The organism is Corynebacterium alimapuense, assembly GCF_003716585.1.
Lineage (GTDB): Bacteria > Actinomycetota > Actinomycetes > Mycobacteriales > Mycobacteriaceae > Corynebacterium > Corynebacterium alimapuense.
Genome location: NZ_PTJO01000003.1, coordinates 403701 through 460978, shown reverse-complemented (window position 1 = coordinate 460978; position 57278 = coordinate 403701). Strand labels below are relative to the sequence as shown.

Annotated in this window: 56 protein-coding genes (1 of these 56 only partly in view); 42 read left to right on the top strand and 14 right to left on the bottom strand. The window is 56.8% G+C overall.

What is annotated here, in order from left to right:
* Together C5L39_RS03535 and C5L39_RS03530 are read right to left on the bottom strand one after the other, a co-directional pair.
* A protein-coding gene (locus C5L39_RS03535; RefSeq protein WP_123047490.1) for an amidohydrolase crosses the window boundary here: on the bottom strand, positions 1-456 show its 5' end (the start). Its footprint begins 810 nt before the window's first position; the window shows 456 of its 1266 coding nt (coding positions 1-456); its start codon is at positions 454-456; the stop codon falls past the left edge of the window.
* A 56-nt stretch (positions 457-512) separates the two neighbouring features.
* The gene (locus tag C5L39_RS03530) at positions 513-1844 is read right to left on the bottom strand and encodes a DUF4921 family protein (protein WP_197714708.1); all 1332 of its coding nucleotides are present in this window, start codon (positions 1842-1844) and stop codon (positions 513-515) included.
* A 29-nt stretch (positions 1845-1873) separates the two neighbouring features.
* Between C5L39_RS03530 and C5L39_RS03525 the strand changes: the two genes are divergently transcribed.
* Complete coding sequence (locus tag C5L39_RS03525) at positions 1874-2272, top strand: hypothetical protein (RefSeq protein WP_123047489.1); 399 nt, start codon at positions 1874-1876, stop codon at positions 2270-2272.
* Here C5L39_RS03525 and C5L39_RS03520 read toward each other — a convergent pair.
* Positions 2242-3345, bottom strand: a complete 1104-nt coding sequence (locus tag C5L39_RS03520) for a glycerate kinase (RefSeq protein ID WP_123047804.1) — start codon at positions 3343-3345, stop codon at positions 2242-2244. The genes C5L39_RS03525 and C5L39_RS03520 overlap by 31 nt on opposite strands.
* 147 nt (positions 3346-3492) lie before the next feature.
* Between C5L39_RS03520 and gdhA the strand changes: the two genes are divergently transcribed.
* From gdhA to mutM, 5 genes are all read left to right on the top strand, one after another.
* The gene (gene gdhA / locus C5L39_RS03515; protein WP_123047488.1) at positions 3493-4836 is read left to right on the top strand and encodes an NADP-specific glutamate dehydrogenase; all 1344 of its coding nucleotides are present in this window, start codon (positions 3493-3495) and stop codon (positions 4834-4836) included.
* Positions 4837-4995: 159 nt separating this feature from the next.
* On the top strand, positions 4996-5748 hold the full coding sequence (locus C5L39_RS03510) for an ATP synthase subunit B family protein (protein ID WP_123047803.1): 753 nt from the start codon (positions 4996-4998) through the stop codon (positions 5746-5748).
* 12 nt (positions 5749-5760) lie between these two features.
* The gene (locus C5L39_RS03505) at positions 5761-6279 is read left to right on the top strand and encodes a YceD family protein (RefSeq protein WP_123047487.1); all 519 of its coding nucleotides are present in this window, start codon (positions 5761-5763) and stop codon (positions 6277-6279) included.
* Positions 6276-7046 (top strand): ribonuclease III, encoded by a 771-nt coding sequence (rnc, locus tag C5L39_RS03500; RefSeq protein WP_123047486.1) that lies wholly within the window; start codon positions 6276-6278, stop codon positions 7044-7046. The genes C5L39_RS03505 and rnc overlap by 4 nt, the downstream gene beginning before the upstream one ends.
* Before the next feature lies 1 nt (position 7047).
* Positions 7048-7884, top strand: coding sequence for a bifunctional DNA-formamidopyrimidine glycosylase/DNA-(apurinic or apyrimidinic site) lyase (mutM, locus tag C5L39_RS03495; RefSeq protein WP_123047485.1), 837 nt, complete (start codon positions 7048-7050; stop codon positions 7882-7884).
* On the opposite strand, the gene C5L39_RS03490 is transcribed toward mutM, so the two are convergent.
* Positions 7838-8503 (bottom strand): hypothetical protein, encoded by a 666-nt coding sequence (locus C5L39_RS03490; RefSeq protein WP_123047484.1) that lies wholly within the window; start codon positions 8501-8503, stop codon positions 7838-7840. The genes mutM and C5L39_RS03490 overlap by 47 nt on opposite strands.
* 352 nt (positions 8504-8855) lie before the next feature.
* On the opposite strand from C5L39_RS03490, the gene C5L39_RS03485 reads away from it, so the two are divergent.
* From C5L39_RS03485 to rplS, 15 genes are all read left to right on the top strand, one after another.
* The gene (locus C5L39_RS03485) at positions 8856-10349 is read left to right on the top strand and encodes an alanine/glycine:cation symporter family protein (protein ID WP_123047483.1); all 1494 of its coding nucleotides are present in this window, start codon (positions 8856-8858) and stop codon (positions 10347-10349) included.
* A complete protein-coding gene (locus C5L39_RS03480) occupies positions 10346-10636 on the top strand; it encodes an acylphosphatase (protein ID WP_123047482.1) in 291 nt (96 codons plus the stop codon). The genes C5L39_RS03485 and C5L39_RS03480 overlap by 4 nt, the downstream gene beginning before the upstream one ends.
* A 98-nt stretch (positions 10637-10734) precedes the next feature.
* Positions 10735-12534 carry a signal recognition particle-docking protein FtsY gene (gene ftsY / locus C5L39_RS03475; RefSeq protein WP_123047481.1) on the top strand — a complete coding sequence of 600 codons (1800 nt, stop codon included), beginning with the start codon at positions 10735-10737 and terminating at the stop codon, positions 12532-12534.
* A 249-nt stretch (positions 12535-12783) separates the two neighbouring features.
* A complete protein-coding gene (locus C5L39_RS03470) occupies positions 12784-14172 on the top strand; it encodes an ammonium transporter (RefSeq protein WP_123047480.1) in 1389 nt (462 codons plus the stop codon).
* 4 nt (positions 14173-14176) lie between these two features.
* Positions 14177-14515, top strand: a complete 339-nt coding sequence (locus C5L39_RS03465; protein WP_123047479.1) for a P-II family nitrogen regulator — start codon at positions 14177-14179, stop codon at positions 14513-14515.
* A complete protein-coding gene (locus C5L39_RS03460) occupies positions 14505-16622 on the top strand; it encodes a [protein-PII] uridylyltransferase (RefSeq protein WP_123047478.1) in 2118 nt (705 codons plus the stop codon). Before C5L39_RS03465 ends, C5L39_RS03460 begins: the two co-directional genes overlap by 11 nt.
* 56 nt (positions 16623-16678) lie before the next feature.
* The gene (gene ffh, locus C5L39_RS03455) at positions 16679-18301 is read left to right on the top strand and encodes a signal recognition particle protein (RefSeq protein ID WP_123047477.1); all 1623 of its coding nucleotides are present in this window, start codon (positions 16679-16681) and stop codon (positions 18299-18301) included.
* A gap of 201 nt (positions 18302-18502) precedes the next feature.
* Complete coding sequence (locus C5L39_RS03450) at positions 18503-19054, top strand: hypothetical protein (RefSeq protein WP_123047476.1); 552 nt, start codon at positions 18503-18505, stop codon at positions 19052-19054.
* Between the two features lie 2 nt (positions 19055-19056).
* Positions 19057-19308: a helix-turn-helix domain-containing protein gene (locus C5L39_RS03445; protein ID WP_123047475.1), complete on the top strand. Its 252-nt coding sequence runs from the start codon at positions 19057-19059 to the stop codon at positions 19306-19308.
* A gap of 151 nt (positions 19309-19459) precedes the next feature.
* Entirely contained in the window at positions 19460-19951 is a 492-nt protein-coding gene (gene rpsP, locus C5L39_RS03440) for a 30S ribosomal protein S16 (protein ID WP_123047474.1), read from the top strand.
* A 135-nt stretch (positions 19952-20086) separates the two neighbouring features.
* Positions 20087-20593, top strand: a complete 507-nt coding sequence (rimM, locus tag C5L39_RS03435) for a ribosome maturation factor RimM (RefSeq protein ID WP_123047473.1) — start codon at positions 20087-20089, stop codon at positions 20591-20593.
* Positions 20594-20595: 2 nt separating this feature from the next.
* Positions 20596-21426, top strand: coding sequence for a tRNA (guanosine(37)-N1)-methyltransferase TrmD (gene trmD / locus C5L39_RS03430; protein ID WP_123047472.1), 831 nt, complete (start codon positions 20596-20598; stop codon positions 21424-21426).
* A 70-nt stretch (positions 21427-21496) separates the two neighbouring features.
* Positions 21497-21865 (top strand): hypothetical protein, encoded by a 369-nt coding sequence (locus tag C5L39_RS03425; RefSeq protein ID WP_123047471.1) that lies wholly within the window; start codon positions 21497-21499, stop codon positions 21863-21865.
* A 31-nt stretch (positions 21866-21896) separates the two neighbouring features.
* Complete coding sequence (locus C5L39_RS03420; RefSeq protein ID WP_123047470.1) at positions 21897-24209, top strand: Tex family protein; 2313 nt, start codon at positions 21897-21899, stop codon at positions 24207-24209.
* Between the two features lie 180 nt (positions 24210-24389).
* Positions 24390-24731 carry a 50S ribosomal protein L19 gene (gene rplS / locus C5L39_RS03415; protein ID WP_123047469.1) on the top strand — a complete coding sequence of 114 codons (342 nt, stop codon included), beginning with the start codon at positions 24390-24392 and terminating at the stop codon, positions 24729-24731.
* Between the two features lie 340 nt (positions 24732-25071).
* Here the strand turns inward: rplS and C5L39_RS03410 are convergent, their stop codons facing one another.
* The gene (locus tag C5L39_RS03410; RefSeq protein WP_123047468.1) at positions 25072-25437 is read right to left on the bottom strand and encodes a transcriptional regulator; all 366 of its coding nucleotides are present in this window, start codon (positions 25435-25437) and stop codon (positions 25072-25074) included.
* Between the two features lie 246 nt (positions 25438-25683).
* Between C5L39_RS03410 and C5L39_RS10640 the strand changes: the two genes are divergently transcribed.
* Entirely contained in the window at positions 25684-25863 is a 180-nt protein-coding gene (locus C5L39_RS10640; protein ID WP_126268723.1) for a hypothetical protein, read from the top strand.
* Between the two features lie 1639 nt (positions 25864-27502).
* Here the strand turns inward: C5L39_RS10640 and C5L39_RS03385 are convergent.
* Both C5L39_RS03385 and C5L39_RS03380 read right to left on the bottom strand, forming a co-directional pair.
* A complete protein-coding gene (locus C5L39_RS03385; protein ID WP_126268722.1) occupies positions 27503-27970 on the bottom strand; it encodes a hypothetical protein in 468 nt (155 codons plus the stop codon).
* 413 nt (positions 27971-28383) lie between these two features.
* A complete protein-coding gene (locus C5L39_RS03380; protein WP_245974863.1) occupies positions 28384-30090 on the bottom strand; it encodes an ABC transporter ATP-binding protein in 1707 nt (568 codons plus the stop codon).
* 55 nt (positions 30091-30145) lie between these two features.
* Here C5L39_RS03380 and lepB point away from each other — a divergent pair, with 55 nt between their 5' ends.
* The 7 genes from lepB to C5L39_RS03345 all read left to right on the top strand — a co-directional run bounded on the left by lepB (position 30146) and on the right by C5L39_RS03345 (position 35964).
* Positions 30146-30859: a signal peptidase I gene (lepB, locus tag C5L39_RS03375; protein WP_342767886.1), complete on the top strand. Its 714-nt coding sequence runs from the start codon at positions 30146-30148 to the stop codon at positions 30857-30859.
* A 6-nt stretch (positions 30860-30865) separates the two neighbouring features.
* The gene (locus C5L39_RS03370) at positions 30866-31537 is read left to right on the top strand and encodes a ribonuclease HII (protein ID WP_123047462.1); all 672 of its coding nucleotides are present in this window, start codon (positions 30866-30868) and stop codon (positions 31535-31537) included.
* Positions 31534-31839 carry a DUF2469 domain-containing protein gene (locus C5L39_RS03365; RefSeq protein ID WP_123047461.1) on the top strand — a complete coding sequence of 102 codons (306 nt, stop codon included), beginning with the start codon at positions 31534-31536 and terminating at the stop codon, positions 31837-31839. Before C5L39_RS03370 ends, C5L39_RS03365 begins: the two co-directional genes overlap by 4 nt.
* A 154-nt stretch (positions 31840-31993) precedes the next feature.
* On the top strand, positions 31994-32377 hold the full coding sequence (locus C5L39_RS03360) for a YraN family protein (protein WP_123047460.1): 384 nt from the start codon (positions 31994-31996) through the stop codon (positions 32375-32377).
* A complete protein-coding gene (locus tag C5L39_RS03355) occupies positions 32364-33890 on the top strand; it encodes a YifB family Mg chelatase-like AAA ATPase (protein ID WP_123047459.1) in 1527 nt (508 codons plus the stop codon). Before C5L39_RS03360 ends, C5L39_RS03355 begins: the two co-directional genes overlap by 14 nt.
* Positions 33887-35056 (top strand): DNA-processing protein DprA, encoded by a 1170-nt coding sequence (gene dprA, locus C5L39_RS03350; protein WP_123047458.1) that lies wholly within the window; start codon positions 33887-33889, stop codon positions 35054-35056. The genes C5L39_RS03355 and dprA overlap by 4 nt, the downstream gene beginning before the upstream one ends.
* Before the next feature lie 11 nt (positions 35057-35067).
* The gene (locus C5L39_RS03345) at positions 35068-35964 is read left to right on the top strand and encodes a tyrosine recombinase XerC (RefSeq protein ID WP_123047457.1); all 897 of its coding nucleotides are present in this window, start codon (positions 35068-35070) and stop codon (positions 35962-35964) included.
* Between the two features lie 4 nt (positions 35965-35968).
* Here C5L39_RS03345 and C5L39_RS03340 read toward each other — a convergent pair whose 3' ends face one another.
* On the bottom strand, positions 35969-36472 hold the full coding sequence (locus C5L39_RS03340; RefSeq protein WP_123047456.1) for a M23 family metallopeptidase: 504 nt from the start codon (positions 36470-36472) through the stop codon (positions 35969-35971).
* A gap of 357 nt (positions 36473-36829) precedes the next feature.
* Here C5L39_RS03340 and rpsB point away from each other — a divergent pair, with 357 nt between their 5' ends.
* The 5 genes from rpsB to C5L39_RS03315 all read left to right on the top strand — a co-directional run bounded on the left by rpsB (position 36830) and on the right by C5L39_RS03315 (position 41246).
* Complete coding sequence (gene rpsB / locus C5L39_RS03335) at positions 36830-37723, top strand: 30S ribosomal protein S2 (protein ID WP_123047455.1); 894 nt, start codon at positions 36830-36832, stop codon at positions 37721-37723.
* 115 nt (positions 37724-37838) lie between these two features.
* Positions 37839-38666 (top strand): translation elongation factor Ts, encoded by an 828-nt coding sequence (tsf, locus tag C5L39_RS03330; protein WP_123047454.1) that lies wholly within the window; start codon positions 37839-37841, stop codon positions 38664-38666.
* A gap of 234 nt (positions 38667-38900) precedes the next feature.
* Entirely contained in the window at positions 38901-39587 is a 687-nt protein-coding gene (gene pyrH, locus C5L39_RS03325) for a UMP kinase (protein ID WP_425453845.1), read from the top strand.
* A gap of 114 nt (positions 39588-39701) precedes the next feature.
* Entirely contained in the window at positions 39702-40259 is a 558-nt protein-coding gene (gene frr / locus C5L39_RS03320) for a ribosome recycling factor (protein WP_123047452.1), read from the top strand.
* Between the two features lie 123 nt (positions 40260-40382).
* Positions 40383-41246, top strand: coding sequence for a phosphatidate cytidylyltransferase (locus tag C5L39_RS03315; protein WP_123047801.1), 864 nt, complete (start codon positions 40383-40385; stop codon positions 41244-41246).
* A 163-nt stretch (positions 41247-41409) separates the two neighbouring features.
* Here the strand turns inward: C5L39_RS03315 and C5L39_RS03310 are convergent, their stop codons facing one another.
* The gene (locus tag C5L39_RS03310) at positions 41410-41838 is read right to left on the bottom strand and encodes a LapA family protein (protein WP_425453835.1); all 429 of its coding nucleotides are present in this window, start codon (positions 41836-41838) and stop codon (positions 41410-41412) included.
* A gap of 95 nt (positions 41839-41933) precedes the next feature.
* Here C5L39_RS03310 and rlmN point away from each other — a divergent pair, with 95 nt between their 5' ends.
* A complete protein-coding gene (gene rlmN / locus C5L39_RS03305) occupies positions 41934-43085 on the top strand; it encodes a dual-specificity RNA methyltransferase RlmN (protein WP_123047450.1) in 1152 nt (383 codons plus the stop codon).
* Between the two features lie 94 nt (positions 43086-43179).
* Here rlmN and C5L39_RS03300 read toward each other — a convergent pair whose 3' ends face one another.
* Positions 43180-43629 carry a DUF2631 domain-containing protein gene (locus C5L39_RS03300; RefSeq protein WP_245974862.1) on the bottom strand — a complete coding sequence of 150 codons (450 nt, stop codon included), beginning with the start codon at positions 43627-43629 and terminating at the stop codon, positions 43180-43182.
* Positions 43630-43799: 170 nt separating this feature from the next.
* Between C5L39_RS03300 and dxr the strand changes: the two genes are divergently transcribed.
* The 4 genes from dxr to C5L39_RS03280 all read left to right on the top strand — a co-directional run bounded on the left by dxr (position 43800) and on the right by C5L39_RS03280 (position 49288).
* Positions 43800-44966 carry a 1-deoxy-D-xylulose-5-phosphate reductoisomerase gene (dxr, locus tag C5L39_RS03295; RefSeq protein WP_123047448.1) on the top strand — a complete coding sequence of 389 codons (1167 nt, stop codon included), beginning with the start codon at positions 43800-43802 and terminating at the stop codon, positions 44964-44966.
* 15 nt (positions 44967-44981) lie between these two features.
* Positions 44982-46193, top strand: coding sequence for a M50 family metallopeptidase (locus tag C5L39_RS03290; RefSeq protein ID WP_123047447.1), 1212 nt, complete (start codon positions 44982-44984; stop codon positions 46191-46193).
* A gap of 80 nt (positions 46194-46273) precedes the next feature.
* A complete protein-coding gene (gene ispG / locus C5L39_RS03285) occupies positions 46274-47446 on the top strand; it encodes a flavodoxin-dependent (E)-4-hydroxy-3-methylbut-2-enyl-diphosphate synthase (RefSeq protein WP_123047446.1) in 1173 nt (390 codons plus the stop codon).
* 15 nt (positions 47447-47461) lie between these two features.
* Positions 47462-49288, top strand: coding sequence for a penicillin-binding transpeptidase domain-containing protein (locus tag C5L39_RS03280; RefSeq protein WP_123047445.1), 1827 nt, complete (start codon positions 47462-47464; stop codon positions 49286-49288).
* Between the two features lie 2 nt (positions 49289-49290).
* On the opposite strand, the gene C5L39_RS03275 is transcribed toward C5L39_RS03280, so the two are convergent.
* A complete protein-coding gene (locus C5L39_RS03275) occupies positions 49291-50850 on the bottom strand; it encodes a DUF5129 domain-containing protein (protein ID WP_245974861.1) in 1560 nt (519 codons plus the stop codon).
* Positions 50851-50976: 126 nt separating this feature from the next.
* Between C5L39_RS03275 and map the strand changes: the two genes are divergently transcribed.
* On the top strand, positions 50977-51846 hold the full coding sequence (gene map / locus C5L39_RS03270) for a type I methionyl aminopeptidase (protein ID WP_123047799.1): 870 nt from the start codon (positions 50977-50979) through the stop codon (positions 51844-51846).
* On the opposite strand, the gene mtr is transcribed toward map, so the two are convergent.
* Both mtr and C5L39_RS03260 read right to left on the bottom strand, forming a co-directional pair.
* Positions 51843-53246, bottom strand: a complete 1404-nt coding sequence (gene mtr, locus C5L39_RS03265) for a mycothione reductase (protein WP_123047444.1) — start codon at positions 53244-53246, stop codon at positions 51843-51845. The genes map and mtr overlap by 4 nt on opposite strands.
* Positions 53247-53299: 53 nt before the next feature.
* Positions 53300-54301, bottom strand: coding sequence for an alpha/beta hydrolase (locus C5L39_RS03260; RefSeq protein ID WP_123047443.1), 1002 nt, complete (start codon positions 54299-54301; stop codon positions 53300-53302).
* Between the two features lie 290 nt (positions 54302-54591).
* Here C5L39_RS03260 and mqo point away from each other — a divergent pair, with 290 nt between their 5' ends.
* Positions 54592-56094 (top strand): malate dehydrogenase (quinone), encoded by a 1503-nt coding sequence (gene mqo / locus C5L39_RS03255; protein WP_123047442.1) that lies wholly within the window; start codon positions 54592-54594, stop codon positions 56092-56094.
* A 105-nt stretch (positions 56095-56199) separates the two neighbouring features.
* Here the strand turns inward: mqo and C5L39_RS03250 are convergent, their stop codons facing one another.
* Positions 56200-56424: a hypothetical protein gene (locus tag C5L39_RS03250; protein ID WP_123047441.1), complete on the bottom strand. Its 225-nt coding sequence runs from the start codon at positions 56422-56424 to the stop codon at positions 56200-56202.
* A 469-nt stretch (positions 56425-56893) separates the two neighbouring features.
* On the opposite strand from C5L39_RS03250, the gene C5L39_RS03240 reads away from it, so the two are divergent.
* On the top strand, positions 56894-57199 hold the full coding sequence (locus C5L39_RS03240; protein ID WP_123047440.1) for a hypothetical protein: 306 nt from the start codon (positions 56894-56896) through the stop codon (positions 57197-57199).
* The last annotated feature ends 79 nt before the right edge of the window (positions 57200-57278 follow it).

Here is a 57278-nt window from a genome sequence, read left to right as displayed (position 1 = left end):
AGTGGCGTTTTCCTCCGCTGGCTGGAATAACGCCAGAAATGTACCGTTCCAAGAATCGCGATTGGCATCCATGACCGCGCAGGCACCGAGCAAGGAAGTGGTGTGCATGTCGTGACCGCAGGCATGCATCACCGGAACCAACGTGCCATCAGTACCTGGGCGGAGACGCGTGGATGCGAAATCTACGCCGGTGGTTTCTTGAACTGGCAGTGCATCGAAGTCCGCGCGGAAGAGAGCCGTGGGCCCCTCGCCGTTGCGGAATATTGCCACGATCCCGAACCCACCTATGGGGGAGATGATCTCGCAGTTGAACTCAGCGAGTTTGTCCAGAATTTTCCTAGCAGTTTCTTGCTCGTGGCCAGATAGCTCTGGATGTTGGTGAAGGTCCTCGTAGAAGGCACGTTGCCAGCCGAGGCCAACTCGGTGGTCATTGAGCAGGCGGGCGATGTCCCTCATGGGGATGGTCAACTCCTCGGGAAGCAAGATTCAGGTTTCCCACAAGTTTTACCACGTCATTGAAGCAGCGGATTGTATCGCAGGGAGTTTCTTTTAGCACTGCACTCGGTGGCGATGCGGATTCCGGAGGCAATTTCCCCCTGATCACGCAGCCGATAGAGCGCCTCGACGACTCGATCCCGGATGTTGTCGGGGGAGAGAGTATTGACATAAATTTTAGTCCCTCCCTCAAATCCCGCGAGAGTAGAAACGCGCCATTTGATGTTGACCCGCCACGGCATCGGTAAGTCTAGATCGACTGGCTGATGCATCCATTCCTCATTGCAGGGCACATCCGGACCGGTGGCCGCGTGGCAAGCATGCAAAAGATCGCTCATTCCGCGGACCTCCTGAGGAGTTTGCAGCCAAGGCTCAGGGGTAGCTGAACGCGAATAGATCGTCAGCGTGGGGTATCGGTGACCAATGCCTGCGGTGACCACTGCATAGTCATTTTCCGCGATGATGAGGTTGCGATAACCGGCGTAATCAACGCCCCATTCGTTGTAGATGTTGGTGTTGTTGCGCAGCTGGACAATCTCTAGCTCAGCTTGCACCGAGCGTTCGTCGATAGCCACGAGCTGTTTATGAAGGTGATCGAAGGAAGCGCCAGCGGGAGCCCGCCAGTTTTGGAAGGTGGCCACATAGGGTGCGTAGCGGTTCCTTCGATAAAGATCAGCAATAGCGTCAATGGTCAACGCGATGAAAGCGTAGTGCTCATCTGGGGTCAGGGCGCCGGACGATGCTAAATGATTGTCATGGGTGGCTCCATCAGCGAAGTGTCGACGCCCGATAATCACATCGTGGCCGCCAGCGAAGAATGCGCCCGCCATCTGCTCAAGTAGCTCATCCTCTGGCAAATCAGCAGACTGTCCTGCGGCCCGGAGCCTAGTCCGGATGATCTCCAACACATGCGCGCGGCCCGCGTCATCGGCCAAGTAGCGCTCCATGCGATCAGTCGTTTCCTGATCCATCTCGAATCCGTAGTTGGAGCGCCAGTAATCATAGGAAATGATCTCGAAGAGGTTGGGCACGCGCCGAAACTCGGCTTGGGTCTCGTCGAGCTGACTAGGCAGTAGGTTGCGAAGGATCTTCCAACCTTTTTCTCCATCACGGACGATACGGGCCTTTTCTGGTGGAGTGGCCAACGGAGTCGCGGCGCAAAAGGCGCAACGATGGGTGAAATCATGCACACCCAGCGGTGTTGGGTCTACCGAAGGTTTCGTCAGTGGGCGATTGCCACGGCCGGGTACTGTCCATACCTCAGTGCCAGAGAAAGGATTTACCTGTTTGATGGTTCCGTCGGCCATGATCTTCATTGGATCGCGGTGGACGTTGACGGGGATGCTCATGGCTCTAGCGTATTAGCTAGTCTAGGCGCATGCCTGTGATCCAATTTGATGTCCTTATTTCTACCGGTGCTGCTGAGGAACTTGGTGAGCGTTTCAGCTCGGCGGTAGACAAGCTGGTTGCCGCCGATAAAATCACTGATGGTCAAGTCCAGATCATCTCTCATCCGACGTTGCTTGAGGGAGTAGAAGACGCCCTCAGACAGTCTTTTCGAGATGAGCACGATGATGCTGATCTCGAAGATTCTTCGGTAGTGCGCTACCTCATTGAGGTGGAAGGGGTAACTGGATCGGTCAACCAGCTCGCGATGGCACTGTCCAGATTTATGACCCCGCAAGCAGACCTCCCACGGGATGCAGTGCTCTTAGAAAACGAGACCGTCCATGAAGTGCCAGCAACCTATCCTTGGTCGGTCGAGATCCGAAGGTAGGCGGTCGCAATCTGCACGCCTGCGTCATAAAGTTGCGTAGCCACATCTTGAGACTTGCCAAGCTCGATGGCTATTACCCCCTCGCCGGGATCAGAATCAATCCGTCCTGCGGTGATGGCGAGTACGGCAGCTGTGTCGGCTACTAAGTCAGCGATAGTGCCTACCACTTTGCCGGTGAGTGATTGCTGGTCGAAGGCTCCTTCGCCGGTGATGACCAAGTTGGCTCGGGGAATTAATTCATCTAGTTGCAGCGCATTAGCTACCAATGGCGCCCCTGGCAGCACATGAACATGTGAGTCATCGCCGTGCAAAAGGCGAGAGAGCCAATGGATGGCTACTGGTACTGCCCCGGCAGCGCCATAACCAGGGGTAGTGGGATCGACCTCGAGGATGTCACAAACGTGGAGCAAGGCGGCGTCGAGAAGCGCGATGTCTTCGGCAGAGGCGCCCTTTTGGGGGCCGAATACCGTCGCGGCACCCTCCGGTCCGACTACCGGGGAGGTGACATCAGTGAGCAGTACCCATTCGACTGCTGCGGCCGGAATGTTGAGCTGCGCGGTGTCGATGCTGGCAAGCTCTCCCAATGCGCCACCGCCTGGACGTAGTGCATAGCCTGCAGCATTAGAGGTGATGGCGCCAAGAGCAGTAAGAATACCAGTACCAGCATCAATGGTGGCGGATCCGCCCAAACAGAGGACGATTCTTTGGGCGCCACGGCTTTGGGCATCAGCGATGAGTACCCCAGTGCCGTAAGTATCTCCGGTGAGCGGAACTCGACGATCGGCGACTGCTGGTAGCCCCGAAGCTGCGGCAATATCGATGTAGGCGGTTTTTTCTGCGGCGTCGAAGACATAGCTGGCTTCTGACAACCGACCGGCAGCGTCGGTGGTCTGCAGCGTGAGTTTTTCACCTTCGAAGGTGGCGGCGGTGCCTTCACCGCCATCGGCCATCGGAGCTAGGGTTATCTCCGCATCACGGATGATCGAGCGCACCCCTTCTCCGAGATAAAGTGCGGCCTCTTCGGCGGTTGCGGTGCCTTTGAAAGAGTCAGGAGCGATGACGATTGAAACCATGCCATTGAGCATAGAGGGCGCGTTCAACGAGAAGGTTAAGTGACTTAGCTAACAGGGGTGCAATTTGCGCGGAAGACATCTCCCGTGAAAACTATCCTCAAATAGGAATCGTCTACCAACCCGGAGTCCCCGGAGGAAAGGATATAGATGTCTGTCGAAGAACAGGTCTCTACCTATTACGATATGCTGCTCAAGCGAAACGCTGGCGAGCCGGAGTTTCATCAAGCAGTCTCCGAGGTTTTGGATTCCCTCAAGGTGGTCCTCGACAAGGATCCCCATTACGCCGATTACGGTCTGATTCAGCGACTGTGCGAGCCTGAGCGTCAGCTCATCTTCCGTGTGCCGTGGGTCGATGACGCAGGTCTCGTTCAGGTCAATCGCGGCTTCCGAGTGCAGTTCAACTCTGCGCTGGGCCCGTATAAGGGCGGCTTGCGCTTTCATCCTTCGGTCAACCTGGGCATCGTGAAGTTCCTCGGTTTCGAGCAGATCTTCAAAAACTCCTTGACCGGCCTGCCCATCGGCGGCGGCAAGGGTGGATCTGACTTCGATCCCAAGGGTAAGTCCGACGCAGAGGTCATGCGCTTTTGCCAGTCGTTCATGACTGAGCTGCATCGCCACATCGGCCAGTACCGCGACGTTCCCGCCGGTGACATCGGAGTCGGTGGCCGCGAGATCGGCTACCTCTTCGGTCAGTACCGTCGCCTTTCCAACCAGCATGAGTCCGGTGTCCTCACAGGTAAGGGCCTGACCTGGGGCGGGTCCTTGGTTCGTACTGAGGCTACCGGCTTCGGTGTCGTCTACCTGACTCAGGAAATGATGAAGGCTGCCGGCGATTCCCTCGATGGCGCTAAGGTCATCGTTTCCGGCTCCGGCAACGTCGCGGTCTACGCCATGCAGAAGGCTCAAGAGCTTGGCGCTACAGTCGTCGGTTTCTCTGATTCCTCCGGCTGGGTCGAAACCCCCAATGGTGTCGATGTTGAACTCCTCCGTGACGTTAAAGAAATCCGCCGCGAGCGGGTCACCGCCTATGTCGAAGACGCCGATGGCGCCACGATGCACACCGAAGGTTCCATCTGGGATCTTAAGGCTGATGTCGCTTTGCCCTGTGCCACCCAAAACGAGCTCAACGGCGAGCACGCTGCCACCTTGGCTGCCAACGGTGTCCGCTACGTCGCAGAAGGCGCCAACATGCCCTCCACCCCGGAGGCTGTTGAGCTCTTCCACAACAAGGGCATCCTCTTTGCCCCCGGTAAGGCTGCCAACGCAGGTGGCGTGGCTACCTCCGCACTGGAGATGCAGCAGAACGCCTCGCGTGACTCTTGGACCTTCGAGTACACCGACCAGCGTCTGCACCAGATCATGTCCAACATCTTCGGAACGATGTCCTCGACCGCCGCTGAATACGGCCACGAGAACAACTTCGTCATGGGTGCGAACATCGCTGGCTTCCGTAAGGTCGCCGACGCCATGCTCGCTCAGGGTGTTGTCTAGTATCTGAGAGTCATAAATAGGAAGCTTCCTGAGATACCGCGATTGACGGAATCTTAGGAAGCTTTTTGTCTGGGGTAGTTAGTCGCGCCGGGCGAATTGATGACACACCCGAGCATTATCACCATCATTGCATCGGTGAGTGTCGGTATCCTGGCACTTATGTATCGCGTATTCGAGGCACTTGATGAACTCAACCAGACCGTAGAGCATGCTTATGGCGTGCCCATGACATCGAACTGTATGGTCCCGCGCCAGGACACGATGGCGTTGCTCGATGACTTGCGCAACGCTCTACCGATCGAAATCGATGATGCCCAGGACGTACTAGATAAGCAGGAGCAGATTCTCCGTGGCGCCGAAGAGCAAGCCCACGGAATGGTCTCCGATGCCGAAACTCAAGCGGCAGAGACCATCGCGCGTTCCCAGGACGATGCTGATGCCATGATCGCTGATGCGCAGCAGCGTGCTGCCGCGATTATGAACCAGGCCCAAGATGATGCTGATCACCTCGTCGATTCTGCTCGCCGTGAAGCAGATGAGACCGTTCATCGGGCTAAATCTGAGGCAGATCGCCTAATTTCGGACGGCGAAGAATCCTACCGTCGTAGCGTGGATGAGGGGATGAGCGAACAACAGCGATTGGTCTCTGACTCCGAGGTGGTTCGCCGATCAAGCGAAGAAGCTCGCCGCATTGTCGAGACTGCCCATACCGATTCCAACCGGCTGCGTAATGAGTGTGATGAATTCGTAGACTCCAAGCTCGGAGAGTTTGAAGAGACTCTCTCCAGCGTGTTGCGGTCAGTTACTCGTGACCGCAGCGCGCTTCGTCGTGGCGCCGGGGCAGTGGGTTCCAGCAGTGGAGATTACGGTGTTGCAGGCTCCGACTACACCAGCCGCCGCAGGACTGAGTAGGCTCGGTACGCTATGACTTCACCGTTTCTGTTTCACACCGCCCGGCTCGCTGATTTCGATCAGCGCACTCAGACCGGCCCCAGCCCAACCCGTATCGGACCCGAGATGATCGGCATCCCTGAGGGAGGTGAGGTGACCGTTGAGGCCACCTTGACTTCCCTTGGTGGTGGGGTGCTCATCAACGCCGATGTGCACGCCGTCCTTAGCGGTGAATGCGTTCGTTGCTTGCGCAGCTTGCACCCAACCGCAGACCTGCACGTCAGTCAGGTATTTTCCTTCTCTGCGGACTTCATCACCGGCGAAGCCGCAGATGATGCCGAGGAGATCGCGGAGGAGGTGCCATTGATTGTTAATGAAGAACTCGATCTCCTGCAGACCGTGATCAATGAGGCAGGACTAAGCCTGCCCTTCAACCCGACCTGTGGAAATGGCTGTGATGACGGGGATACCCCGGCACCGGACGGCGTATCTGGTGAAGATGAGGGCAAACTCCTCGATCCTCGCTGGGCAGACCTGGAGAAATTCCTATGACCCGCCGGCGCAATCGCCTCACCGGCCAAGAAGCCCTCGACGCGGCTTTCGTGGCGGTCGATCACACCCCTTTGCTCCATTGCCTGGGGGTGGAGCTTAAAGATGAGAACTTGCGGCTAGCTCTGACCCATCGCAGTTTTGCCAATGAGAACGGCACTCTGCCCAATAACGAGCGCCTTGAGTTCCTCGGCGACGCAGTTCTTGGTCTGTCAGTGGCCACCAAGCTCTATGAGTACTATCCCTCTCGCCCGGAGTCGGATATCTCGAAGATGCGTGCCTCGATCGTCTCCCGCTACGGATTGGCCGATATTGCGCGCGAGATTAATCTTGGCGAGCATATTCTGCTGGGCCACGGCGAAGTTGTCACTGGGGGAAGAGACAAAGACTCCATCCTGGCCGATACCACTGAGGCGTTGCTAGGCACCATTTATCGCGAGCATGATTTCGAGACTGCTCGCGATGTGGTCCTGCGTTTGTTTGCAGAAAAGATCGAGAACGCCTCGGCCTCCAGTCTGCATCGGGATTGGAAGACCACGCTTCAAGAGCGTGCCGCTGAGCTGAAATACCCCATGCCGGTTTATTCGGCGACGTCGGTTGGTCTGGAACATGACCCGACCTTCTCTGCTGTGGTGAGCGTCAACGGAGTGGAACTTGGCCTAGGTAAGGGGCCAAATAAGAAGGTTGCTGAGCAGGAGTCCGCACATCGGGCTTTCCTGGCCTTACGTGAGGATCCGCTGGCGGCCCGAGTGGACACCTCAGCGTCCTGATATGCCCGAACTTCCGGAAGTCGAGGTCGTTCGTCGCGGGCTGGAAAAACACCTATTAGGTGCCCGTTTCACTGATGTTGAGGTGCTACATCCGCGCGCTAACCGTGGCCAGGATGCACCCTTGGCAGCCCTGCTCAACGGTGCCACGATCCACTCGGTAGATCGGCGTGGAAAATACCTCTGGTGTGATTTAGGGCAGGATTCTGCTCTATTTATCCATCTTGGGATGAGTGGCCAACTGCTCGTAGGCGAGCCCGGATCGTGCACCTCATCGCATCTGCGGATCCATTCAGAACTGAGCACTAAAAACGGGCATGCGCTCGAACTGGCCTTCGTCGATCAACGAACGTTCGGACGCTGGCTACATACCCCGATGGTAGGTGGCGTCCCGGAACCAGCCGCCCATATTGCGCTTGATCCGCTCGAAAAGGACTTTGATCCAATCACGGTGGCTCGACGCATCAGAGGGAAGAAAGCAGCGATCAAATCGGTGTTGCTTGATCAGACGGTAGTCAGCGGAATCGGCAATATCTATGCCGATGAGTCCCTCTGGCAGGCACAGATCTCGCCAACGCGCCGGGCTTCAAGTCTGCGCCAGCGCGATGTTGTTGCGCTTCTCGACGCCGCCGCTGAGGTCATGCGCCGCGCTTTGGACGCTGGTGGAACCAGTTTCGATGCTCTTTATGTCAACGTCAATGGTGCCTCTGGTTACTTTTCCCGTTCCCTCAATGTCTATGGGCAGCAAGGGCAGCCGTGTCCTCGTTGTCTAACTCCAATCAGGCGTGAGAAGTTCATGAACCGCTCGAGCCATTTTTGCCCGCAGTGCCAACAGGGTTGATAGCTGCGCGGCGGAAGAGATAGACATCAGCGGTGCGGGTGTAGCGAACTCCTCGGCCGTCGTTAAGCAGGTACTCATTGGTGGGGTGAGGCGGGCGCTTGGGCTGGAAAAACTGGTTGAGGTTCTCAGTAATGAGTTGATAGCCATCATCGTGCTGGGACACTGCCGCGACGAGTTGGTAATCAGGATCAAGGAAAGCCAAGCCAGCGTCGGCATGGCTGTTATTGGCCAATAACCAGCCACCGGGCTGAATGCACTGCTTTATATGTTCGAAAACTGGGCCGGTATACATCGAGATAGCCAGCTCCCAACCGTCGCGAGGAAGTTCGTTGAGCGTGTGCGTGTAATCCCCAGCCACGAAGCTGATGCTGGGGTCGTACGCGTAGCGCCGAAAGCGACGCGCCAGATCTTGAGCGGTATTCGGCTGTGCGAAAGCTCGCTGGGCGCGGGCATCAGAATCCAAGTAGGTGACGTCGTGCCAGATATAGGAAGGTGCCAGGTCAAGATAGCTGCCAGGGTAAATGACCTTCTGGGCGCCGGTATAGCCAGCCACCAGTTCATAAAGATCAGTGCGGTCGCCAATATGGTTGAGATAGTCGCTAAATGATTGAACAGCCATGATGCTCCAAGATCTGAAAACTAGATAGGAGAGAAGCAGAGTGTGCGAGCTTCCCGTTCGGGATGTGGCTTTAGATCTCGTGGTGGTGCGATAAGGGCGATGTTTCTGAGAAGCGGTATTATTGTTATCTACCCTTGTGTCTTTCTGCATTGTGTTCGCCTAATTATACTGGCTAAATCTAGCCTGAATCGGCGTAAATATTGCCTCGAAACTGTGCGCGTACTCCATCACCCTGAGCTAAATTTCCTCGCCATTTTTGGTTTCGCTCACCACTATGTGGCCTGCCAGAAATCATAAATCTAGCGCCATCTTGGGTGCAGGATGTTTTCTATCCCATGGTAGTTTCTTTCCCATGGAATCCTTCGAGTCCTTTATTACCGGGACTATTAATGACAATCTCTGGACTGTCGTCCCGTGGCTGCTGATTGCTGCAGGTACGTACTTTGGCATCCGGACGGTTCTCGTTCAGCTGCGGATGGTCCCGGATATGTTCCGGGCAATTATCGAAAAACCTGGTCACAATGATCCCGATGAGGACGTGCGCAAAGGAGAAGACAAAAAGAAAGATAACGGAATCTCCGCGTTCAAGGCCTTCACCATTTCGGCGGCCTCACGCGTAGGTACCGGCAACATCGCCGGAGTCGCGGTGGCCATCACCCTTGGTGGACCCGGCGCGGTGTTTTGGATGTGGATGATCGCCATCATCGGTGGCGCTACCGCCTTCGTCGAGGCGACTTTGGCACAGCTATGGAAGACCCGAGATCCTGATGGCACCTACCGTGGCGGCCCGGCTTATTACATGACTCGAGGAATGAACGCCAAGCGTTTGGCACTAATTTTTGCTGTCGCCATTTCCCTTACTTATGGCTTTGTTTATAACGCTATTCAGACCAACTCCATCGTGGAAGCCGTCGGTGGTTCCCTTGATCGCGATGACCTAGCTTTCAAGCTGGTTGTTGGCGGCATTATGGCGCTTGCTACCGCTGCGGTCGTCTTTGGCGGGGTTCACCGCATTGCCAATGTCACCCAGGTACTCGTTCCTTTCATGGCGATCGCTTACCTGGCGGTCGCTGGGATCGTGATCGTGCTGCGTATCGAGGAAGTACCTGGAGTCCTGGCAGATATCGTTGGTCAAGCTTTGGGCTTCCGTGAAGTCGCTGGTGCCACCGTCGGTGCCGCCTTCATCAACGGTATGCGTCGCGGGTTGTTCTCCAACGAAGCAGGGCAGGGCTCGGCCCCCAACGCTGCTGCTACGGCAACCGTTTCACACCCGGTCAAGCAGGGCTTGGTCCAGACCTTGGGCGTCTACTTCGATACTCTCGTGATCTGCACCATCACCGCGCTGATCATTTTGCTTGGTACCAATCCGGTGTATGGCGAATCCATTCAGGGTGCATCCCTAACTCAGGAGGCGTTGGCTAACGTCGTTGGCCCTTGGGGTACTCACTTCGTTACTTTTGTCCTCTTCTTCTTGGCGTTTTCCTCCATCCTGGGCAACTACTACCTGGCGCAGGCCAATATCCAGTACCTGACGAAGTCGTCGATGTGGCTAAACTCCTTCCGCGTCGTCGTCATCGGTTTCGTGTTCTTCGGTGCCATCGGCTCGCTGCCGTTGGTTTGGGCTTTGGGTGATACCTTCGCGGCCACCATGGTGATCATCAACCTCATTGCCATCGTGCCGCTGGCTGGAGTAGCCATCAAACTATTGGGCAACTACCGCGAACAGCGCACTGCTGGCCTGGATCCGGTATTCCACCGGGACATGCTTCCGGAGCTTAAAAACGTCGAGGTGTGGGATGGGTCCGATTCGGCCACGCGTCGTAGCGAGAAAGACCAAGCTCGGTGAACGAGAAACCGACCCGACTGACCGCCTTTGTCCACGGCAATGTTCAGGGGGTTGGTTTTCGTTGGTGGACCCGCTCCCAGGCCATGGAATTGGGCCTGTCAGGCTCTGCCAACAACCTTATCGACGGCCGCGTTTGTGTCGTCGTTGAAGGACCATCCGGGCAGGTGGCAGAACTGCTTGAGCGTTTAGAACAACAGCCCAGTTCCTACCGCCGGCCAGGTCGAGTCGAGACTGTCGTCGTGTTGTGGGCGACGCCGAAAGGCGTCGTGGGTTTCACTACCCGCTGATAGCGAGAACCAGCCAGGTTCAGATAATTAGCTGTGTGAAATAAACCCGATCTCGATTAAGTGTGAGAAATTCGTTCGCTACTGCCACTATGTAGGGCATGGACATCTATCTTCTTATCGGGATCATCGCGCTCATCATCGCTGTGGTGGTAGTCGCGCTCATCGTCTACGGGATTCAGCGTAAAAAATCTAAGACCGTCAGCTTCGAAAAGAAGGATGAATCACCAAAGGAATTGACCCGAGAAGAAAAGTCGGGAAATTACCAGGCAGCCGGTGGTTTCAACTTTGCCCCAGCCAAAGAAGCTACTAAAGAGCCTGCTCTTTTGCCCGACCAGGAATTAGCCTCCCCGGAGGTAAAACCTGCCTCAGAGGTAGAGATAGAGGTAGCAGCAGCGGAGACGCCACCGAAGGTCGCCGAACCTGTTGCTCCTGTTGAACCGGTTGTGCCCGCTGTCCCAGTGCAACCACAGCAGCCAGAGACTGCAGAATCTGTAGAGTCTGCAGAACCTGTGGAGGACGTGGAGTCTGCAGAACCTGCGGAGGCTGTGGAAGCAGCGGAAGAGACTCCGAAGGTCGTCGAACCAGCTGCTCCTGCCGAACCTGTTGCTCCAGTAGAGCCTGCAACTCCGGAGCCCGCAGAGCCTGTCGAGGCTATCGAGGATGCAGTACCTGTAGAGCCGACTACTCCGGTAGAACCCGAGCAAACAGAGCCGGTAGAAGCCGTGGAAGTTGCTGAGCCTGCGCAGCCAGAGATTGTTGAGCCAGTTGTAGTACCTGAAGTTGCTGATAAACCGGTTGAAGCTGTGGTGGAGCCAACACCTGAGACCCCAGTTGTTGAAGAGGTTGTTGAAGAGGCGGAGGAAGCAGCCGCGGCCGCGCAGGTGGTCGAGGAAGCTGTCGAAGCTGCACTCGAAGAGACTCCGGTCCCAGAAGAAAAGCCAGCTCCTGCGGAAGAAACTGCTCCGGTTGAAGACATCGAGGCTGCATCCGGAAGGCTGGGACGCCTTCGCGGCAGGCTATCGCGTTCCCAAAACGTCATTGGCCAAGGCGTGCTCGGCATTCTTTCCGCAGGAGATCTTGATGAAGATGCCTGGGAAGAAATTGAAGACACGTTGATCATGGCTGATCTAGGTACCGCTGTGACGATGAAGGTCGTTGAGTCACTCAGGGAGAAGATTGCCGGCCAAGGAGTCACCAGCGAAGCCGAAGCACGTGCAACGCTCAGAGAGACGCTGATTGAAGCTGGTCGTCCTGATTTGGACCGCTCTATTAAGGCCATGCCTTATGAAGGCAAGCCTGCCGTCGTCTTGGTAGTTGGTGTTAATGGCACAGGCAAGACCACAACCACGGGCAAGCTTGCTCGAGTGTTGGTATCGATGGGGCACAAGGTCGTATTAGGTGCCGCCGATACTTTCCGTGCTGCGGCCGCCGACCAGCTGGAGACCTGGGGTAAGCGAGTTGGTGCTTCGACGGTGCGTGGTGCGGAGGGAGCAGATCCCGCATCGGTGGCCTTCGACGCCGTCGCTAAGGGAATCGAGCAGCAAGCTGATGTGGTGTTGATTGACACTGCGGGGCGCTTGCACACTGCAACGGGTCTGATGGATCAGTTGGGCAAGGTTAAACGAGTGGTGGAGAAGAAGGCTGTCGTTGACGAAGTTCTCCTGGTTCTTGATGCAACGGTGGGCCAAAACGGATTGACCCAGGCCCGCGTATTCCGTGATGTTGTCGACATCACAGGAGTGGTGCTGACCAAGCTAGATGGTACGGCCAAGGGGGGAATCGTCTTTAAGGTCCAGGAAGAGCTGGGAGTCCCAGTTAAACTTGTTGGCCTAGGAGAAGGTGCAGATGACCTGGCACCGTTCGAAATCGAGAGTTTCGTCGATGCATTGCTGGGCTAATTGAATAGTTCGGTAGGAACCGCCTGGAGGGGAAATAGAATAATCCTCCAGGCGGTTTCTTGCGTCTTGGGTGGATTGGTCGGGGGTAAAAAAAAGGGGCTTTCAAGGTAGTTTAACTATCGGACTATCGAAAACATCCTCATGGCTCTATAGTCAAAGCGTCGACAAAATCGGTCGACCTACAGATTTGATAGTTACCGAATCGCTCGGATTTTGTGTCCGAGCTTCTAGTCACAAGGAGGCCAGCCTATGAATGCGGAAGAAGTCGTAATTGCATCAGGCAATGCCAGTTGGATGCTCATGTCAGCATCTTTGGTTTTGTTAATGACTCCCGCCCTGGCGTTGTTCTACGGCGGAATGTCCGGGCGTCGCTCGGCGCTGAACATGATGATGATGTCCTTCGGCACCCTCGGTGTAGTTACCGTTGTGTACGTGCTGTGGGGCTGGTCAATGTCCTACGGCTCGGAATCCATCGGCGGAATCTTTGCCAATCCATTTGAGTTCTTCGGATTGCGTGATTCGATTGTTGATGAATCCGGGAACTACCTCGCTGGTGCTGCTGGTTACGCCAATGTCATTGATATTGGATTCCAGCTCACCTTCGCCGTAATTTCCACCGCCTTGATCTCCGGTGCGCTGGCTGGTCGAGTGAAGTTCGGCACCTGGTTGGTTTTCTCCGGCCTCTGGGCTACTTTCGTCTACTTCCCACTGGCACACATGGTGTGGGGCGGGGGACTGCTGTCTCACTCCGAAAACGGCGTCGCAGCTTTGTTGTTCGGTACCACCGATGGTGAAGCCACCATTGCTCCGATCGACTTCGCCGGCGGCACCGTGGTCCACATCTCTGCAGGTACCGCAGCTTTGGTCCTGGCTTTGATGATTGGCAAGCGCCGCGACTTCCTTAGCTCCGCACAGCGTCCGCACAACCTTCCGCTGGTTATGTTGGGTGCTGCCCTCCTATGGTTCGGCTGGTTCGGCTTCAACGGTGGCTCCGCATTCGCCGCCGACGGAGTCGCTGGTTTGGCTTGGATCAACACCACCGCCGCTACCGCAGCCGCAATGCTCGGCTGGTTGGCAGTGGAAAAGATCCGCGATGGTCGACCGACCTCACTCGGCGCTGCTTCCGGTGTCGTTGCTGGCTTGGTTACCATCACCCCGGCCGCTGGAGCCTTGACTCCAGTGACCTCCTTGATTCTCGGTGTTATCGGTGGCGGCTTGGCGTGCTTGGGCGTTGGCCTGAAGTACCGCTTCGGCTATGACGATTCCCTCGACGTCGTTGGCGTCCACCTGGTCGCTGGCCTCTGGGGCACCATCGGCTTGGCATTTGTCGCTACCGATATCGGAGTCTTCACCGGAGGTGGCGCAGACGGTATGCGCCTCTTGGGCGTCCAGATTGCCATCGCACTGGTTGCTGTGGTCTTCGCCGGAGCTGTCACCGCACTGATCGCGCTTCTCCTTCGCGCAGTCATGGGCTGGCGCATCGACCGCGAAGCTGAATTCGATGGCATTGATATCCACGAGCACCGCGAATCCGCATACAATGACCTTGTCGGTTACGAATCCCGCCCGAGTTCCTTAACGGAAAGCGGTGGAGAAGAATCCTCCCGACGCAAGAATGAGCCGACAACCCAGGAGTAGAACGATGAAACTCGTAACTGCAGTAGTTAAGCCCTTCACCCTCGCTGATATCCGTGAGTCCCTCGAGGCAATCGGAGTCCATGGAATGACCGTTACCGAAACCCAGGGATATGGCCAGCAACGCGGCCACACCGAGGTCTACCGCGGTGCCGAGTATGCCACTGAGTTCGTCCCCAAGGTCAAGATTGAGCTGGTCATCACTGACAACCTCCTCGATGATGCTCTTGACGCTCTTGCCAAGGCGGCCTACACGGGCAAAGCCGGAGACGGTAAAATCTGGGTCACCCCAGTTGAGCACGCCATCCGCGTTCGTACCGGCGAGCGCAACGACGATGCCCTCTGATCCGACCTCCATCCGTGAGGCGGCAGTCGCTCGCGCGACTGATCTAATCAACTCCCTCCCGTTACCGGAGCACTGTTCCCTTGTGGCTACAGGCTCCCTAGCGCGGGGGGAGATGACTGGTTTTTCCGACCTTGATCTGATCCTGCTGCACCCGGACTCAGTTGAGGTCACCTCCGCTGAGCTGGAGGCTCTGTGGTATCCGATCTGGGACGCAAAATATCGCCTAGACCACGCTGTACGCACTCCCGAAGACTGCGCAGGGATCCTTGGTGAGGAGTCCACGGCAGCTCTTGCGGTTTTAGAGATGCGACACCTGTGGGGAGATCCCGCCCTGACACATCGCACCCGTGATCTTGCCCGGAGACGATGGCGCTCAGAGATTCAAGGTAATTTCGACGACCTGGTGGCTACCTCCGCTGCCCGTTGGCGGCGAGCTGGCTCGGTTGTCAATATGACTCATCCCGACATCAAACATGGTCGGGGAGGCTTAAGAGACATTGATCTCTTGCGCGCGTTAGCTCTTGCCAATCTTTGCGATGCCACTGCGCTGACCGAAGAACGTCTCTTGCTGCTTAATGTCCGCACACTTCTTCATGAGCAAGCTCATCGTCTACGGGATATCCTTGACCCGGAGTTCGCGGAAGATATTGCCGGCGAGCTGGGGATGCCAGATCGCTACGCGCTAGCAGCGGAAATTGCTGACGCTGCGCGCAACATCGATAGGGCAGTAACTGCAGGTATGGCTACCGCTCGTGGCTCGCTGTCCAATCATGCCGCCCGTCGCGGAGCGCGAGCACCTAGGCGTCCATTGGATCTAGATGTGGTCGACTATGGCGGACAAATAACCTTGTCGCGCAAGCCTGACATGGAGGATCCTTTCCTCCTGCTGAGAGTCGCTGCAGCTGCAGCGCGAACAGGGCTGCCGGTCAATGAATACACCTGGCGTCGGCTAGCAGATCTTCCTGAGCTACCTGAGATCTGGTCGGCAAGTGCCGCCGATGACTTTTTTGCACTGCTTTCCTCCCCGGAGCACAGTGCTGATGTCATCAACGTCCTCGATCAACACGGTCTATGGGATCAGTTAGTGCCGGAGTGGGCGCATATCCGAGGACTCTTACCGCGTGAGCGCACCCATATTCATACGATTGATGCGCATTCCTTGGTTACGGTTTCCTATTGCGCAGCAGCCACAGTTACTGTCGCTCGCCCTGATCTACTGTTGCTGGGCGCTTTGTACCATGACATTGGTAAGGGCTACGGGCGCCCTCATGCCGAAGTTGGAGCTGAGTTGGTAACAGCTATGGCTAAGCGGTTGGGCTTGAATCTTTCTGACCTTTCTCGAGTGCAAACTCTCGTGGCCGAGCACACCTCTATCGCTCGGCTGGTCGCGGTCGCTGACCCCTATTCTGATAAAACACGCGATCAGTTGCTCGATGCTCTTCACTACGACCAAGTAACAGTTGATTTACTCGAAGTGTTGACCGAAGCTGATGCCAAAGCCACCGGACCGGGGGTGTGGAATCACAGATTAGAAGCCGGCCTAAGAGTCCTTGCTTCCAGATCTCGTCGCGCGCTGACCGAGTTGGTGCCAGATCGACCCGTCGTGGAAGCCCCGAGTGAGATCGGACTCCGGATGAATCAGGAGCGCCAAAGCCTGACCATCTGGTGGAGCGGCAAGCAACAAACTGATGTGGTGGGTGTGCTGGCCGTAATCTTTGCCAAAGCATGGAACATTATTGATGCGAAGTTGGCGGTAGCCGAGGACGGCACACTGCATCTAGAACTTGATGCTCGACCTGGAGTGGAGACGCTTCGAGAGGCCGCAGATGCTGTCTCCTTTACCCAGTCCTACTACTCTGGGGTTTATTCGAAGCTGCCCAAGGTCAAGCCCGGTCCGACGGCAGTATCGTGGAACGCGAATGTGCTCGAGGTTCGCACCATAGATCGCCCTGCCGCTTTGGGTACCTTGTTGGCAGTTCTGCCCGAGGTTAGCTGGTTGAGTATGCGAACGCCGGGGGCAACAATGATCGTTCAGGCCGCCTTCGAAGGGACCGTTGACCGCGATCAGGTGGACAAGGATGTGACCCGAGCACTGGCAACCAGTTAGCATAGGGAAGTTATCGCAAATCACGTTGAGCCTGATTATCGCAGGAGAGTGCCCCAGTGTTTGAGTCTCTGTCTGACCGCCTAACCGGTGCCCTTACCGGGCTACGTGGCAAGGGCAAGCTGACCGAGGCGGATATCAATGCCACAGCCCGCGAGATTCGTCTCGCATTGCTCGAGGCCGATGTCTCGTTGGCGGTTGTCCGCGGCTTCATTAAAAAGATCAAGGAACGCGCCGCTGGCGCGGAGGTCTCTGAAGCTCTTAACCCGGCCCAGCAAGTGGTCAAGATCGTCAACGAGGAACTTGTTGAGATCCTCGGTGGTGAGACCCGACGGATTCAGCTGGCCAAGAATCCGCCGACGGTCATCATGCTGGCAGGCCTGCAAGGTGCGGGTAAAACCACCTTGGCCGGCAAGCTGGCTAAGCATCTGACTAAGCAGGGGCACACCCCGATGCTGGTGGCCTGTGACCTCCAGCGACCCGGTGCGGTCCAGCAGCTCCAGATCGTGGGTGAACGGGCAGGTGTTCCTACCTTCGCACCCGATCCGGGCACGTCGATGGAATCCTATGAGCACGAGATGGGAACCTCCCACGGCGACCCCGTTGGCGTCGCTAAGCAAGGAATCGAAGAGGCTAAACGAACACTCCACGATGTGGTCATCGTCGATACCGCTGGTCGATTGGGCATTGACGAGACGTTGATGAGCCAGGCCCGCAATATTCGGGATGCGATCAACCCGGATGAGGTCTTGTTCGTCATTGACGCCATGATCGGTCAGGATGCGGTCACCACCGCTCAGTCCTTCCGTGATGGTGTGGATTTCACCGGTGTGGTGTTGACCAAGCTTGACGGTGACGCCCGAGGTGGCGCAGCGCTGTCCATCCGTGAGGTCACGGGCAAACCGATCATGTTCGCCTCCACTGGCGAAAAGCTGGAAGATTTCGATGTCTTCCACCCCGAGCGGATGGCCAGCCGAATTCTTGGTATGGGCGATGTGCTCAGCCTCATCGAGCAGGCTGAAGGCGTTCTCGACCAGAAAAAGGCCGAGGAAACCGCACTGAAGATGGGCTCTGGCGAGCTCACTTTGGAAGACTTCCTCGATCAGATGCTGATGATTCGCAAGATGGGGCCAATCGGCAATCTGCTCAAGATGTTGCCTGGTGGCAAGCAGATGAACGAGATGGCCAGCATGGTCGACGAGAACCAACTCGATCGGATTCAAGCCATCATCCGCGGCATGACCCCTGCTGAGCGCGAAGATCCCAAGATCCTGAATGCCTCCCGCCGCAAGCGCATCGCAGCTGGTTCTGGTGTGGCTGTGGCCGAGGTTAACCAATTGGTGGACCGTTTCTTCGATGCTAAGAAGATGATGGGCAAGATGGCCGGGCAATTCGGGATGGGCGGCGGCGGTATGAAGCGTTCGGCCACGAAGAAAAAGCCCAAGGGTCGCAAGGGTAAAAATGGCAAGCGTAAGCCAATAAAGAACAAGCCCACCCAGCCGCAGATGCCGGGTGGAATGCCAGGCATGCCAGATATGGCTCAGCTGCAGAAAATGCAGGAGCAGATGGGTGGCGGTGGGATGCCGGGTATGCCCAAGATGCCTGGAATGCCGAAGATGCCCAAGGGCATGGAAGGCCTAGACCTCGACAATCTAGATTTCGGTCAGGGAAAGAAGAAGTAGCCTGCTTCCTGAACTATCGCTGCAGTCCGTCGTGCCGATTGGCATGGCGGACTTTTTGGTGGCAAGAGTGAGGGAATCCCTTGCATTCATATCGATTATCGATGTACTATATCGATAATCGACATATCGTAAAGCGATATGTTGGTGCTTAATGTTGGAACCAATTGAGCTTCTACTTTCAACAGCGGCTAGGAGATTCCCATGTTCACCTCACGCGCCGGACATCTGCCCACCTGGGGCGCTATTGTCCCTTTTGTTCTGATTTTTGGACTCATTATCGGCGATGTGGTCGAGACTGTGAGCACCCAGACCCTCGACGTTGCCGTCGCCCCCTTGTTGGGGCCACAGCTCGATCAGGGTCGAGTACCTTTCGGGGTTGTTGAAGGTGGTCCGCTGGGCTATTACCTGGTTGGCTATGCGATATCGACTCTGGCACTACTGGTTGCAGCGAGTCTGCTTGCCGTTGTAGCCATTCGATTCGGACGCCAGGGCGGTGTCACTCGCACTATGGCGCGTTTGGTTGAGTTTGCCCTTACCGCACTTATACTGTGGGGAGTTGGTCAGTTTATTACCCATATGGGAAATAACTTCGCCGCCAATACTCATGACGTTCTAGCTCAGTGGGACTTCATGTCCACGATTGATAGTCAGGCATATGTCCTCTGGCTGCTGATAATCTCCGTTCTGTCATCATTTGTCTATGTCTTCCGACGCTCTGCATTTTTGGAAGAGGAGCAGGAGGGTTTGGTCTAGGCATGAATGTTCACTGTCATTTGGCCGAGCTTCTCGACGCCCGCGATCTCACCATTGCGGAGCTCTCCAAGCGGGTTGGTATTACTCCCGTGAACCTGTCCAAGCTAAAAAACAACCGCGCCAAAGCGGTTCGATTCTCCACCCTCCTGGTCTTGTGTAAAGAGCTGGAATGTCAGCCGGGAGACTTGTTCACGGTCTCTGGTGGGCGCATAGATGCAGGGGGAGGTGCAGGCAATTTCGTCTGTGCCGACTAGCCCTGTATAATTTCTCGAGTTACTGCGTCAAGCCGACACCGACCACGGTCGGACGGTCTGAGTCACACGCAGATAAAACCAAGGGTTGAACCGGTCCATCGAAACGCGATGGATGTCTGAACTGCCCAGTGACCACAGTTAAGGAATTAACATGGCTGTCAAGATCAAGCTCCAGCGCCTCGGCAAGATTCGCTCCCCGCACTACCGCGTCATCATTGCTGACGCTCGCACCCGCCGCGACGGCAAGGTCATCGAGAACATCGGTACCTACGAGCCCAAGCGCGAGCCTTCCCTGATCAACATTGACTCCGAGCGCGCACAGTACTGGCTCTCCGTTGGCGCACAGCCGACCGAGCCGGTTCTCGCACTGCTCAAGGTCACCGGTGACTGGCAGAAGTACAAGGGCCTCGAGGGCGCCGAGGGTACCTTGCGCGTCGCGGAGGAGAAGCCGGCCAAGCTGGATCTGTTCAACGAAGCACTCGCCGAGGCCAACAATGGCCCGTCCCTTGAGTCTGTCGCTGACAAGAAGCGTAAGGCCAAGGAAGAGGCTGAGGCCAAGGCTGCAGCTGAGAAGGAAGCTGCCGACAAGGCTGCTGCCGCTGAGAAGGCCGCTGAGGCTCCCGCAGAAGAGTCCGCTGAGTAAAGCTTCTCACTGCTAAAAAGGGCCCTGCGTTTGCGGAAAGTATTTTCCACAAACGCAGGGCCCTTTTTCATGCCCAAATGCTCTCGGTGCCACCCAAATCGGATTAGCTAAGCCGCTCGGATAAACTTCATCGTCATGGAACTGATGATCGGCCGAGTGATCAAATCGCATGGAATTCGTGGGGAAGTCTCCGTGGAACTTTCCACCGACGAACCAGAAAGCAGGTTCGCAGTAGGAGAAGTCCTCGATGGGCGCCAAGGTAACCGTACTCATGAGCTCACGGTGGACACAGTGCGTTCCCATAAGGCTCGGTTGCTGATCAAATTCAAAGAGATTTCTGATCGCAATGCCGCCGATGCCCTGCGCGGTACCCGGTTTATGGCCGCTCCGCTAGAGAGCGAAGATGACGATGAGGGCTTCTATGATCATGAGCTCGAGGGCCTGAACGTGATCCTTGATGGTCTCGCTATTGGCAAGGTCACCGGGGTATTGCACGGTCCAGCTGGCGAGACCCTCGAAGTCACCCTGACCGAAGGCGCACGTGAGGTGCTCATTCCCTTCGTCCATGCCATCGTCCCCGAGGTCGACCTAGAAGCAGGCACCTGCACTATCACTCCGCCGGAAGGACTCTTAGAGCTGTGAGTATGCGACTAGATGTACTCAGCATCTTCCCTGAATACCTTGATCCGCTGCGCCACGCTCTATTAGGACGCGCCATCGAGAAGGACATTCTCTCCGTCGGTGTGCATGATTTGCGTCAATGGGCCAGCGATGTCCACCGCTCGGTAGATGATTCACCTTATGGTGGCGGACCTGGCATGGTGATGAAACCTGAGGTATGGGGACCTGCCCTCGACGATGTCGCAGATGGTACTGGCCCAGCAGCACGGGCTGAGGATTTAGCTTCGGCTAACCCCCACCTGCTGCGCCCGCAACACGATGACAGCGACACAGAGACTCAGGCAGAAGAGGACAGTGATCTTCCGCTGCTCATCGTGCCCACCCCAGCCGGCAAGCCGTTTACTCAAGCAGATGCACAGAGCTGGGCGAAAGAGCACCATATCGTCTTCGCCTGCGGGCGCTACGAGGGCATCGATCAGCGGGTAGTAGAAGATGCCGCACAGCGATACCGAGTACGTGAAGTCTCCATCGGTGATTATGTACTCATCGGGGGAGAGGTAGCTGTCTTGGTCATTGCTGAGGCTATCGTCCGGCTTATCCCAGGAGTGTTGGGCAATCGTCGATCCCATGAGGAAGATAGCTTTTCTGATGGGTTGTTGGAAGGACCGAGCTACACCAAGCCCCGTGTATGGCGTGAGCTGGAAGTCCCGCCGGTGTTGCTCTCCGGCAATCATGCGATCGTGGAGCGTTGGCGCCGTGATCAAGCATTGTTGCGCACGCAAGCCGTCCGCCCTGAGCTACTAGCCGGGGTAGAACTAACCCCCCAAGATCAATCAGTACTTGACCGCGGATAGCCCGAGGGAACAAAGCAGTCCGAATCAGAGTTGATAAGAGGACTACCCTCAGCAACCTAGGAGGCAGCTCATGCGCACCATCTCCACCGACCTCAACCTGCTGATTCGGCCTGAAGAATGGGAAGAAATTGCCCCGCAGTTACCGGCAGCACTAGCCGAGCATGGATTCCTGGTGGATTCTGTTCACGCGCAAACTGTTGATCTCACCTGCGAACCCGACAATATGTTGGTCACCCAGTATTCGCAGGTGCTGGGACGGCCACCGATCGTCGAGGTACTGCACAGAATTATCGTCAACGGCTCCTCTGACATGGCGCTAAAAGATGCCACCCAAGCTGTCGTTGCCACGCTCCCGGAAGATTCCTATTGGTATGGAACCAGCCTGGAAGGTGTCACCGAACCCGGAGTCAATGCGGCTTGCGCCTGGCAGCATCAGTAGTGCTTCGAACCTGGCGACTAGGATGGCCACAATGATCGCCACCACTATCGCCCGTGAACTTGGTGTCCGCCAAAGCCAAATCGAAGCAGCCCTAGCTTTGCTCGCTGAAGGCAATACCGTCCCGTTTATCGCCCGCTATCGCAAGGAAGCCACCGGCGGGCTCGATGACACACAGTTGCGCACACTCGAGGAACGCGCCACCTACTTGCGGGAACTGGCTGAACGCAAAGACACCATTCTCACCGCCATTGAGGAACAGGGAAAGCTCACCGAGACACTCCGGGCTCAGATCCTGGGATGTGAGACCAAAGCCCGGCTCGAAGACCTCTACCTGCCTTTCCGGAAGCGTCGCCGGACCAAAGCCGATGCCGCCCGCGAGGCAGGGCTAGAGCCGCTTGTCGACGCCCTCATCGCCTCGCCCTCTGCCCAATCGTCCACGCTGGCCGCAGGCTATTGCACGGAAGGATTCGTCGACGTATCGGAGGTCTTGGACGGTGCGCGGGACATCCTCATTGACCGGTTCACACTCGATGCCGACTTAGTCGGAGCGATCCGCGAACGAGTTTTTAACACAGGAACGCTAGGTGCTGGAGTAATCGCTGGGAAAGAATCCGAGGGGGCGAAATTCAAGGACTATTTCACCTTTTCAGAGCCCTTTAGCAAGCTTCCTGGACACCGGATCCTCGCATTATTGCGCGGTGAATCCGAAGGGGTACTGCGCTTAAACCTCGATGCTGGTGAAGACTATGTCTACGAGACGATGATTGCTGAGAGCTTTGAGCTAGAGACTCATTCCTCATCCTGGCTGGCTGATGCGGTCCACCGTGGCTGGCGAACCAAACTCGCAGTCTCTTCCGGAAGGGATGTACGGACCCGACTCAAAGAACGCGCCGAATCTGGCGCATTAGGCGTATTCGGCACCAACCTGCGCGATGTTCTATTAGCTGCACCAGCCGGGCAGAAGGCCACCCTCGGCCTTGACCCAGGGTTTCGCAACGGCGTCAAATGCGCCGTAGTCGATGCCACCGGCAAGGTGTTAGCTACCACGGTTGTCTATCCACACCAGCCGCAGAATCGCTGGAATCAAGCACGCCAAGAGCTGGCTAGCCTCTGTGCCACCCACGGAGTGGAGCTAATGGCCGTGGGCAACGGCACCGCCTCTAGGGAGACTGAGAAACTCAGTCAAGAAATCGCTGACCTGATTGTTAGCGCCGGCGGCACACGACCTGTCCCCGTCGTAGTGAGTGAATCTGGCGCCTCGGTCTACTCGGCCTCAGCCCTAGCAGCAGCAGAATTTCCCACGATGGACGTCTCCTTGCGTGGGGCAGTTTCCATCGCCCGGCGACTGCAAGATCCCTTGGCAGAATTGGTCAAGATCGACCCCAAAGCCATCGGAGTGGGGCAGTATCAACACGACGTCAACCAGCCAGCTTTGGCACGCACTCTTGACGCCGTGGTGGAATCGGCCGTCAACGCAGTGGGCGTGGACTTGAGTACCGCTTCAGTTCCACTGTTGGAAAGAGTCGCCGGAATTACCAGCACTCTGGCGAAAAACATCGTTGCCTATCGCGATGCCAACGGCGCCTTTAGCTCCCGCAAAGGACTGCTCAAGGTACCTCGGCTAGGAGCCAAGGCCTACCAACAGTGCGCCGGATTCTTACGCGTTAGTGGCGGTACTGACCCCTTGGACGCCTCAGCTGTGCATCCCGAGTCCTACCCGGTGGTCCGGCGGATCGCAGAAGCCACTGGCCTCGGAATCGCTGAACTCATCGGCAACACCAGAGTGCTCACTAGCCTGCGCCCGCAGGACTTTTCCGATGAGAACTTCGGTGTTCCTACGGTCGTCGATATTATCGCTGAGCTGGATAAACCTGGCCGCGATCCGCGCCCAGAATTCAAGACCGCCACCTTCCGGGAAGGCGTGGAAAAGCTCTCCGACCTGGCTCCCGGAATGATCCTCGAAGGGGTTGTTACCAATGTCGCTGCCTTCGGCGCCTTCGTGGATGTGGGCGTTCACCAAGATGGATTGGTCCACGTCTCGGCGATGAGCACTACCTTTGTCTCTGACCCGCACGCGATTGTCAGCTCTGGACAAGTAGTCAAGGTCAAGGTGATGGAAGTTGATATCGAGCGCAAACGCATTGGCCTGAGCTTGCGGCTTGATGATGAGCCAGGGGTGCCGGCCAAGAAGCCTCAGCGGGAGAATCGGGACAACAGTCGTCACAGCCGGCGCAAAGGTGGGGAAGTGGCCAAAGTCAATAAGCCTAATAAGTCTCGAAAGCAGTCCTCCCACAACTCCGGCAGCATGGCAGATGCGCTCAATCGCGCCGGGCTAGGGCGCTAATATCCTCGGTCCGATCAAGCTGATTTGATCCCCAAGGTGTTGGCGTGACAAAATGGTCTAGTTGTCCGTGCCTGTCACTAGATGCGGCGATGAGACTTGTATCGGATACGAACCGGCCGAGCGTTCCATGAGGAAAAATGCCGCCAGGGTCCTCTGTCCAGAACTGAAAAGGAAATCTCCATGAATCTTCTCGACCATGTTGACGCAGCACAGCTGCGCGAAGACATCCCGTCCTTCCGCCCGGGCGATACCCTCGACGTACATGTCAAGGTCATCGAAGGCTCCAACGAGCGTACCCAGCTGTTCAAGGGTGTCGTTATCCGCCGCCAGGGCTCCGGTATCCGCGAGACCTTCACCGTCCGCAAGGTTACCTTCGGCATCGGCGTGGAGCGTACCTTCCCGGTTCACTCCCCGACGATCGAGAAGCTGGAGGTCGTCCGCCGCGGTGACGTCCGCCGTGCGAAGCTCTACTACCTGCGCGACCTGCGCGGTAAGGCTGCTCGCATCAAGGAGAAGCGCTAATTACTTAGCGTGCGTTAAACGACTAAAACTCGTTTAATCAGTCCCTATCCATTCACTTGAAGTGAATGGATAGGGACTTTTTCGTGCTGTTGCAGACTGGGGGAGGCTGATGGCAGGAGCGAGAGATAATCAGATGCCATGGCCATCGTTGCGAGTCATCCAACGGACCGATCGAAACGATCAGCTGACTGCTTGAGCACCTGCGCGGAATCGTCTCAAAATCCCAGAACCTCAACCACTATATTGTGCGGATCCCTGATCCACTCCGGACAAATGCACAACAGGATCAACGCACTCTAAATCATAACGGGCCGGTTTAGCCTGATGCTGTACTAAGAGGCTAATTCTGCTCTTCGTCACTTCTATCAGGTTGATCATCTCCAGTAGCCCCTGCAATCGAGCGTAGCGCTGACAAATGCTTAGTTAGCGCAGCATCCCCGACAGCAGTCAGGGATATCCAGACAGTATCTTTAGGACGACTGGAGCCATATTCTCGGTGCCGGGTGATATATCCGTGAGACTGCAATTCACCCAGTTGCTCTGATAACTCAGCATCGCTTAAAGTAGCCAATTCTTGGAGAACTGTGAACTTCATTTCCCGGTCCACCCCTCCTCCTTCGGTTGCGCCAGCAGCTTTCAAAGCAGTGCAGATCCGTAACCGATTAATGGGATAGAGGACAGGATCAATTTCGGTATGCGCATTCAACGGGGGAGACCGGCATTCTTAAAGTAGTAATAGATGAATAGGCCTGCCAGCGGGCCTGCGATCAAGCCCGGCCAGCGTGGTTCCGATGGGAGTAGAATTATCACTGGTAGCCACAAGAACCAGCCAAAGTCTATCCACCACTTATTTCCTTTTAGGTGGATATCCTGATCTAATCTTTGCCATGGACGTGCCCGGATATGGGGATTTATAAGCTGCTTGCGAAACAGAAACGCCAGGATGCCTGTGATGGCGAGTAATCCGAAAGTCCATCCGAAGAAATCCCACACAGAAACCACGATCACGGCTGACGCAGTCAATGCCACCAAGACGCTGACTACGGAGTTAGGCTTCCAGGCGACAGACTTTTCAATGGTCTCCACCTCTTCGAGGAGCGCTCTCGCCTCACTCGGGGATATCTCGATGTGAGATTCTTGTGGGCCATCGTTGTTCATATGATCAGCACTAGTTACCTTCTGATTGAGGACGCAAGGGCGTGGGCATATTTGAGTATCACGGCACTGATCATTCTGTTCTGATGTCAGACAGTTGAGGGCTAGGAGTGTGGTCAACGATCAGTGACGTCAATGCCCAATCCTGATCTAGGATAGTGTGCATTTTACTTGCCTGCAATAGGGTCAATTAAGTGCGATACTTTCGTACATTCTCTATCTTGACAGTGTTGCCATGGGATCTTGATGTCAACCTAGTTAAATTTTGACGATGGCAAAGTGAAGATATGTCTCAAGGATAATTAATTCCAGTACTGCCATTATTTTTCTTGGAGTCTGTTTGCTGCGATTTATCTCGGCATCAATTCTATTCTTTTGTTGTCATCATCGAAATAATGATGAACTTATTTCTAAAAAGGCCACACGAAAAGTAGCTGATAGTGAGAGTAGTATAAGATCCGAAAGTTCCTAGACCGAGAATTACCTAAATGACTCTTCCGAATCTGAGATGATCAGGTGGACATGAGTTCCCACCTGATAGTGGTGAGGCCAAGTCCATGAGGATTTGGGACGGAATTCTGGGATCGGATTCGGGGAAGTTTAGCTGTACAACAGGCTCCAGGAACGGTCAAAAGGAAGCTTGGTAACTCGCATCTTCTGACCTGGCAGCACTTTTACATGGTGTGACGCCGCGTAGAATAAGCTGCAGCAATCTTCATCTGACTAAGCACTCTAAAACCGGAAGGGCCACTAATCTGTGGTCGTTGTGACGTCTTGAGAACTGTATCTGCTAGTGAGCCCCAATGCCGTTATGATTGCGATGCTGAGAGTCTTGTATCGAGCATTCATGTGGGGCATCTATTTCTCGGTGGGGAAAACTCTAGCGTCAGTAGCATGGTCCCAACACTGTGACTGCCCAATGGCCTCAAGTTGAAAACTTGGTTCAACGTATATTCTAGTGTTCGGCATGCTAGGCACTGCTTAAGGAATTAGTATTCTAGTGCAGAGGTAAAACGGCTCTTCCGGATCTAGAGTGCGTTGATCTTTCCTTGGAGCTCTCCCGAGTGGATCAGTGACCGCAAGATATAGTGGTTGAGATTCCGGAAGCCCAGTGCGATGCCGCGTAGGTGCTCGAGGCACGAATCAACGCACCCTAAATCCGGAACAGCCGGATAAAGTCATAACCGAAATGGTGCCCAGATCCACAACACTTTCGTCGGGCAGACACACGTCGGGTGCAGCTTTGGTGCCGTCGCTGACACTGGACCCACCAACGTATATGTGGAGTCGGGGTCCCAGCAGCGTGCCCGCCTGCATGTTGGTGACCAATTCCGTGGAGAACAATGCCACAACATAGGGTAAGAGAATGAAGGCTTTCATTTGGATTTCCGAGTTGGGATCAGCACTAATTACCTGCGTGGCGTTCGCTATGGGATTTAATTCAGTCCACAACGCGTTAATGTATCTGCAGACTGGCAATGACTTAGATGAAGCGGAGCGACTCATAGAGCAAGCTCACACGATGTTTAGCGTAGCTGCCGTCTGTGGGGTCATCTTTCTCGTTCTTTTTTCGCTTAAAGCTTTTAAGCGATTGGGTAAAGCTACGGAAACCGCCATTAAAGACGCAGAGGCTTATTCATAAGCACGACGCTCTGGCCGACGCGCGGATTAACCGTCCGACCCGGCGTCAAGTGATGTGCGAGACCGGTGTCCTCCGTCTGCCCGCTTCGGATAACGCCGACAGCTTTAATCCCGTCCTTATACACATACACAGAGTCACTCCCACACCCGCTGACGTTAAAACCAAACTCCGAGTCGCCGAAGCCCCAGGTGAAAGCGTTATGGGTCGCATCGCCGTACTCGAAATGCGCCTCGCCTGCGAGAGCAGGACTGCGCCATTGCGACGGTTTGGTGCGTAAGTCCTGCTGCTCGAGGCGCGTGGCACGTTCCCGGAGGGTCGCGATTGGCGTCGCGCTGTCGCGGTTGGCGGGCAGGCCAGCGATCCAGCGGTTCTCCTTCCCGACACCGGAATCGGGCATGGTGTCTGCACGATCGACGTAGTTCCGGTCGACCACGAACAACACACGACTGTAGACGTCACCTACTGGACGAATCAGGAGATCATCGCAGCGTAGGAACATCCCGATTGCCGAATCGGGAAGAGGCGGGATGCACAAGGTCTTGTGCCGAATCCGGAAAGATCTCTCCGCTGGGGTCCAAGAGCTCGGCCAGTTAGGCCAGACGATGTGGAAACGACGGGCAAAGATCCTTGCTTACTCGTCCAACGGCCGGCTCGAGCGCTTGCGCGGCATCGCCCTAGACTTCCGGAACCTCCACCACTGTATTGTGCGGCCAGCTATACAACAGGATCAACGCACTCTAAATCCGGAAGGACCGGTAAAACGTCCCAGAGCAGGCTTAAAAACTCTGCTGCGCAGCAATGCCCATCACGCAGAAATGAGGGTTTATTCCACTAGCTATGTCGCTGCCACGGCGTCTAGCTCAGCAGCTGCCTAGTGGCCAGGTCTTGGTAGAGCTGGTTGGAAGCGAGCAATTGTTGATGGGTGCCAACTCCCACGACGTGGCCGGCGTCCATCACGATGATGCGGTCGGCATCAGTGACCGTCGAAAGGCGATGGGCCACGATAACTAGTGTTCGCCCCTGGGCGGAAGTATCGATGGCATCCAAGATGAGTTGTTCATTGCGGGAATCGACTGCGCTGGTGGGTTCATCCAAAAGCAGTATGGGTGTATCCATCAGTAGCATTCGGGCCAGCGCCAGGCGTTGTCGTTGACCGCCAGATAGGCTCACTCCGCGATCACCCAGAACGGTATCTAGACCACTTGAGTTCTCGAATCTAGAGCGCAGATTGACTTGATCGAGTGCCCACCAGCACCGCTCATCGTCGGCGTTGGCCGCGCCCAATTGTAGGTTCTCGCGCACGCTGCCAGCGAGCACTGCAGCTTCCTGTTCTACCAGCCCGATGACTTCGCGTATCGACGCCCGTGTCAACCCTGCCATGTCTTGTTCCCCCAGCTGGATTTGTCCAGTGATGGGGTCGTAGAAGCGTTCGAGCAGTGCCAAGATGGTCGATTTTCCAGAGCCAGAAGGGCCGACGATCGCGGTCTTGGACCCAGCTGCCACCTCAAAAGAGACTTCTTGGAGGACCTGCTCTTTGTCGTCATAGGAAAATGAGACGTCCCGGAAAGCGAGCGAATGGGCAGGTGTTGCCACCGTGCCATCGCTAGATTCGGGTTCCTCAGCGAGGATTTCTTGAATTCGCTGCAGGGCTCCCATCGCCTGGCGGATGGTGGTCACTGCGCCAAAAATGGATCCCAGTGGTCTGGAGACCATAAATAGGTAGAGCACGAAAGACACAAGATCGGCTACGGAGATCGTGCCGGATGCTACTCGTGCACCGCCGACGCCTAGGACCACGAGGAAGCTGCCCTGCATTGCCAGGCCAGTGGCCGGGTACAGCAGAGCCTCAACACGGGCGATTTTCAATCCCTGCTGATAGGCCGCATCTGCATCAGTGCGCAGATCATCTTCGATGAGCTCCTGGGAGCCAGTCGCCCGGATAGTTCTTAGCGCCAGCAGCGCTCGGTCCATACCGGCGCCGAGGGCTCCCACAGATTCCTGAGCTTTGGTGGTGTAGCGCTGGATGAACCTGGACGTCGTGGTCACCGCGATTAGGGCGACTGAAACCACGCCTAGGACAATGCCGAGCATGAGCGGGTCGATCAAAGCCATCAATACGATGGCGCCGGCCATGGTGGCCACGCCACCAATCGCATCAACAAGACCGCCGGTAAACGCAGAGCGCACCAGCGTGGTATCTGAACCCAAACGAGTGACTAAGTCACCGCTGCGATGCGAGTCATAGAAGGGAATAGGCAGTCTTAGGAGCCGACCAAGCAGATCTTGTCGGGTACTTAATACCGCGGACTCAGCAGTCCTGGTCATGACATAGATCTGGGCGGCTGAAGCCACGGAAGACAGCAGCAGTAGTCCCACTAGCGCCCAGATCAGGAGATTAACGGGTTCCTGACCGATTCGGCTGATGATCTCGTTGATCACCATCGGTTGGGCCAAACCGAGGGCCGCCCCGAAAAGGGACAGCACCACCGCAAGGATGAGCGCGCCCCGGTGATGCGCGAGCATCGCCACGAGAGCGCGGAAAGGGGAAACTTGCTGAGACATGGAACCGAGTCTACGGGCGCAGACAGAGATGCCTGGGCTGGTATCGTTGTCTCCCGTGAATGAATCGGAGAAGAAGTCGGCACCCTGGTACATCGAAATACCGGTGGTCATTGTGGTCACGCTATTGGTGATTTTCCTTCTCCAGACCTTCGTCGGTCGGGTGTACATGATTCCATCGCAATCGATGGAGCCCACTCTGCACGGCTGTGAAGGCTGCACCGGCGACCGAATTTTTGTCGACAAGGTCAGCTACCGCTTCTCCGATCCGGAACCGGGCGATGTTGTGGTGTTCAAGGGCACTGACTCCTGGAACTCCGGGTTTGTCTCTCAGCGCTCCACCAACGATGTGGTTCGTAGCCTCCAGAATCTCGGATCCTATGTCGGCCTAGTTGCACCGGATGAAAATGACCTGGTGAAACGCATTGTTGCCACCGGCGGACAGACTGTCTCTTGCCAAGCTGGAGATACTGCAGTGATGGTTGATGGTTCTCCGATCGATCAGTCCTACACATTGCAGCCATCGGCTTACCCAGTCGATACCACTACCGGCTCAGAAGCCTGCGGCGGTGCCTACTTCGGACCACTCGAGGTCCCTGAGGGCAACTACTTCATGATGGGCGATAACCGCACCAACTCCGCGGACTCACGTGCCCACATGGGGGATGAATACCAGGGGACCATTCCGGAGGAGAATATCCGCGGGAAGGTCCAGGCGATTATCTTCCCGTTCAACCGCATTGGTCTGGTTGAAGACCCAGACATCCAGTAGCTTTCGATGTCGCTTAAACCTGAGGCACTGTTATCCGAGCATGGTTTAGGCCCGGTTGCGGGAGTAGATGAAGCCGGAAGAGGCGCCTGCTGCGGACCGATCACTATTGCAGCCTGCATCCTGCCAGACGGTGAGATCCCAGAGCTGAGTGGCCTGACAGACTCTAAAAAGCTCACTCCTCGTGCCAGAGAACGGCTCTTTCCCCTCATCAAAGAGATTGCAGTGGCGTGGTCAGTGATATCCATCAGCGCCAAAGCTATCGACGCCCGCGGTATCCAGCACGCCAATATCTCCGGTATGAGGCGTGCGGTGGCTCTGTTAGATGCCGCACCTGGGTATGTGCTTACAGATGCCATGCGCATTCCCGGTCTACGGGTGGCACATTTGCCCATTATCGGCGGAGATTTAGCTGCTCGAAGCATCTCTGCGGCCAGTGTGTTGGCCAAGGTCACCAGGGACCACCACATGGTCGAGATGGATGCCCGCTATCCGGAGTACGGTCTAGCCGGGCATAAGGGCTACTCCACCAAGACTCACTTGGCTGCGGTGCGCCGTCACGGTGGCACGCCCGAGCACCGATACACTTATGCCAATGTCGCGGCTGCGCACCTGGAGTGGACGCAGGAGCGCGGCCCTACGTGGACAGACACCGTTGAGCAGGAGGAAGGCACGGCATGAGCGCTGAGGAACTCGACAACTATGAGGCGGAGGTCGAGCTTTCCCTCTACCGCGAATATCGGGACGTGGTCAGCCAGTTCTCGTATGTCGTGGAGACCGAACGGCGGTTCTACCTGGCTAATGCAGTGGAACTGATCCCACACAATGACGGGCGAGACATCTACTACGAGGTTCGGATGTCGGATGCGTGGGTATGGGACATGTATCGCTCCGCGCGGTTTGTTCGCTATGTCCGCGTTATCACCTACAAGGACGTCAACATCGAAGAACTGGATAAACCGGATCTGATCATGCCCGATTAATCGGGCACGTCAACCTGGCTGGGCCGGGGACTGTGGACAACTGACTGTTGTCCACAGTCCCCGGCCCGTTTCCTGTTTTCAGGGCTTGTTGCTTCGGCACAACCTAGAGAAGGTGGGGGCGTCGATAAGGACGCTGATTCCAGGGGGGAACTACATGACCACATCAACTCAGAATCGTCGCCGTGCCAGGTTGGGGCGTCGAGGAGAACAACGAGCCGCCGAGCTCTATCGCCAAGGTGGGGCGGAAATCATCGGTCGAAATATCGCCTATCCGGTGGGGGAGCTCGATCTCATCGTGCGCGAGAGCGACGGAACAATCGTGTTCGTGGAGGTTAAAACCCGCTCGAGTCGGGCCTTCGGCGGGGCCGAATCTGTGACCGGCCGCAAACTTGCTCGAATGCGGCGGGCGGCAGCGCAATGGTTGAGAGGCCGATCTGTGGAGAACGTGCGTTTCGACGTCGTCGTGCTGATCTCGATGCGCACAGGCAACGGCTTCGAGGTGGGCCTTTATCGGGGAGTCGAACATGGCGCTCGCTAGGACCTTTACAGCGGCCGTGCTGGGAGTGGAGGCACGGATTGTCACCGTTGAAGCAAATATTGGCCCCGGATTACCCGGGATCCACCTCGTAGGCCTGGGAGATACTGCGGTCACTGAATCACGCGATCGTATTCGCACTGCAGTAGCCAATTCACGGCTGGACTGGCCACGCACCAAGATCGTCGTCTCCATGTCCCCAGCGTCGCTGCGAAAATCCGGTTCCCACTATGATCTTCCCATCGCACTGGCAGTGCTCGCAGCCAAGCATCCGGAACGATCCGCCCAGCTGGCAGAGACGCTTGTACTGGGGGAGTTGGGGCTCGACGGCCATATTCGGCCGGTAGCCGGTGTGTTGCCAGCATTATTAGCCGCCAGAAATCAGGGCTTCAAGCGGGCGCTGATTCCACCAGCCAATGCCGCCGAAGCCAGCTTGGTCGAGGACCTAGAAGTCTATATCGCACCTACGTTGACACACGCTTGGGAATGGGCCGGTGGAAAACGCGAGTTGGACAACGGCACCGCTGAGCTGCCAGACCCAGCCAGGCCTCACTTGCCCGATTTTGCTGATGTGGCAGGCCAACCAGAAGCGCGCCGGGCAGCAGAGGTCGCAGCAGCTGGTGGGCACCACATGTTTCTCATTGGTCCACCGGGATCTGGAAAATCCATGATCGCAGCTCGTATGCCCAGCATCTTGCCTGGGCTTGATCGGGCGCAATCGCTCGAGGCTACCGCGGTGCATTCTGTTGCGGGTACGGAAGGAGTGGCTGGCGGTGCGATCAACCAGGCGCCCTTTGTCGCCCCGCATCATTCGGTGAGCAGAGCAGGACTCTTGGGTGGCGGATCAGGCAACCCCAGGCCCGGAGCAGTGAGTTTGGCACACCACGGAGTGCTGCTCTTGGATGAAGCCTCGGAGATTCCAGCGGCCATCCTGGATGGGTTGCGCACTCCACTGGAAGACGGTCGAGTTCGCTTGCTCCGAAAGCACCGGGAGGTGATATTCCCGGCGCGTTTCCAATTAGTTCTGGCGGCTAACCCTTGCCGGTGTGCCGCAGAAGACCCGACTGCTTGTCGGTGTAGCTCGCGGCAACGCGCCAACTATCTCAATAACCTCTCCGGTCCGCTGCGGGATCGCCTCGACATTGTTGTCCGGACGTCCAACGTGGGCGCCGTGTTATCGAGTGATGATGCCGAACCTAGTGAGAGCATCGCCGAGCGAGTGCTGTTGGCTAGACAACGCGCGCTACATCGATGGTTGAAATGCGGGATGGGTCAGTCGAATAATGCCAGGATTGATCCGCATCAACTGCGCCGTCATTATCCGGCTGAAGATGCTGGGATGGCGATGATTACTGCTTTGCTCGCTGATGGGAGGCTCAGCCAACGAGGAGTGGATCGGGTGCTCAAACTCGCCTGGACGATATGCGATCTGGAAGGACAACTCCGCCCGGATCTAGGTCACGTTGCTTCAGCCGTAGAGCTTCGCGGCGCAGACCAAGTAAGGCAGGCAGCATGAGCAGCAAGCCAGAATCATGGGCCTATCTCAATAGAGTCATCGAAGGGCCATCCAGGCCACTCCAAGAGCTATTGTCGGCTGGCCGTGACGCCGATGACATTGCCAGGGGAGTGAGAACCCGGGCGAAGTGGCTGGGGGAATTGGGTCGGCAGACGCAAGCTCGCTATAACCATGATCAGTCAGCGGCGGACTTAGAAGCTGCGGCTGCCGTGGGAGCACGACTGATAAGCCCAGATGATCAGGAGTGGCCAGGTGCAGAACTAGACCAAGCTTTTGGGTTTGCAGCCACTGGACGCAGTGAGCATCTTCGTAGCTACCAGGCAGATGCGGTACCACCACATGCATTGTGGGCAAAGGGCGCAGACTTGACTGGGCTGGTTGCTCAATCGGTAGCAGTGGTGGGAACCCGGGCAGTGACTCGTTATGGGGTGGAGGCGACACGACAAATAGTGGCTGGACTAGCCAGCCACCAGTGGACGGTGGTCTCTGGAGGCGCCTTCGGCATTGACACCGCAGCCCATGAAGCAGCACTGGCTGCCGGCGGGAATACCGTAGCGGTGGCCGCATGCGGAATCGACCGAGTCTATCCAGCACGCAATGCGGCATTGCTGGAGAGGATCGCCGGGCAAGGATGTGTCCTGAGCGAATATCCACCAGGTACTACTCCGCAACGGCACCGATTCCTCACCCGCAATCGGCTTGTTGCAGCATTAACTGCCGGCACCGTCATTGTGGAAGCTGCCTGGCGTTCGGGGGCGTTGAACACTCTGAGTTGGGCAGAGGGACTGGGGCGGGTGGCCATGGCGGTGCCTGGTCCGATTACCGGAGCCGGATCCCTGGGTTGTCATGAACGCATCCGTTCCGGTCGCGCGCAGCTGGTCACCGGCGCTGATGAGATCCGGGCACTGCTAGGCGCTGTCGGAGCCTTGGACGTGACCCAGCAGTATGAGTTGGCTTTCGCAGCTACCCCTGCTCAGAGCCTCTCACGCAATGAATTGCGGATCTTTGATGCTTGCGGTTCCGCGGCCGTCAGCGCTGAAGATATTGCCGCTGGTGCAGGTCTGCCGCTGCCGCTGGTGGTGCACCTACTGATGGATCTTCACCGACGTGCGCTGATTGGGCGCGAAGGATCCACGTGGTTCCGGGTAGGCGAGCACCGAGACTAGTATCGGGTGCTATGGATAATCCAGGCAAGCAGATTACGCAGGTAGGAGAAGCTATTGAGGACTTCTCGGAGCACTCCCGCCTCGTCCTGGGGCGCTCTGCTGCCACGGTGCGCGGTTATCGCTCAGACCTGTTTGATCTGACTCAACGTGTGCCTACCTTTGATGCTTTTACTCTCAATGCGCTGCGGTCGTGGCTGGCAGAAGCCGTGGCTAATGGGAAGTCGCGGGCGACTCTGGCGCGTCGAACCGCAGCTGTGCGCTCCTTTTCTACTTGGGCGGTGCGCCAAGGACACCTTGATAGTGATGTGGCCGCCCGATTAATTGCACCGAGAGTCAGCCGTCCATTGCCGGAGATATTGGGACAGGCTCAAGCAGGGGAATTTGTCGGTAATGCGGCCTCCGCCACCGAGCCAGAGTTTCTCCGGGATAGTGCCATGCTGGAATTGCTCTATGCCACCGGTATTCGAGTCTCGGAGCTGACTGGACTTAATCTTCGAGATATTGATCTACAGAGATTTAGCGCCCGGGTGTTAGGTAAAGGCGACAAACAGCGCGTGGTCCCGTTCGGAGAAACCGCCTCTGCCGCTGTTCGCGATTGGCTCGAACAAGGGCGCTCAACAATGGCCGCGCAGGATTCGGAGGCCTTGTTCGTCGGGGTCCGCGGTGGGCGGATTGATCCACGTCAAGTGCGCCGAATCGTCGAGCGGGCTGGCATGGTCAGCGGCCACAAGGTCACCCCACACGAGCTGCGGCACACCGCAGCAACGCATCTATTGGAAGGTGGAGCCGACCTGCGGGAAGTCCAAGAACTTTTAGGGCACTCTTCGTTGCAGACCACTCAAATCTACACGCACGTTTCTGCAGAACGGCTCCGTGAGGTTTATACCCGCGCTCATCCACGAGCCTGAGATCCTAAATCTGTTTGAGTCTGATTGTCGGCAGCTCCAACAAGCTGAGTGGGTTGAGATACTCATCGCGGGCAGGGCCAGAACGTGCTCCCCATTGCAATCCTTCCCAACCATCTGTTGCGTGGGCGAGACTCCCAATCTCACTGCCTTCGGTGACATGTTCGCCTTCAACCACCGAGGGGAATACCGGTTGATAAGTGGTGCGAACTCCATCTGAATGATCGATAGAGACTGTCGGGGTGCCGGCCACGTTCCCAGCAAAAACGACAACACCGCTTCCAGCTGCCAGCACCGGCTCGCCGACTTCGAGTGCTAAATCGACCCCGCGGTGACCCGGCAGCCAGTTATGCTCCGGTTTATCGAAGGCCCGAATTACCTTTTGGGCGGTGCTGTGGCCAGTGCTGGGGTCGACATAGGCAGCAGCAGGTGGAGACCACCACAACGATGAGCTGATCGCGGTCACGGCCACAAGCCAGCTACTTAGGGGCTTTGTTATAAGCGGCGTCATAGGCAGCGTCATACTCGGCAGACTAGATCGAGCCTCCAGATAGCGTTGTGGAGCTGTCGGGCCACCTGTGGATGGTGGGGCAGGGGTTCTCTTGTGGGTAATGCCTGTGGAGAAGTCTGTGGATTGGTTTTGGCGCTACCCATACCAGGGACTATGATTGGCGACAGCAGTGTGTCTGCCATGCCAGATTCATTGACTACGCGCGACATTATCTCCGGTGTTTATGCCGGAAAACCCCAGCGTCGACTAGGTCCCGGGTAACCGGGTGTCGGCGTCGGCTTTGTCGCTAGGGTGCAGGATAAAAACCTGCACATTTTGCACCAGAAAACCGAAAATCTACTAGAAAGCGAGCGTGACATGGCTGTTGTTACCATGCGCGAACTTCTTGATGCCGGCGTCCACTTTGGACACCAGACCCGCCGTTGGAACCCGAAAATGCGTCGTTTCATTTTCACCGACCGCAACGGTATCTACATCATCGACCTTCAGCAGACCCTGACCTACATCAACGAGGCTTTCGAGTTCGTCAAGGAGACTGTCGCCCACGGCGGAAGCGTCCTGTTCGTCGGCACCAAGAAGCAGGCCCAAGAGGCAGTGCAGACCGAAGCTGAGCGCGTCGGCATGCCCTACGTCAACCACCGCTGGCTCGGTGGCATGCTCACCAACTTCCAGACCGTCTCCAAGCGCCTTCACCGCATGAAGGAACTGCAGGCAATGGACGCAGCTGAGGGTGGCTACGATGGCCGCACCAAGAAGGAAATCCTCATGCTGACCCGCGAGCGCACCAAGCTCGAGCGCGTCCTCGGCGGCATCGCTGACATGTCGAAGATCCCCTCCGCTATGTGGGTCATCGACACCAATAAAGAGCACATCGCCATCAGCGAGGCTCACAAGCTCGGAATTCCGGTTGTTGCCATCCTGGACACCAACTGTGACCCGGACGTCGTTCAGTGGCCGGTCCCCGGCAACGATGACGCCATCCGCTCCACCGCTTTGCTTTCCCGCGTGATCTCCGTCGCCGTGGAAGAGGGCAAGAAGGCTCGCGAAGAGCGCAAGCTCGCCGCCGCTAAGGATGCCGCTGGCGACACCGAAGAGAAGGCAGCAGTCGACGCCGAGAAGGCCGCCGAGGCTACCGAAGCTACCGAGACCCCCGCCGCAGAAGCAGCCGCACCGGCCGCCGAAGCTACCGAGGTTCCTGCAGCTACCGAAGATCCCGCAACCGCACCGGCCGCCGAGGCTACTGAGAAGTAAAGAGCCTTCCGGCCTTACTAGGCCCCCGCCAGTCGCGTACGCGCGGCGGGGGCTTTTTTCATCGAGTACGCTTTGTGAACGAACACTTTCCTAAACGAGGAGGATCGCCCGAACTATGGCGAACTACACTGCAGCAGATGTCAAGAAGCTCCGCGAGATCACCGGCTCCGGCATGATGGATTGCAAAAAGGCTCTTGAAGAGACCGCTGGCGACCTGGATAAGGCCATCGAGATCCTACGCATCAAGGGTGCCAAGGATGTCGGCAAGCGCGCAGAGCGCAACGCCACCGAAGGCCTAGTCGCTGTCTCCGGCAACACCATGGTCGAGATCAACTCCGAGACCGACTTCGTGGCCAAGAACGCTGAGTTCAAGGACATCGCTGAGCAGATTGCCCAGGGCGCTGCTGCTGTCAAGGCTAACTCTCAGGAAGAGCTCGCCGCCGCTGATGTCAATGGCAAGTCCGCCGCTGACGTCCTGCAGGAGCTCTCCGCCAAGATCGGTGAGAAGCTCGAGCTGCGTCGCGCCGTGACCGTCGAAGGCGACAAAGTTGCTGTCTACCTTCACCACCGTTCCGCTGATCTGCCCCCGTCAGTCGGCGTCATCGTCGCCTACACCGGCGAAGGCGAAGAGGCTGAGGCCGCGGCTAAGAATGCCGCAATGCAGGTGGCAGCTCTCAAGGCCGGTTACCTGACTCGCGAAGACGTTCCGGCCGAGGTCGTCGAGAAGGAACGCTCCATCGCCGAGCAGATCACTCGCGAAGAGGGCAAGCCGGAAAAGGCTATCCCGAAGATTATCGAGGGTCGCTTGGGCGGCTTCTACAAGGACGTCGTCTTGTTGGAGCAGGCCTCTGTCGCCGACTCCAAGAAGAACGTTAAGCAGATCATGGACGAGGCTGGCGTTACCCTGACCGCTTTCGCTCGTTTCGAGGTCGGCCAGGCCTAAATCCGCCTGAGCTACCAGTTAAACCCACCACACACGTTCCTTGCGGATGGATGGGGTGGGTTTTTTCGTGCCCAGATATTGATCTCAATCTGACGCGAGAGGCAGGTCGCACAGGTAAGCGCGCACGAGGTCTGTAGGATGAATCCGATACGATTTACCGAACTAAAAGGAGAGCCACCGGTGACCACCGCTGACAACACCGACAGTCCCAAGCGACACGGCTACAAGAGAGTGATGCTGAAGCTGGGGGGTGAGATGTTCGGTGGTGGCAATGTTGGTATTGACCCCGACGTCATCGAGAATGTCGCCCGCCAAATCGCTGAAGTCGCCCAAACAGGCGCAGAGATTGCAGTTGTCATTGGCGGCGGAAACTTCTTCCGCGGCGCAGAGCTCCAACAGCGTGGAATGGACCGCGCCCGCTCGGATTACATGGGAATGCTTGGCACCGTTATGAACTGCTTGGCTTTGCAGGACTTCCTGCAGCAGCAGGGGGTTGGCTCACGCGTCCAGACCGCTATCAACATGGCGCAGGTCGCCGAGCCCTACCTGCCACTGCGTGCAGTCCGTCATCTGGAAAAGGGCCGAGTGGTCATCTTTGGCGCTGGCATGGGCATGCCATACTTCTCCACCGATACCACTGCCGCTCAGCGCGCTTTGGAAATCGGCTGCGATGTACTCTTCCTTGCCAAGGGCGTAGAAGGTGTCTACTCGGATGATCCAAGGACCAATCCAGACGCTGAACTCTTCAGTGAGATCACGCCGCGCCAGGTGATTGAAAAGGGCCTCAAGGTTGCGGATGCCACTGCTTTTTCCCTGTGTATGGATAATGCCATGCCGATCCTCGTGTTCAACCTGCTGACTGAGGGCAATATTGCCCGCGCGGTTGCCGGTGAGCAGATTGGCACTTTGGTCCGATCCTGACCTGCCTACCTGGTAGATTTGGCCTGGATTGCCAGGAATTCACTGCCGGCTGCTGCCGGTGATTATTACTTGCCCGCACCCCACCGAGAACCCTGACTGCAAGGAAGCCTCTTCATGATTGACGAGATCCTCCTCGAATCCGAGGACCGTATGACCCATTCCGTCGAGCACACGCGCGATGATTTGACCACGATCCGCACCGGCCGAGCGAACCCGGCGATGTTCAATGGCATCGTCGCGGAATACTACGGCTCGCCCACTCCGATTACTCAGATGGCGACCATCTCAGTACCGGAGCCGCGGATGTTGCTCATCCGCCCCTATGAGATCAATGTCATGGGGGCCATCGAGAAGGCGATTCGTAACTCCGATTTGGGCGTCAACCCCACCAATGACGGTCAGGTGCTGCGTGTAACCATCCCGCAGCTCACAGAAGATCGTCGCCGCGACATGGCCAAGTTGGCCAAGGGCAAGGGCGAAGACGGAAAAATCGCCATCCGCAACATCCGTCGTAAAGGGATGGAACAGCTCAAGAAGCTGCAAAAGGACGGCGACGCTGGCGAGGACGAAGTCCAGGCAGCGGAGAAAGAACTAGATAAGGTCACTCAGACCTACGCCACTCAGATCGACGAGCTGGTGAGCAAGAAGGAAGCAGAGCTAATGGAGGTTTAACCTTCTCTTGCTTTTTCTGATCCCCCCACGAACATTGACCACACCAGGAGGTTCCAGGTGAGTGACGCCCCCGACGCTCACGTCATCGGCAGCCACGGAGCCCCCGACTCAGCCTCACGGCGCGTGCTACCGGTAGATCATCTTCCTAAGCCGAAGAATTCGGCCGGCCGAAGTTTGCCGAAGGCTATCGGTGTTGGTTTGGCACTCGGAGCCCTCGTGCTTTTGGCGGTATGGAGTGGGCCGCTCGGTTGGTATCTACTAGTTGCGGTCGCAGTTGGAGTGGCTACGTGGGAAGTAGTCACCCGACTACGCGAGCATTCCTACCAGGTACCTCGGGTCTTAATGATCCTGCTGGGGCAAGCAATGGTGTGGCTGTCCTGGCCATTTGATACCACCGGGCTGGTGGCTGCCTATGTCACCGCAGTGCTGGTGATGATGTTTGGCCGGCTGTTCTATCACGGGCCAAATACCGCACCGCAGAACTACTTGCGCGATACCGCGGTGGCAATCTTTGTGCTCACCTGGATTCCACTATTCGCCTCTTTTGCGGCGATGCTCTCCCTTATTCCTTCTGATGGGACCTGGGCTGGGGCCTATATTGTTACCTTTATGCTGTGCGTGATCGCCTCTGATACCGGTGGTTTCATCGCTGGCGTGATGTTTGGCTCCCATCCCATGGCTCCAGCTGTGAGCCCGAAGAAGTCTTGGGAAGGCTTTGCCGGATCCATCATTGGAGGAAGCGTCACTGGCGCACTGACCGTCTCTCTGCTTTTAGAACACCAATGGTGGATTGGCGCGATCATGGGTATCGGTCTAGTCATCTGCGCGACGCTCGGAGATCTGGTGGAGTCCCAGTTCAAACGCGAACTGGGCATCAAGGATATGTCGGCGATGCTCCCAGGTCACGGTGGTCTCATGGACAGGCTTGATGGCATGTTGCCCTCAGCGATGGTGACCTGGCTAGTTCTCAGCATCATCGGCGGCTAACAACTAGCTCCTGAACTCATCTCTAGTCGAGGTACTACGCGCTAGAGATGAGCATCAACCCGTAGCTGGTTCCTCGCGTTCAACGCCAAGGGCGACACGACACCTACTGATCAGTGTCGTGCCGCCCTTGTGCTTTGTGGCAAATAAGGTTGCCTAACTGCTGCTACTTTTTCTTCTTCACCTGGCGGCGCAATTCCAACATCCGCATGCCGCCAACTAATGCCATGATCAACGCGCCGGTGATTGCGGAGAACAAGTAGCCAATTCCGGCCGGGAACTCAAAGGTCCAGAAAAACAAGTTGAGCTCAATTAGCTGCTGGTTTTGCATAATAAAAACCAGCAACAGGATCAAAAGCAAAGCACCAATAATCAGGGCAGCCCAGGTGCTGCCGGCCATTGACTTGGTGACTTTGGTTTTCTCGGCGCTAGCCTTGGCTTTCTTTTTAGCGTCTTTTTTCTTGGTGTCCTTAGCCGCAGTGTCCTTAGTCGCCGGGCTGGCCGGAACAGCAGCGGTAGCAGGTACCGAAGGTACCGCTGGAGAGGTTCCAGTCTGATCGTTGTCTTGGGGCGCAGGGTGTGTCATATCTGACATTCAACGCTGTCAATGAGAACTCCGCCACCGACACGCGCTGATAGTAGGTGAACAATTCGGTAACGGGGGAGTCGACGTGCCAAGATAGAGCCATTATGGCTGAACCTGTGACCCTCCAGTTCTCTGCTCCGAAGCGGGGAATGCCCCCAACCCACTTCACTGACCTAAGCGTCGAGGAACGCATCGAGCGACTCGGCAAGCTCGGATTGCCCAAATTCCGCGCTGACCAGATTGCACGTCACTACTATGGACGCTTCGAGGCAGATCCCTCGACGATGACGGATCTGCCTGCCGAGGCACGTGAAAAGGTTGCCAAGGAGCTTTTCCCCACCTTGTTGACTTCGGTGCGTTCGATCGAGACAGATGCCGGAGACACCACTAAATCTCTGTGGCGTCTCAATGATGGCACCCTCTTGGAATCGGTGCTTATGCGCTATTCCGAGCGCTCTACCCTGTGTATTTCCTCGCAGGCCGGCTGCGGAATGGCCTGCCCGTTCTGTGCTACCGGTCAAGCTGGACTTGATCGCAACCTTTCCACCGGTGAGATTGTGGATCAGGTTCGAGCTGCTGCTGCAGTGATGCAAGCAGAAGGTTCCCGCCTGTCCAATATCGTGTTCATGGGAATGGGCGAGCCTCTGGCTAACTACAAACGAGTAGTCTCTGCCGTTCGGCAAATCACTCAGCCCTCACCGGCTGGGTTCGGAATCTCACAGCGTAACGTCACCGTATCCACCGTTGGTTTGGCCCCGGCCATCCGCAAACTCGCCGACGAGGATATGAGCGTGACGCTGGCAGTGTCTTTGCATACCCCGGACGATGAATTGCGCGATACCTTGGTGCCGGTTAACAACCGCTTCTCCATCCAAGAAGTGCTTGATGCAGCCAGCTACTATGCCGAGAAGTCTGGCCGTCGAGTCTCCATTGAGTATGCTTTGATCCGAGACATCAACGACCAAGACTGGCGAGCTGATCTGCTGGGCAAGCGTTTACGCGAAGCTCTAGGCCCGCTGGTTCACGTTAACCTCATCCCACTGAACCCCACCCCGGGATCTAAGTGGGATGCCTCCCCGAAGTACCGCCAGCATGAGTTCGTGCGCCGGGTTATTGCCCAAGGCGTCACCTGTACAGTTCGCGATACCAAGGGCCAGGAGATTGCGGCGGCCTGTGGTCAGCTAGCAGCCGAAGGCACTGACGGTGCTGACGGTGCTGAAAGCTCCGCTAGCTCCGAGGCTCCTGCTGACAACTAGGATCTGCTAGAGCACGAGGGAAACAGAAAGGCCGCCTGTCCCGGAAGGGGATAGGCGGCCTTTCTAATGTCTGGAAGTTTTTCCAGAGGTTTTCCTACTTCAGTGCGTGAGCACCGGTGGAAGTCTCATCGATCTCGCGCAGGTGCGCAACACGAGCGGGCTCGATGTTGAGAGCACGCAGCTGCGAATCGCTCAAGGAAGCGTAGTCGCCGGAGAGCGTCTTCTGGTTGTAGGTCCAATCAGGCTCAACATGTCCGACCGGCTGGTTCTTACCGGTAATGGTGCGTACCTGGTTCAGGTTCGGCTCAAACATGTGGTAGAGCAGTCCCACTACCAGCAGGGCAGTAACGACTAGCAGCCAGATGGTCTCGACGTGTCCGGTGTGGTTACCGAAATTGAAGGACAACATAATTAGCACGGATACCCAGCCGGAAACCTGCACGGTGGTCCGGGAAAGCTCGCTCCAGCCGAGGCCAGCCGAGGGGACATCGAGGGTGGAGGTTCCGCTATGAACCTCAGGCACGATCTCTTTGGAAGCAGCCACGGTCTTCTCCTTCTCATGAACGCGCAGATTCCACAAGGGTGCCAGCGCGTTGAACTTCCTTATACTTACTGGCATATATCTTTGCACATTCACTGCCCGCCCGCGAGAAAACACCCCCACCGGTTAAGCAATAAGTTCGACTGTCTTGCCAGTGGTGAGATAATCACTAGGTGAGTTCTCCTAAACGTATCCTCATCCTTGGTTCCACCGGGTCCATCGGCACTCAAGCCCTAGAGGTTATTGCCGATAACCCAGATCGATTCTTGGTCGTCGGCATCGCCGCTGGCGGCTCAGACCCCGATCTGATCGCCCAGCAGGCTAGATCCCTGCGGCTTGCACCAGGGCAGGTGGCAGTGGCTAATACGCAGGCAGCAGAGAAGGTCTCTCACCTGTTAGATGGCCAGGTCATCGCTGGCCCAGATGCTGCCGAGCGATTGGTGCTCGAGGTTGAGGCAGATACTGTCCTCAACGCACTTGTTGGCTCGCTTGGCCTAGCCGCCACCCTGGCAACCATCAACCAAGGCAGCATCTTGGCCTTGGCTAACAAGGAGTCTCTGGTAGCTGGTGGGGATTTGGTCACTGCAGCGGCTGGGCCGGGACAAATTGTCCCCGTCGATTCCGAACATTCGGCCATGGCGCAGTGTTTAAGATCCGGAACTGATGCTGAGGTCGACCGGCTGGTCCTGACTGCCAGCGGCGGGCCTTTCCGCGGTCGCACGCGGGAGCAGATGTGGCAGGTCACCCCAGAACAAGCTGCAGCACACCCCACCTGGTCCATGGGACAGATGAATACCCTCAATTCGGCGACCTTGATTAATAAGGGCCTAGAGCTCATCGAGGCGACCCTATTATTTGATATTCCAGCCGATCGGATCGAGGTCACCGTCCATCCACAGTCGATTATTCATTCGATGGTGACGTTCAAAGATGGCGGCACCATTGCTCAGGCTTCTCCGCCGTCGATGAAGCTACCCATCGCCCTCGCCCTAGATTGGCCGTACCGTGTCCCCGGCGCGCAGCCAGCGCTTGATTTCCGGGATGCGCATGACTGGCATTTTGAGCCGCTTGACGACGTCGCTTTCCCCGCCGTGCGTTTAGCCCGTGAGGTGGCCTCGCGAAAGGGTAGTTTCCCGGCTGTTTATAACGCCGCCAATGAGGAAGCTGCGGCCGCTTTTCTGCAGGGCCGAATCCACTTCCCACAGATCGTAGATATTGTGGCGGAGGTTGTTGAGGGAGCAGATGCCTTCGCAGGTGTACCCTCAACCGTCGATGACGTCCTCGCCGTGGAAGGGCAAGCGCGGGCTCGGGCCAACGCGGTCGTCGATAAGCTTTCTTAATTTATAAGGAGAAACGTGGCAGCCTACTTGTCTGGTGTGTTCTTATTCGCCCTAGGAATAGCGGTGACTATCGCACTCCATGAGGCGGGGCATATGCTCACCGCACGCGCCTTTGGCATGCGAGTTCGCCGCTACTTCATCGGTTTCGGGCCGACCGTGTGGTCGAAAACGAAAGGCCACACCACCTACGGGTTGGCAGCGCTGCCGGTGGGTGGTTTTTGCGACATTGCCGGCATGACCGCCCAAGACCCGGTCACGCCGGAAGAAGCACCCCATGCCATGTTCAATAAGCCGTGGTGGCAGCGGGTAATTGTGCTCTCCGGTGGCGTCGCCACGAACTTGGTCGTCGGCTTCATCATTCTTTATGGAGTTGCCGTGACCAGCGGTATCCCTAATCCGGATGCCGATACCACTCCCACCGTCGGTGAGGTTTCTTGCGTCTCCGACCAGATTGACGCGCAGACCCTCGCCGAGTGCTCCGGCACAGGTCCTGCTGGGGAAGCCGGCATCGATGTAGGAGACCGCATCCTCGCGATCAATGGTGAGGAAGCCGAGAGCTTCACTCAGCTGCGAGACACCGTGCTGACCATGCCCGGAGAAGTGGTCACCCTGACCGTTGAGCGGGGCAACCAGATTATCGACGTCGAGGTGCCGGTGGCATCGGTAACCCGACTCGACGGGCAGGGCGAGCAAGTCCAAGCTGGCGCAATCGGAGTCTCGAATGCCCCCGTCCCTGACGCAATCAAGAGTTATGGGCCCATCGAGGGCATTGGCGCTACTGCTTCCTATAGCTGGCAGGTGCTCGATGGGACCGTCCGCGGGCTTGCTCAATTCCCCTCCATGATCCCCGGTGTGGTCTCCGCCATCTTCGGCGGAGAGCGAGATGTTGAAGGTCCCATGAGCGTGGTTGGCGCCTCCCGGCTCGGCGGTGAACTGGTCGAGCGTTCTCTGTGGAATGTGTTCTGGATGATGCTGGCATCGCTGAACTTCTTCCTAGCGCTGTTTAACCTCATCCCGCTTCCGCCACTCGATGGCGGTCATATCGCGGTGGTGCTCTATGAGAAGATTCGCGATATCTTCCGACGCTTGCGCGGTCTAGGCCCAGGCGGTCCTGCCGATTACGCGAAGCTGATGCCGGTGACCTATGCGATGGGAGCCACGCTGCTGACCATCGGCGTGATTGTCATCGTGGCAGACGTGGTGAACCCGGTCCGATTGTTCGGCTGAGAGTAGTCAGGGCAGGTCGGTGGACTGTGCTGCGGTGCTAGAGTTGGCGTCATCTCTATTCCGTTAAATTTGTCAGGAGAATGTGCAACGTGTCGACCTCCATCGGACTCGGTATCCCGGCCACCCCGCCGCCGGTCTTGGCCCCGCGCCGAAAGACTCGTCAGCTGATGGTCGGCAAAGTCGGGGTGGGATCGGATTTCCCCATCTCGGTGCAGTCGATGACTACCACTAAGACCCATGACATCAATGCCACCTTGCAGCAGATCGCTCAGCTGACAGCATCCGGTTGCGACATGGTTCGAGTTGCTTGCCCGAAAACCATTGACGCTGAAGCGCTGCCGATCATCGCGAAGAAGTCGCCGATCCCGGTCATCGCAGATATTCACTTCCAGCCTAAGTACATCTTCGCGGCCATTGATGCAGGCTGTGCAGCAGTGCGCGTTAACCCCGGAAATATTAAGGAGTTTGACGGCCGAGTCAAGGAGGTAGCCAAGGCCGCCGGTGACGCAGGTATCCCGATTCGTATCGGTGTCAACGCTGGTTCGCTGGATAAGCGGATCATGGAGAAATACGGCAAGGCCACTCCTGAAGCACTGGTGGAATCAGCTCTTTGGGAAGCTAGCTTGTTCGAAGACTGTGGTTTCGGAGATATCAAGATCTCGGTCAAGCACAATGACCCAGTCGTCATGGTCGAGGCCTACCGGCAGCTAGCCGCTCAGTCTGACTACCCGTTGCACCTTGGTGTGACAGAGGCCGGACCCGCATTCCAGGGCACCATCAAGTCCTCCGTTGCCTTCGGCGCATTGTTGGCTGAGGGAATCGGCGACACCATCCGCGTGTCCCTCTCTGCTGACCCAGTCGAGGAAATCAAGGTCGGCGACCAGATCTTGCAGTCGCTCAACCTGCGCCCCCGCAAGCTCGAGATCGTGTCTTGCCCTTCTTGCGGCCGCGCCCAAGTTGATGTCTACAAACTCGCCGAGGAAGTCTCCGCTGGTCTCGAAGGCATGGAGTTCCCCCTGCGCGTGGCAGTCATGGGCTGCGTGGTCAATGGCCCAGGTGAAGCGCGAGACGCTGACCTTGGTGTGGCCTCCGGTAATGGCAAGGGACAGATCTTTGTCAAGGGCGAGATCATCAAGACGGTGCCTGAGTCTCAGATTGTTGAAACCCTCATCGAAGAAGCCATGCGGCTGGCAGAGGAACAAGGCCTAGAAGAGGTCGCGGGCGCCAAGGCCGAAATCAAAGTCACCCGCTAGTCGGTCGGTATCGGCATGAGAAATATAACGGCGGTTGTCTCGGTGTTGGCATTGGTCTGCGGGTTGGTCTCCTGCACTCCGAAGCCAGTATCGGCCGAGCCAGTCGCCGAGGATTTTCTCACGGCGATGTCTGAACGAGACCAAGAAGCCTTAGCCGAGTTGGTTGATTCACCGACTGCCGCCCAAGGTGTTATCGATGACACCTTTGATGGTCTCCAAGCTGAATCGGTCACGGTGACGATGGGGGAGTCCACCGTTCGGGAGAATATCGCCACCGTCGATTACACCTTGGACTGGCAGCTGCCGCGTGATCGTTCGCTTACCTATGACTCTTCGATGACGCTGACCCAGGTTGATGAGCAGTGGACCGTTCGTTGGCAGCCGACCTTGCTGCACCCAGGATTAGGAGCCAACCAGCATCTCGAACTGCGCTCGGTCCCCGCGACTAAAGCCAGCGTGATTAGCTCCGATGGGGCAGAGATCTTGCAGCCCGGAGTCAGCTATCGGGTGCTCATTGACCGAGATGCTATCGAAGATGTCCGACCAGTAGCCGCGAGCGTGGCAGCGGCGATCAACGCCGCCCATGACCGCGACGAGACGATAGCAACAGTTGATGCTGCTGAGTTAGCGGAGCAACTTGACCGGGTAGAAGGCACCTATTCGGTGGCTATGGTTAATTCCACCGAAGGCCCGGCAGTGTTAGAAGCACTATCGGGAGTCGATGGCGTGGTGGTGAACGAAGAAGCTGCGATGGTCTCGGTCGATTCCGGTTTTGCCCCGGACATTATGTCTCGCGTGGAAGCCTTGGTCGATGAAGAACTCGATGGTGCCAACGGCTGGCGGGTAGCTACCGTTAACCAACACGGAGCCTTTATTGACGATGTGGAGTTCCACGCGGCCACCCCAGCCCCAGCCGTTCAAGTCAGCTTGGACTATGACATCCAACGCGCCGCCCAAGAAGCGGTAGATCTACAGGCAGATGCCCAGGCCATGCTGGTGGCTATTCGGCCCTCAACCGGGCAAGTACTGGCGGTGGCTCAAACCGAAGAAGCCGATGCTGAGGGAGACCTCGCACTGACCGGTCAATACCCACCAGGCTCGGTGTTTAAGATCATCACTGCCGCCGCAGGTATCGAGGATGAAGGTCTGACCACCGATTCCATCGTTGGCTGCCCGGGCTCGATGAATATCTATGGCCGCCAAGTGGTCAACTACAACGGCTTTTCGCTCGGCAACGTTCCACTTGAGCAAGCATTTGCCGCATCCTGTAACACCACCTTCGCCGATATCAGCACCCAACTTGCCCCTGGAGAGCTCGCAGATACCGCTAAACAATTCGGGCTGGGCATCGACTTCGCTATTCCTGGGCTTAACACCACTACTGGTTCGGTCCCCGAGGGTAAAACCCCTCTCGAGCGCACCGAATCCGGCTACGGTCAGGGCCTCAACTTGGCAAGCCCCTTCGGTCTAGCGTTGGTGGCCGCCACTGCTGCCAATGGGCAGACCCCAGTGCCGGTACTCATTGAAGGCCATGACACTGAGGTCAGCGAGCAGACCACGGCTCCGGACCCAGGCGTTATTAGCCAGGTACAACAGATGATGCGCTCGGTGGTGACCTCTGGTACTGCTCGCGGGATGGCCGCAGGCGGGGAAATCTATGGCAAGACCGGTGAGGCTGAGATTGCTGATGGCTCGCACGCGTGGTTCGCGGGCTACCGTGACGATGACATTGCCTTTGCCACCTTGGTGGTACTTGGCGGTGGCTCGGAAACCTCGGTGGCTATCACCGACCGGTTCTTCACCAATCTCGATACCATCCGAGCAGAGTCCGGCCAGATCTAGAGCTAGAAGCTCGAGGACCCACCGGCACCTGAGAACCCAGAGCTAAAGGATGTATTAGTCGAAGATGCCGCCTGCGCGCTTTCATGAGCTTGGACGTTACTCATATGCCAGGTGCTCAACGCCCAGAAGGGGACGAAGTCGTGGTAGCCATATCCGGGGCGGTAGTTGCGTTCATAGATAGCCGGTGCTGCCAGCTCTGAAGAAGCCTCGACATCCGAGAATTTCTGTGACTTCAATTGGTTAAGTGCCAGCCGGTAGTCACTGAGTAGGACCACGAAATGATCCAAAAATTCTGGTTGCTCAGCGGTCAATGAGAGTGCATCGGCGCGGTGTTCGATGTCTTTGAGCCTGCGGGAGAGCTCGGATTCTTCTTTCCCGATCTCTAGCTGGGCGGCGATAACATCCTCGCGCAAGGCTGCGAGTTCGCTTCGGCGAAGTGCTTCGTCGCCGTGTTCTAGTTTGAACAGGCTATCGATGTTCTCCTCGGCGTAGCTGACCTGTTGCGTGACGGCGGCGGCGTCGGCTAGTTCGGTGGAGACAGCAAGGAAGTCTTTATCGGGGGAAGCTTCGTTGAGCTGGCTGAAGCCATCGACGTGATCATGCAGCTGTAGAAAGTGGTCGCGCACCTGTTCCCACTGTTGGCGCATCTGGTTATCGGCAAAGGGTGAGGCCAGAGAATGAGCTCGAATATCGATCTGGTCGAGGCGCTGGGCCAATGAACCATATTCTTTGGATACGAGATCGTGATGATACCGGGCGGTAAGAACCTTCTTCCGGCCCGCCCGGAGCATGGCGCCACCACCAGCGCTCAAGGCTGCGAGTAATCCCGCAGCACCTACTGAACCGCCGATAATGGCAGCCGTGCGATTGCTCTGGTCTTGTTCATAAAGATCTTGGGCTAGAGCTTCGGTATCGGTAGCCGCATTGGCGCCAGCGAACAGACCAGCGGGAATATTGTCATCGACTACTCCAGGCTGAATCGCGGTTACCGCCTCATCCAAATGGCTGCCAGAGTTTAGATACAGAGCATCGGCGACATCTTCGCCAGCGAAGACGAAGGATTGTCGCGGATCCAACCCGACACCGACGATCAGGGTGCCGTCACTGAAGTGTTCATCATCGTCGGAAATGAGTTCGGGAGCGGAATCGCGAGCGAATTCTTCCACAGTGTCATTGACATTTTCGTTGTTCTCGGCAAAAACCAGGTAGTTGAGCTGGGTGACTACCGCAGGGATCTCCAACCGGTCGGCATCCCGAAGCATCCGGGCTTCATCCTCAGCACTGAGGACACCAGCTGGATTGTGGATGATCACTTCCACATTTTCAGAAGGCGCTAGTTCGGGGGAGTCCTGCGCAAAATATTGCTCTTGTTGCGGAGCTGGCATTGCCTGGGAGATTCCGAAGGCGGTGGCTCCGCCGACCAAGACAGCTGCGCCGAAGGAGACTCCGACAATCTTCAGCACAGTCGGAGTGATATCTGACTGTGGCACGACTTCTTCCCCCTCACCTTCGCGGGGTGTGGAATCGAGATGTCCATGAGAGTCCGACTGTGAGGGCACCATTTCGCCGAGTGTAGGAGGTGTCTTAGGTCTTGGCCACTCTCTCCCAGAGAATCGGTCCGAACGGATACCTCAGGCCACCTCACCCGGCCATGACGGCTACCTCCAGCGGGGACTACCATGTCCGTTATGGTTACTCGAGCTCCTCTTACCCCAGGCAAAATGTCGCCTATCCGTTCTGTCCCCGGCAGCATCGAACGTCCCGAATATGTGTGGAAAAATGATGTTCAAGAAGGAATCGGCGAGCCATTCGTCCAGACTCCTGAGGTTATCGAAGCCATGCGCGAGGCCTCAAAAATCGCAGCCAATGCGCTCGCTGAGGCCGGCCGCGCCGTTGCACCCGGTGTGACCACCGATGAGCTTGACCGTATTGCGCATGATTACATGTGCGATCACGGCTCTTACCCGTCTACCTTGGGCTACCGAGGTTTCCCGAAGTCATCTTGTATTTCGCTGAATGAAATCGTCTGCCATGGCATTCCCGATAGCACTGTGGTTGAAGACGGCGACATCGTCAATATTGACGTCACTGCTTTCAAAAATGGTGTCCACGGTGACACCAATGCGACCTTCTTGGCTGGCAACGTCAGTGAAGAACACCGGCTGCTGGTCGAACGGACCAAGGAAGCTACGCTACGCGGCATCCGTGCAGCCAAGCCGGGCCGGGAAATCAACGTTATCGGCCGGGTTATTGAGTCCTACGCCCACCGCTTCGGCTACCAAGTGGTGACCGATTTTACCGGTCATGGTGTTGGCCCGACCTTCCATAATGGCTTGATCGTTCTGCATTATGATTCCACCACCTACCGCAACATCCTCGAGCCAGGGATGACCTTGACCGTCGAGCCGATGATTAACCTTGGTGGGCTGGATTACACCATCTGGGATGATGACTGGACGGTGCAAAACACTGACCATAAGTTCACCGCCCAGTTCGAGCACACCCTAGTTATCACCGACGACGGCAACGAGATTCTTACTCTGCCCGACGAGGTCTAGAACTCCAGACCCAGCAAGGCGTTTTCGGTCAGTTCTGGAAGTGCGGGGTGGATCCAGTACTGGTTGCTGGCTACCTCGCGCACATCCAAGTCGAAAGCCATCACGGTGATCATTTGTTGGATCAGAGTGGAGGCCTGTGCGCCAAGATAATGGGCGCCCAGCAGTCGACCGGTCGCTCGGTCGGCGATGAGCTTTGCGATGCCCTCGGTGTCTTCCATCGCCCAGCCATAGGCCACGTCACCGTAGTTTTGTACCTTCACGGTGATGTCGTAGCCAGCTTCGCGCGCTTGCTCCTCGGTGAGCCCGACGGAGGCGATCTGCGGATGGGTAAATACCGCAGAAGGCACGTGGTCATGCGGCATCTTGCGCATATCCTCCGGATGGAGCAGGTTGTGGCGCACTGCTCGCATCTCGGCATTAGCCACATGCTTGAGCATGAACGGCGAAGAAATATCTCCTAGCGCCCACACCCCAGGCGCGGAGGTGCTGCGGCCAAACTCATCTACCGAAAGCCGGCCGTCGGAAGTGATCTCGATGCCACCTGCTGCGAGATCTAGCTGGTCGGCATTGGGGATGCGTCCTGTAGCCACCAACAAGACATCTGCTTCGATGGTGGAGCCATCATCGAGGGTGAGGCTTACCCCGTCGTCAGTGTCGTTGGCTTGTGCGACGGTGCGGCCGAGGTGGACGTCGAAACGCTCGGCGAAAATCTGGTTGATTCGTGAGTAAATATCAGCGTCGGTCTGTCGCATCAGCGGGGAGCGGCAGACTATATCCACCTTCGTGCCCAGTGCGTCGAAGACGTGAGCAAACTCCATGGCGATGAATCCGCCACCGATGATGACGATCGATCGTGGCTGCTTGGGCAAGCGCATAATGTCTTCATTGGTGTGATAGCTCACCCCAGATTCGCGAATGCGTTTCGGGATTAGTGGGCGCGAACCAGCAGCGACAACAATCCGGTCGCCGGAGATAATTTTTTCCTCATCTCCCTGGCCGGTATGTAGGGTGCGCTCGCCGACGAAGGTGGCGTGGCGATCATAGACATCGATATTCGGGGTCTCCGGACCACGGCGGTAGGCCTCGCCACCAGCGGCGATGAGATCGATGCGGTTATCGAAAGTGCGTCGGATGATCTGTTTCCAATCAACCGAATTGACCTGGGAATCAATACCGAGTCGCTCGGAGTGATTGGCCTCGTAGGCTTTGTCTGCGGCATAGACATACATCTTGGTCGGGATGCATCCGACATTGAGACAGGTGCCACCGAAAGTGCCCTTTTCGATGATGGCGATGGATTGGCCGTCGAACTCAGGGCCGGGGATGGAGTTGCCCGAGCCGGTGCCGATGATGATGAGATCGTAATGTCGATCGACGGTAGTTCCGGCCGAATCGCTCATGGATAGTTCTCCCTAGTTCTCAAAATACCTAAAGCGGATGGACTCCGACGATCCTACAGTCGAGAGAGCCAGTTGCTGGTGATCATCATCGCTTCCTCGAGCGGATATGGAGTAGAGAGGAAGACATCGTGGCGGGCACCCTGGATGGAACGAACGGTGACTTCTTGGCCTAGCTGCGGTGCCCAGCGTTTGATCTGCTCAATATCGAGCACAATGTCGGCGGAATCGGCAGCCGCGGAATAAGGCTTGCCCAGCAATGAGTGTGCAGAGCACAAGGTCAAGACGGGAACCCGGACATCGATTTTATTACGGTGGACTTTGGCTTGGTTACGCAGAACTTCCCGCAGCCAGCCGAGATATTTGGGGTGACCGCCTAAGGGCTTCATGACCGTGTCGAACTCCCAGGTTCCGTGGCGGCTGATGTGTAGAGAGCTGCCATAGGAACCGAGGTTGCCGCCGGGGATTGCTAGGCGGGGAAATAGTTTGCCAGCCAGATTGACTATTGGTTTTCCCATCACCACCAGTGGGCGGGGATACATCATGTCCAGCCACGGGCTGTTGAGGATGATTCCATCGAGTTGGTCATGGCGTGCCGAATCATTGGTAGCCAGATGATCAGCCCACAGCGCAGTGATCAGTCCGCCGGTGGAATGGGCCAAGGGCACGACTCCGGAGTGTTCGGTGCTGAGGATATCTAGGGCTGCGTTGAGGTCTGGGAAATAGTGTCGGAAGTCGTTGCTGTAGTGCCAACGCTGGTTGCCCACTCGGGCGCGGCCACATTTTCTCAGATCAAGCGCGTAGAAGGCATAGCCAGCCTCGTGCAGATCGTGGGCGAGGTGAGCATGGAAGAAATAGTCGGTCATCCCTGGTACCCAGAGTATGGCGCGTCTCGACGCCCAGTCCTTCGGCGTCGGCTCACCTTCTGGCAGGTAGCGGACCAAACTCGCGATGGCTTCGCCTTCGCCTTCAGGGTCGGGGCCGAAATTGATCTCGCAGTTCATGAAATCCGGGCCGAGGATATCTTCACGCCACTGGCTCACATGGGGATTACTCATGCCCAACACTCTAGAGCCGGATTGTGAATGTAGCTGAAGTCGGCAGTGGGCAGTTAGGCTCAGAAGTAGTCGGGGGAGAGGTCGGGGGGAATGATTTTGGTGGTCTAGCCACACTAAACTGAGTGTAAATGTCCGCCTCACTATGGGGAGGGCGTAAGGTTGAGTAGCACCGGACAATGGGTGAGGTACCCCGCCGAGGATGGGCCCGTGTGTGGTTCCCACTCCTTCCGCCGGGTTAGAGCAGTAATCTGGCGGGGCCCACAATTCGACGATGAATGAGGTAAATCAAGGTGTCCACCGACAACAAGAACTCCACTAAGGCTACTGACGAGGTCGATGTTGCCCTCGTTGGCGCTGGCATCATGAGCGCCACCCTTGGTGCCATGCTGCGCGAGTTGGAGCCCAGCTGGTCCCAGATGGTTTTCGAGCGTCTAGATGGCCCGGCGCAGGAATCTTCGTCCCCGTGGAACAACGCTGGTACCGGCCACTCGGCACTGTGCGAGCTTAACTACACCCCGGAGAAGAACGGCGAAATTGACCTCTCCAAGGCAGTTGCCATCAACGAGAAGTTCCAGGTCTCTCGTCAGTTCTGGTCCCATCAGGTAGACAATGGCGTTCTCGCCGACCCGCGTGATTTCATTTCACCGGTTCCGCACCTAGCCTTCGCTCAGGGCGATGAGCAGGTCGATTACCTGCGTCGCCGCTACGAAGCACTCTCTCAGAACATCCTGTTCCCAGGGATGGAGTACTCCGAGGATGATGCGAAGTTCGCTGAGACTCTGCCTGTTATGGCTAAGGGCCGCGACTTCGCTGCAGAGAAGGTAGCCTTCTCCGGCACCGACATCGGCACCGACGTTAACTTCGGTTCCTTGACCAAGCAGTTCCTCACCGCGGCCAAGGCATCCGGCACTGAGGTCCGTTATGGCCATGAGGTCAAAGACCTCAAGCGCGATGGCGGCAAGTGGAAGATCACCGTCAAGAATGTTCACACCGGTGACATCTCGGTAGTCAAGGCCAAGTTCGTCTTCGTCGGCGCCGGCGGCTACGCACTGGATCTGCTGCGCAAGGCTAAGGTTCCTGAGGTTCGCGGTTACGCTGGCTTCCCGGTCTCCGGCATGTGGCTGCGTTGTACCAACGAAGAGATCATTGAGCAGCATGCTGCCAAGGTCTACGGCAAGGCCAAGGTCGGCGCTCCGCCGATGTCGGTCCCGCACCTAGACACCCGCGTCATCGATGGTGAGAAGGGCCTGCTGTTCGGCCCTTACGGCGGCTGGACCCCGAAGTTCCTCAAGGGTGGCAAGTACACCGACTTCTTCAAGGGCATTCGAGTGGACAACATCCCCTCCTACCTTGGCGTTGGCGCCCAGGAATTCGGCTTGGTCAAGTACTTGGTTGAAGAAGTGACCAAGAACTTCGAAGGCCGTATGGAAACCCTGCGCGAGTACGTTCCTTCCGCTGAGGGCGAGGACTGGGAGTCCATCATTGCCGGTCAGCGCGTCCAGGTCATCAAGCCAGCCGGTTTCCCGCGCTTCGGCTCCTTGGAGTTTGGTACCGCACTGGTCAACTCCATCGATGGCTCGGTTGCTGGCCTGCTGGGCGCTTCCCCGGGAGCATCCATCGCCCCGGCAGCCATGATTGAGCTGCTCGAGCGTTGCTTCGGCGACCACATCATCGAGTGGGCTCCGAAGCTCAAGGAGATGGTTCCTTCTTATGGTTCCAAGCTCCACAACGACGAGAAGATGTTCAACGAGCTGTGGGATTACAGCCAGAAGGCTCTCAAGCTGGAGCGCTAGTTCGCACCTTCACTTGATGACTTACTGAGCTACTAAAAGCGCCTCTACCCACACCATCACGGTGTGGGTAGAGGCGCTTTTTCAGGTCTTCCTCGAAGAGGCATTTTAGCCTTCCGTGAGGTCTCGGCGAGCGAACCCGACAACGGCCATGACTCCCAGAACTGCGGCTATCAACGACAGAATAATCAGGGTGGATGCTTCCACCTCTGCATCAGGTACTAGCGGAATGTGCCACAGCGGGGAGAGCGCACGGGCGGCCTCCGGGAGGTCGAGAAGCTCGCCCAATAAGAGCACCAATGATGACCATCCGACCATCAGCCAGGAGATCATCGTTGCTCTGGTGCTGTTGCAAATAGGGATTTTGGATTGCTCTCTATTCGTTAGCATGCAGCGCACGATGGGTGGTGGCTCCACCAATTTGGCTCAAAGGGCGAGTTTGCAACAGCACCAGGTAAATCATGTTTATTTATGAATAATGTGTGAGAAGACATCGGGGCTTGTCTCCGTTGCGGTCAATGCCGGGGTATGGAAATTGGTGTGGTCCTGGAAATAGTGGACCAGGCGCGCCTATCAACACTTTTGATAGTCTTTGTTGACAGCACGATCGCTGTTATGGCAATCGTGGTTATTTCTCCTGTTCTTGCGATAGGGAATTTATTGCGGGTATTAGAAATAATAGTTTCAGCGGTTTTAGTGAAAACGCTGCGGCGCTTGCGATTGCGACATACTTCGACTCGGCATTGTGTAATCCGTTTTCATAGTCGGTCTACCCGCGATAAAAGGTGAGGAATGAGTAAGTATGGAGAGCGCTAAGAGATCTTTGCTATGGGCGGTCATGTCGATAGCAATATCACTTTTCACGATCGCATTCCCGTATTTGTTTCCAGACGTTTTTCCTGATGGCGTCTTGGTGTATTACGTCATTACGATCCCTCTAGGAATTGTTGCCGGTTTTTGCGCCTATCGTTCGGGTAGCAACTTGCTTATTGCTCTGGCTATTATTGCAGGTTTGTCACCATTACTTGTTATGTGGGTCGTCTTGGCAGTCCTGAAACTTGTTTACATTGTTACAGGCGGTCAGTATCCCGGACCTGAATGGTTGTAGTGCGTTAAGAGATTCTTAGGTTTTACTGCGTGGTTAAAAAATAAGATGCTGTTGCAAACTCGCCCTTTGAGCCAAATTG

Coding starts and splice junctions, on each gene's coding strand:
- C5L39_RS03530 (WP_197714708.1), bottom strand. CDS start 1,844: ATGAGCATCCCCGTCAACGTCCACCGCGATCCAATGAAGATCATGGCC.
- C5L39_RS03525 (WP_123047489.1), top strand. CDS start 1,874: ATGCCTGTGATCCAATTTGATGTCCTTATTTCTACCGGTGCTGCTGAG.
- C5L39_RS03520 (WP_123047804.1), bottom strand. CDS start 3,345: ATGGTTTCAATCGTCATCGCTCCTGACTCTTTCAAAGGCACCGCAACC.
- gdhA (WP_123047488.1), top strand. CDS start 3,493: ATGTCTGTCGAAGAACAGGTCTCTACCTATTACGATATGCTGCTCAAG.
- C5L39_RS03510 (WP_123047803.1), top strand. CDS start 4,996: ATGTATCGCGTATTCGAGGCACTTGATGAACTCAACCAGACCGTAGAG.
- C5L39_RS03505 (WP_123047487.1), top strand. CDS start 5,761: ATGACTTCACCGTTTCTGTTTCACACCGCCCGGCTCGCTGATTTCGAT.
- rnc (WP_123047486.1), top strand. CDS start 6,276: ATGACCCGCCGGCGCAATCGCCTCACCGGCCAAGAAGCCCTCGACGCG.
- mutM (WP_123047485.1), top strand. CDS start 7,048: ATGCCCGAACTTCCGGAAGTCGAGGTCGTTCGTCGCGGGCTGGAAAAA.
- C5L39_RS03490 (WP_123047484.1), bottom strand. CDS start 8,503: ATGGCTGTTCAATCATTTAGCGACTATCTCAACCATATTGGCGACCGC.
- C5L39_RS03485 (WP_123047483.1), top strand. CDS start 8,856: ATGGAATCCTTCGAGTCCTTTATTACCGGGACTATTAATGACAATCTC.
- ftsY (WP_123047481.1), top strand. CDS start 10,735: ATGGACATCTATCTTCTTATCGGGATCATCGCGCTCATCATCGCTGTG.
- C5L39_RS03470 (WP_123047480.1), top strand. CDS start 12,784: ATGAATGCGGAAGAAGTCGTAATTGCATCAGGCAATGCCAGTTGGATG.
- C5L39_RS03465 (WP_123047479.1), top strand. CDS start 14,177: ATGAAACTCGTAACTGCAGTAGTTAAGCCCTTCACCCTCGCTGATATC.
- C5L39_RS03460 (WP_123047478.1), top strand. CDS start 14,505: ATGCCCTCTGATCCGACCTCCATCCGTGAGGCGGCAGTCGCTCGCGCG.
- C5L39_RS03450 (WP_123047476.1), top strand. CDS start 18,503: ATGTTCACCTCACGCGCCGGACATCTGCCCACCTGGGGCGCTATTGTC.
- C5L39_RS03445 (WP_123047475.1), top strand. CDS start 19,057: ATGAATGTTCACTGTCATTTGGCCGAGCTTCTCGACGCCCGCGATCTC.
- rpsP (WP_123047474.1), top strand. CDS start 19,460: ATGGCTGTCAAGATCAAGCTCCAGCGCCTCGGCAAGATTCGCTCCCCG.
- rimM (WP_123047473.1), top strand. CDS start 20,087: ATGGAACTGATGATCGGCCGAGTGATCAAATCGCATGGAATTCGTGGG.
- trmD (WP_123047472.1), top strand. CDS start 20,596: ATGCGACTAGATGTACTCAGCATCTTCCCTGAATACCTTGATCCGCTG.
- C5L39_RS03425 (WP_123047471.1), top strand. CDS start 21,497: ATGCGCACCATCTCCACCGACCTCAACCTGCTGATTCGGCCTGAAGAA.
- C5L39_RS03420 (WP_123047470.1), top strand. CDS start 21,897: ATGATCGCCACCACTATCGCCCGTGAACTTGGTGTCCGCCAAAGCCAA.
- rplS (WP_123047469.1), top strand. CDS start 24,390: ATGAATCTTCTCGACCATGTTGACGCAGCACAGCTGCGCGAAGACATC.
- C5L39_RS10640 (WP_126268723.1), top strand. CDS start 25,684: ATGGCGAGTAATCCGAAAGTCCATCCGAAGAAATCCCACACAGAAACC.
- C5L39_RS03380 (WP_245974863.1), bottom strand. CDS start 30,090: ATGTCTCAGCAAGTTTCCCCTTTCCGCGCTCTCGTGGCGATGCTCGCG.
- C5L39_RS03370 (WP_123047462.1), top strand. CDS start 30,866: ATGTCGCTTAAACCTGAGGCACTGTTATCCGAGCATGGTTTAGGCCCG.
- C5L39_RS03365 (WP_123047461.1), top strand. CDS start 31,534: ATGAGCGCTGAGGAACTCGACAACTATGAGGCGGAGGTCGAGCTTTCC.
- C5L39_RS03360 (WP_123047460.1), top strand. CDS start 31,994: ATGACCACATCAACTCAGAATCGTCGCCGTGCCAGGTTGGGGCGTCGA.
- C5L39_RS03355 (WP_123047459.1), top strand. CDS start 32,364: ATGGCGCTCGCTAGGACCTTTACAGCGGCCGTGCTGGGAGTGGAGGCA.
- dprA (WP_123047458.1), top strand. CDS start 33,887: ATGAGCAGCAAGCCAGAATCATGGGCCTATCTCAATAGAGTCATCGAA.
- C5L39_RS03345 (WP_123047457.1), top strand. CDS start 35,068: ATGGATAATCCAGGCAAGCAGATTACGCAGGTAGGAGAAGCTATTGAG.
- C5L39_RS03340 (WP_123047456.1), bottom strand. CDS start 36,472: ATGACGCCGCTTATAACAAAGCCCCTAAGTAGCTGGCTTGTGGCCGTG.
- rpsB (WP_123047455.1), top strand. CDS start 36,830: ATGGCTGTTGTTACCATGCGCGAACTTCTTGATGCCGGCGTCCACTTT.
- tsf (WP_123047454.1), top strand. CDS start 37,839: ATGGCGAACTACACTGCAGCAGATGTCAAGAAGCTCCGCGAGATCACC.
- pyrH (WP_425453845.1), top strand. CDS start 38,901: ATGCTGAAGCTGGGGGGTGAGATGTTCGGTGGTGGCAATGTTGGTATT.
- frr (WP_123047452.1), top strand. CDS start 39,702: ATGATTGACGAGATCCTCCTCGAATCCGAGGACCGTATGACCCATTCC.
- C5L39_RS03310 (WP_425453835.1), bottom strand. CDS start 41,838: ATGTCAGATATGACACACCCTGCGCCCCAAGACAACGATCAGACTGGA.
- rlmN (WP_123047450.1), top strand. CDS start 41,934: ATGGCTGAACCTGTGACCCTCCAGTTCTCTGCTCCGAAGCGGGGAATG.
- ispG (WP_123047446.1), top strand. CDS start 46,274: ATGTGCAACGTGTCGACCTCCATCGGACTCGGTATCCCGGCCACCCCG.
- C5L39_RS03280 (WP_123047445.1), top strand. CDS start 47,462: ATGAGAAATATAACGGCGGTTGTCTCGGTGTTGGCATTGGTCTGCGGG.
- C5L39_RS03275 (WP_245974861.1), bottom strand. CDS start 50,850: ATGGTGCCCTCACAGTCGGACTCTCATGGACATCTCGATTCCACACCC.
- map (WP_123047799.1), top strand. CDS start 50,977: ATGGTTACTCGAGCTCCTCTTACCCCAGGCAAAATGTCGCCTATCCGT.
- mtr (WP_123047444.1), bottom strand. CDS start 53,246: ATGAGCGATTCGGCCGGAACTACCGTCGATCGACATTACGATCTCATC.
- C5L39_RS03260 (WP_123047443.1), bottom strand. CDS start 54,301: ATGAGTAATCCCCATGTGAGCCAGTGGCGTGAAGATATCCTCGGCCCG.
- C5L39_RS03250 (WP_123047441.1), bottom strand. CDS start 56,424: ATGATCTCCTGGCTGATGGTCGGATGGTCATCATTGGTGCTCTTATTG.
- C5L39_RS03240 (WP_123047440.1), top strand. CDS start 56,894: ATGGAGAGCGCTAAGAGATCTTTGCTATGGGCGGTCATGTCGATAGCA.